The organism is Exobacillus caeni (assembly GCF_005747095.1).
GTDB lineage: Bacteria > Bacillota > Bacilli > Bacillales > Guptibacillaceae > Exobacillus > Exobacillus caeni.
On record NZ_SWLG01000002.1, the window covers coordinates 115,343 to 173,013 of the forward strand.

Sequence of the window (57,671 nt, forward strand, 5' to 3'; positions counted from 1 at the left end):
CAGTAAGTTAGAAGTTTAAACAATGTGGTGCCAGGCACCGCTCGTGGACAGTTGTCCATTTGCGGTGCCTGGCACCATTATTTTGAAGTCATATTTCTTTAATTATGGTAAGGAGAATAGGTACAATGAAGATAAATAAACAAAAAAGAGGTGTATAGTATGAAAAGTTTACAAAGCACCACGAGATTACATAATGGTGTTGAAATGCCATGGTTAGGACTTGGAGTTTTCAAAGTAGAAGAAGGCGAAGAAGTGATCAGCTCCGTGAAGGCAGCGATTGAAGCCGGTTACAAAAGCATCGACACTGCTGCAATTTATGGGAATGAAGAGGGCGTCGGGAAAGCGATCGCTGAATCGGGTGTGCCGCGTGAAGAGCTTTTCATCACTACGAAACTATGGAATTCTGAGCAGGGCTATGAATCTACGTTAGCTGCTTTTGAAGAAAGCTTAAAAAAACTACAACTGGACTATGTGGACCTTTATCTAATCCACTGGCCTGTGCCGAAAAAAGACAAATATAAAGAAACGTGGAAAGCGTTTGAAAAGCTTTATAAGGATGGAAAGGTTCGAGCGATCGGTGTCAGCAACTTTAAAGAGCACCATCTTGAAGACCTTATTGCAGACAGTGAAATCAAGCCGATGGTCAATCAGGTAGAGTACCATCCACGACTAAGCCAGGGCAGCCTGCATGACTATTGCAAAAAGCATGGCATTCAGCTTGAAGCGTGGTCTCCGTTAATGCAGGGCGGTTTGCTCGACGATCAGGTCCTAAAAGAAATCGCAGATAAGCATGGGAAATCTACCGCTCAAGTGATTTTGCGCTGGGACCTTCAAAATGAAGTTGTTACCATCCCGAAATCAACCAAGCCGCATCGTATTAAAGAAAATGCAGATGTGTTTGATTTTGAACTTTCCAGTGAAGAAATGGAGAAAATTAACGGCTTGAATCAGGACAAGCGCGTCGGTCCTGATCCGGATGATATGGATAGAGAATAAGTAGGTGTATCGAATCCTCTGTAGCAGCAGACAGGGCTATCGTTCTGTTTGCTCTTTCAGAGGATATGTTTTATAAATGTTCCTTTTGATTCAAAGCATAAGGGCGTATAACAAATGAAAAGAGGTGCCAGTTTGAAAAAGATAAGATTGGGCAAAAGTGACCTGAAGGTTGGCGAAATTTCCCTCGGGTGTATGCGGATGAGCGAACTTAGCAATAAAGATGCGGCAAATGTCATTCAAAATGCCATCGAAGCAGGGGTTGATTTATTTGACCATGCAGACATCTATGGCGGTGGAAAGTCAGAGGAAGTGTTTGCAGAAGCGATCGAAATGAATGATGACTTTCGTGAAAAAATCAAGCTGCAGACAAAATGCGGAATCCGAAAAGGCTTTTTTGATTTTTCAAAGGAACATATCTTAGAATCTGTAGATGGAAGTCTGCGACGCTTGAAAACAGACTATGTTGATAGCTTATTGCTTCACCGTCCGGATGCGCTTATGGAACCGGAAGAAGTGGCAGAAGCCTTTGCAACGTTAAAAGAAAGCGGCAAGGTACGTTACTTTGGTGTTAGCAATCAGAATCCGATGCAAATGGAGTTGTTGAAAAAGTACCTGGATGATGATTTGATCGTGAACCAGCTGCAGCTCAGCCTTGTACATACACCGATGATCGATGCTGGATTCAATGTAAATATGCAAAATGACCCTGCGGTCGTTCGGGACGGTAATGTGCTAGAGTACTGCCGGTTAAATGATATTTCTGTGCAGGCATGGTCTCCTTTCCAGCATGGCATGATCGAAGGGCCGTTTATCGGAAACGATGCTTTTCCTGAAGTAAATGCCAAACTGCAGGAACTAGCTGAGAAAAAAGGTGTGACCGATTCTGCTATTGCGACCGCGTGGATTTTGCGCCATCCTGCAAAAATCCAGCCGGTTGTCGGCACGATGAATCCTCAAAGATTGAACGATATCGCTAAAGCTTCTGATATCGAACTCACACGACAGGAATGGTACGAACTCTATCGCTCAGCGGGTAATGATTTGCCGTAAAGATGATGCTTGAAAAGGGTGCCAGGCACCGCAAATGGACAACTGTCCACGAGCGGTGCCTGGCACCTCGTTTTGGCACTTCATTTTAAGAACATCCCTCTTAATCAAACGTTTGATTAAGAGGGATGTTCTTTTTTTATTGACCTTTCTTCTTGTTTCTTTTTGGAAAATAATTGCAGTTTAGTGTGCTCTGTTAACGAAGGATGAACATTTCAGTATGCTCTGGATAACACTCTCTTAGCCATAGCTGAGTGCAGTAATGTAAAGCTATAGTCAGAGCGACAGTAAACCTGTCCCCCTGTCCCTCAAAAATGGTGCCAGGCACCGCAAATGGACAATTGTCCACGAGCGGTGCCTGGCACCTCATTTTTTGCACTTCATTTTAGGAGTTCTCTCTTAAAGTCTAGCAATATTTCATAGAAGTTTTCTCTTAGCCAATGGAATGTTCGAGTGTTTTCAAAGTGCTCGAGACAGAAAATAAAGTCTTTATTGGTTTCCGGTTCGATCGAAAGCTCTTCTTCCTGTATTTTATTTGGAATTTCATTTACGAACATAGAAAGGTTTTCTCTTTGTGTTGTTGTTAGAATCGTGCCTGTAGCTTCAATAGCAATTGTTAAAGCCTCTTTTAGATTTGCTGGATTAGAAACATAAATTTTCTTCATACAAATACCCCCTGTAATGTTTAACTATTATCTTTTTTTCTATTTTAAAACCTATAAGTCTATATTAAGCTATTATGCCCATGCATTTCCTTAATTTAGTTAAAAAACTTTTGTTAAAAATTTTTTTAGGATGCCTTTGTTACTACCGAATTTTAATATTATGGAAATCTATTAAGAACTTACTATTCAGTAATAATCCCGCTCCTTGTAATACCTGCCAGTAGCCTTTAGTATGTAGGCTAGATGAAAAGTGATACATAAAATGTAGGGGGCTTACTAAGTGATGGAAAAAATCAAAGTAATGACGATTTTTGGGACGAGACCGGAAGCGATTAAAATGGCGCCGCTGGTTTTAGAGCTCGAAAAACATGCTGAACAGATTGAATCGATTGTTACGGTTACCGCGCAGCACCGGGAAATGCTGGATCAGGTGTTGGAAGTGTTTGGCGTTACACCTGATTATGATCTAAACATTATGAAAAGCCGCCAGACGTTAAAAGATATAACTAATCGAGCGTTAGAAGGCCTGGACGAGATTATGAAAGAGGTCAAGCCGGATATTGTTCTTGTCCATGGAGATACGACAACGACATTTGTTGCCAGTCTTGCTGCCCTGTATAACCAGGTTGCAGTAGGTCATGTTGAAGCAGGGTTAAGAACGTGGAATAAACATTCTCCGTTTCCAGAAGAGATGAACCGCCAATTAACAGGCGTGATCGCTGATCTTCATTTTGCCCCTACCGTTAAGGCTGCTGCAAACTTGAAAGAGGAAAACAAAAAAGAAGATTCTATTTTTATTACGGGAAACACCGCGATCGATGCATTAAAAACAACAGTAAAAGAAACTTACTCTCATGAAGTGTTAAATAAAATCGGGGACGATCGATTAATGCTCCTAACAGCTCATCGAAGGGAAAATCTAGGAGATCCTATGCGGAATATGTTTAAGGCTGTCAAACGGTTAGTAGAAGAGGAAGATGATCTGCAGGTTGTATATCCGGTCCATTTAAACCCGGTAGTAAGGGAAATCGCTGACGAAGTACTGGGGAATGACGAAAGGGTACATCTTATCGAACCGCTGGGTGTGGTAGACTTCCATAACTTTGCTTCAAGAGCCCACATCATTCTGACCGATTCCGGCGGCGTGCAGGAGGAAGCACCTTCGCTTGGTGTTCCGGTGCTCGTATTACGGGATACGACCGAACGGCCAGAAGGGATCGAAGCAGGAACTCTGAAGTTAGTGGGTACGGAAGAAGATACCATTTTTAATACGGCTCATGAGCTGCTCACAAGCAATGAAGCATACGAAAAGATGGCAAAAGCATCCAATCCATACGGAGATGGACATGCTTCAAAACGCATCTCCGAATCCTTATTATACTGGTTTAACAAAAACGAACAGCGTCCTGAAGACTTTGTAGTATTAAATAAACAAGCTATTTTGTAATCGATCACCTCATGAATCTTGGAATTAATCACGTTTTGCTTATATTCGGTAAATAAACACTCTCTCTACCAAAAATCGTGTTGGATATCTACTTGAAAGAGTGTTTAGGCTCAGAAATAAAAGGAGTGAGCCGCTACAGTGGAAAAGAAAATATTGATCATCTCCCAGAACTTTTATCCGGAAATAGGCAGTGCGGCAAACAGGATTAAAAATATCTATCAGCTTTTACAGGAACATAATTATAATGTTACTGTCCTCACTACTCAGCCTTCTTATCCTAATAAAAAGATTTACTATGACGAAAAGTTTTGGAATGACAGTTCATTAAATCACGATAACGGAAAAATACACCGTGTGAGTATTACAAACAGAAAATATTCAAGAAGCCTATTTAACCGATTGATTTACTACCTGGAAATGATGGTTAAGATATTATGGTTTGTTCTCTGGGATAAAAGAAAATATGACTATGTCTTTGTTACAACTCCCCCAATTTTTATTGGGTTTGTGGGCTTGTTCGCAAAGCTGCGTTACAGAAGTAAGCTACTTTTAGATGTTCGCGATCTTTGGCCTGACTCTTTAAAAGGGGTGGGAGTATTTAACTACTCTATTGTTTTGAAGCTGTTCAGTTATTTAGAAAGATTGCTTTATGAAAAAGCTGACAAGATTATCGTCAATAGCCTGGGTTTTGTAAAGCATATCCAAACGAAAGCCGGAGTGAAAGAGAGCCAGATCAGTTTCGTCCCCAACGCTGCTAGATCTGAAGAGGTTTCCAGAGAAAAATTTGAGATCAACCAGCCTTTTAAAGTAATTTATGCAGGAAACCTGGGACTGGCACAGGATATCGAGATTTTAAAGAAATTAGCCCGGAGTTTGGATGAGCATAACATTGAATTGACAATTATAGGTTATGGCTTAAAAAGACCGGAGTTAGTAGAATTTATCAAAAATAATAGTCTGTCTAATGTTACCGTATTGTCGCCGCAAACGAGAAAAGAATGTCTGGCAATCATTGCCCGGCACCAGGTGGGAATTGTGACATTGAACAACAATGAAGTCTTTGAAACGGTCCTTCCCGGCAAAATCATTGATTATATGACTTGCGGAGTGCCGATCGTAGCGTCTGTTAAGGGATATTCGAAACAGGTGATCGAAAAGGAAAACACTGGTTTAATAGCATCGATGAACGATGCACAAGAAATGTTAGACCATATTTTCTACCTTCAAAACAATCCCGATTATCAAAAGATGTTGTCTGCTAATTGTATTCGGTTTATAAATGAGAAGTTTGTTTGGGAACGAAATATTGAAATAGTGACAGCATATTTAAACAAAAAGCATATTAACGTTTAGGTAGGATGAAAATGAATAAAGTCTGTATGTTTGTGTGGAATAGCTTTACGAATGATGCACGTGTTTTAAGAGAATGCACAGCACTCGGGAAGAAGGGGTATGAGGTCGATCTGATCTGTATTCATGACCCGGCGATCCCGGACCTTCCCCGTTATGAAGAACGGGATGAAAACTTTAAGATTTACCGGGTCAGAAGATATCCTGTTTTGCTGGAGATGGCCAAGAAAATGTACCGTTCTAAACGAATGCTGCTAATAATCGCCCTTCTGTTTCTTGCTTTTCTGTTTTACTTTCCAATTCCGGCCATTGTATTATCGCTCGTTGGCATAATCTTCTTAAAAACAAAGCTCAAAGGTTTTTGGATCAAAGGAAACGTTATTTTAAGAATGATACTAAGAGGCTTTCAAAGAAATTATCAAATCTATCATTCTAATGATTTAAATACACTTCCGCAGGGATATATTTGTGCAAAGCTGCGTTTTGGCAAAAAGAAACTGATCTATGATTCTCATGAGGTCCAAACCGATCGGACTGGGTATAACGGGTCGTTTTACGCGAAAATGGAGTCTTTTTTCGTAACTAAAATCGATGCGATGATCGTAGAAAATGATACAAGGGCCAAATACAATCAAGATTTATATGGCTTCTATCCGTATGTGGTCCATAACTACCCGTTTAAGAAAATCAGCCAGTCCGATGAAAAAGCCCCGATTCATCAAATGCTTGGCTTGCCAGAAGGGGAAAAAATATTACTCTATCAGGGGGGGATTCAATCCGGAAGAGGCCTAGATAAGTTGATACGGGCAGTGCCTTATATTAAAGAAGGCACATTAGTATTAGTCGGTGACGGGAAAATCAAGCCCGAACTAAAAAAGCTTGTAAGAGAATTAAACTTAGAGGAGCGGGTCAAGTTCATCCCAAAAGTTATGGTCGAGCAGTTACCGGCCTATACAAGAAACGGCTATATTGGATTTCAAGTGTTGAACAACGTATGTTTTAACCATTATTCTGCTTCATCCAATAAGTTATTTGAATATATCATGAGCGATGTTCCCGTTATCGCTTGCAGTTTCCCTGAAATCAAAAGAGTGGTGGAAGGGGAAGAAATAGGGCTTTGCATCGATTCCCATGATCACCAATCGATCGCAACGGGAGTTAACAGGCTGCTCGAAGACCAAACCCTATACAGCGAATGTAAAGTGAATTGTTTGGATGCTAAAGAGAAGTATAACTGGGAAAACGAGGCTGTTAACCTCCTGGAAGTTTATCGTGCAGTAACGATATAGAAATACAACAATCAAATAGAAACCGAATTATTTCATTTAATTTCATACAGTTTTTAAAAGTGATTTATAAAATAAAAACTATTGAAAGGACAACAATGAATGATTGAATAGATACTAACTTTAGAATGGAGAGATGGTAATAATGAAAATTTGCACAATCGGACTGGGGTATATCGGACTGCCGACTTCTGTCATGTTTGCCAAACACAACACGGATGTAGTAGGGATCGACATCAATCCTGAAGTCATCGAATCCTTAAACGAAGGAAAGATTCACATCGAAGAACCGGGATTGCAGGAAGCGCTGACCGATGTAGTAAGAAGAGGAACTTTCAAGGCATCACTTCAGACTGAAAAAGCAGATGCATTTATTATCGCTGTTCCAACTCCTAATTTGGATGACTTGCATAAGTCCTGTGATTTAACTTATGTACTTAGTGCTGTCAATGCCGCGATCCCTTACCTGAAAAAAGGCAATGTGTTAATCGTAGAATCAACCATTGCACCAAGAAGTATGGATGATTTTGTTAAGCCATTATTAGAAGAAGCGGGCTTTGTAGTAGGAGAAGACATCTTTCTTGTACACTGTCCTGAACGTGTTCTTCCCGGCCAGATCATGCACGAGTTAATATACAATAACCGTATCGTTGGCGGAATCACCGAGAACTGTACAGAAGCCGGAGCAAAGGTTTATGAAACATTCGTACAGGGAGAAATCATCAGAACAAATGCGAGGGCAGCCGAAATGTCCAAACTGATGGAAAATACGTTCCGCGATGTTAACATTGCGCTTGCCAATGAGTTAACCCAGGTCTGTAACGAGCTTGAAATCAACACCCATGATGTGATCGAAATGGCGAATAAGCATCCAAGAGTTAATCTTCATACCCCGGGACCTGGTGTAGGCGGCCACTGCCTTGCAGTTGATCCGTACTTTATTGTTTCTAAGGCGCCTGACACGGCTAACCTGATCAACCTTTCGAGGCAGATCAACACCTCTATGCCTTCCTATGTAGTGAACAACATCAACAAACTGATGGAAAATGTCGGTGGGAAGACGTTAACAGTGTTTGGTTTGACCTATAAAGGAAACGTCGATGACATTCGAGAAAGTCCGGCGATCGAGATCCTTGAAATGGTAAAAGCGCAGGGCAACTATGATGTTCGTGCGTTTGATCCGCATGTGAAAAGCGAATTAGTGGCAGATGATATGGAAGAAGCTGTATTGAATTCTGATTTAGTCGTTATTCTGACTGACCATAACGAATTTAAAGATTTAGAATGGGACAAGCTTCAAAGAATGACGAACAAAAGAATATTCGATACGAAAAACGTGGTGCACAGAAAACATGCAGAATTTGATTACATTAATTTCGGGAACTTACACTACTACCTTCAACAGGGTGCCATGACTGTATGAGGTATATGTTCCAGGTATTAAAGGAACAATTTACAAATCTCCATCTTATTTTTCGCCTGGCGTTATACGAGGTGAAAAGCCGCTACCAATTGCACTATCTGGGTGTCTTCTGGCAGTTTCTAAATCCTGCTATCCAGGTAGGGGTCTATTGGTTTGTCTTTGGCCTGGGGATAAGAGGCGGCGAACCGATTGGAGATGTTCCTTTTTTTGTTTGGTTAGTTGCGGGGCTGATACCATGGTTGTTTATCAGCCCTTCTATTATCCAGGGTTCCAATAGTGTTTATACAAAAGTAAATTTGGTATCAAAGATGAAGTTTCCAATAAGCGTGTTACCTACAATTACCATTGTGAGTAATGCGTTTAACTTTTTGATCATGCTGCTTGTCATCGGTCTTATTCTTTTTATTTATCATATAAATCCCGGCATGTATCTTTTGCAGCTGCCTTATTATTTACTGGGGTTGTTCGCATTTTTGTTCTCTTTTACATTACTTTGTTCCTCGATCTCTACCATTATTCGAGACTTTCAAATGGTGTTGCAATCAGTTATGAGAATGATGATGTATCTTACTCCAATTCTATGGAATATGGACAAACTCCCGGAGACACTTGTTACGGTTTTAAAATTAAATCCAGTTTTTTACTTAATCGTAGGGTTCAGGAGTACTTTCCTTGGTACAGCCTGGTTTTTTGAAAATATGGTCTATACGGGTTACTTCTGGAGCGCTACGCTTTTCATCCTTTTGATCGGATCAGTCATTCACTTGAAATTCCGTGATAAGTTTGTTGATTACTTGTAATCGGAGGCTTGATCGTTTATGAAGCCAAAAGTAAGGTTTGAAAATGTTTCAAAGAATTATAGCTTATATAGCAAGAGGTCAGACAAGTTAATGGAAATGTTTTTTAATAAAAAGAGAAACGACTCATTCTATGCTTTAACTGATCTGTCATTTGAGGTCTATGAAGGGGAAACGATTGGGATCGTCGGCATAAACGGTTCCGGGAAGTCAACGTTATCGAACTTGCTTGCTCAGGTTATACCGCCGACGAGCGGTACGATTGAAATGAACGGAGACCCTTCCTTGATCGCTATTTCCGCCGGACTGAACAACCATTTATCAGGCTTAGAAAACATTGAAATGAAGTGTTTGATGCATGGTTTAAGTAAGCGGGAAATTGAAGAGCTTACACCTGTGATTGAAGATTTTGCCGATATAGGCACTTTTATCAAACAGCCTGTTAAAAATTACTCCAGCGGCATGAAGGCAAGGCTCGGTTTTGCGATTTCAGTCCATACCAATCCCGATATCCTTGTGGTGGATGAAGCGTTATCTGTAGGGGATCAAACGTTTTATCAAAAGTGCATGGAGAAGATTAATGAGTTTAAGAAACAGGGAAAAACGATCTTCTTTATCAGCCACTCGTTGTCTCAAATGAAATCAATCTCCGACCGCATCATGTGGATTCACTTTGGTGAGATCAAAGATTTCGGCGAAGCAAACGAGATTATCGGAAAGTACAAGGGGTTCATCGATTGGTTTAACTCACTCAGCAAAGAAGAAAAGAACGCTTATAAGAAGGAAATGGTAAGGGGGCAATCCAGAGGTCCCAACCGGCACAGGACTCGATTAAATAAGAAAAAAAAGACCAAAATCTCTTTGTTTTTTCAAGTCTTTCTTTTAAGTATCCTGTTGATCGGCTTTGGATCGCTTTTGTTCCTGAATACCTACGGAACGAGTGCTGCTGAACTCTTGAATCGCTTTAAGGATGAGGTGGTTGCAACTGATGACAAGGATTTCGCTTCTCGATCGGAAACAGTCAATTCTTCTCAAAACGAAGCGGTGGTACCGGAATCGAAGGTGGAGCATGTTAATCAGCCAGGGTTTGTTCGTGAAAAAAACATCGAGGCCTTTCGAACAGAAGATATGGTAGAAGTAGTGGACACACTGAAATTTGCAGACCGGGTGTTTATAGAAGAAAGGATAAACGATACGTTCAAGGTGCGTCTTGATAACGATACTGTTTATGTGAAGGGCGGCAATGTGAAGGTGGGAGGAAATAATCCTTCAACAATGGCGAAAGCAGAGGATTTTATACCGGTCTATCCTAAATCTGTAGAAGCTGCCTATCAATATTATTTAACGTTTCTTAACGCAAAGGAAGAAAAAATAAAAGATTCCTTAAAGAATCTTACGAATGAGGCCGTTTTGAATAACGGAAAAAAAGACCTTGTTTATGGATATGACAATGTTGTCTATCATTTGAACACCGAGGGTACTTCTGAATCACTGACGGTTAAAAATTTAAAACCGGACGTAGAAAAGTACTCCTCAATAAAGCAACTTGCTACCGTTTCCTCAAAAGACCAACAGGTGTTTTATGTGGAAGGAGCAAGCTATGATTTCTTATTTGATCTCAACGAAAAGACAGTGAAAATAAAATCGAAGAAACAAAACACGAATCGAGTCGTTCAATAGTAAACAGAGTAAAGAAACTGCGGGAGGTTCAGCATGAAAAAACAAGTTTTTTCTCTTGCATACGGAGTTAGCTTGCTGTCCAGCTCAAAGACAGTTCAAAACAGGTTGTTTAACTTAGCACTGGCTGACAATTCAGAGTACCTCGAAAAGCCTTTGTTATTAAGCCTTGCCTGCAGATTGGGAAAGCAGCGGCAGTTTATCAATAATTGCAATTTCTCACCCCATCTTGGAGAACAGTATAAGCGTTACTTAAATGCAATGGCATATCGAAATTTAAGATTATATGAACGTGCCTGGAAAGAGTTAGAGGATTTGCCTTCTGAAAATTCCTTGATTGTCAAAGCCAAGTTCAAAACCCTTTATGACATGAGGGATATCCAGGGATTAATCGACTTAGGGCATCAGGTTTCCGTGGGTGGAAGCTTGATAGAAAAGCAGAAACAACATATTGTCGAGTATACATTTCGACGGATGGGGCCCGTGGCTGCAAAGAACCTTTGCGGGATTTTTGTAAATGAAGAGAAGGATGGCCACTTTGCAGCATTGCAGGAAAAGTATGAGCTTCTTGAAAGCGACAGCAGAACATGGGAGCAATTTCTATCGAAGTACAACAAATCTTATTCCCTTATGAAAAAGGAAGATGTGAGGGAGTGTATCGAATGGCTGCTTACCTTATCAGATCTGCAGACAGAGCTCGGATTCGTTCTGTTAGTAAATAATGCTTCCAAACACGCTATCCCGTTTAAAAATATTGCAGAATATATAGGTCCTCTCCTTGAAGAAGGTAGAATCGACCGGAAATATATTGGAATCGATCTCGAGTATCTCATCTTAGCTGAATATGCGGAAACAGAGAAAAAACCTAACAAAAAGCTTGGCTATTTAATCGAAGCCTTTCATGAGGGGGACAGATCGGACCTTTTATATAACAAATTGATAAAGGTACTTTCAAAAAGCAATTTGCGGAAACGGAACCTTACTGAACTATTACGTATGGTAGATGAAGGTTTTCTGGACCTGTCCGGCGAGGATGCAAAAAAACTCCTCATTGAAAATCCGGGGTTTCATCGTTTATATTCCGGCCTCCATTTTATAGGAAAAACAGATGCTTTATCGGAGATCCTTGAGATCGGAAAGAAACTACCAATCAAATATTATCGAGAGCTGGTAAAAGGGATAGCGGATTCACTGGTCGATTATAGAGGCCCTCTTCCTTTTAATGACCAAATCGTTTCAACTGTGTCAGAAATGTTAGAAGGGTATCATAAATGGAACTGCCTTAAGCTTAGATATTACATTGAAACAGATGACACGGGGACGGTTAAGAACTACCTTGCTTCTTTTGAACAGGATAAGCAGTTGAAGCTGCTTCTGTATGTGTCAAAATACTGTTATGAAGTGAAGCTGTTAACATATGCGCTTCATTTCTCAGAGATGGCATACGAAATAGACCCGGACAATACGATGGTGCTCCGAAGCTTAATCCGGACCAACCATCGCCTTGGAAATATCACCGATCGGTTAACATACCTTGAGAAGCTAAAGTCCAAAGCCGCAGGCAGGCTATTTGGGAATGAGTATGACATGGCCTTTGATGAACACCAGCTCCTGAAAGAACAATGGGAATGGTCTGGCAGTCCTGTTTCCCTGGAAAAAGAAGATGCTATTATTCATGTCTTGAATAAATCGCTGCCTCAGATTAACGGCTATACCATTCGGAGCTCCGAAATTGCAGAGCACCTGAAGGAGATGGGGATGAATCCGATGGTGGTAACAAAGCTCGGATGGTCTCCTGAGGATGGCCAGACGGAAGAGCTGGCCAAAGACGTGCAGAACGGGATCGAGCATTATCACATGATGGACCAAGAGCATCAAGCTGTGCTCAATAAGATTCCGATGAGCGAGTACTTTAATCATTATGCCGACCACTTTGCTCAACTGGTAAGAGACATTAAGCCCAAAATGATTCATGCCGCTTCCAATTTCCAGAATGCTCTTCCTGCATTAAAGGTTGCGGAAACGTACAGGATACCATCAATCTACGAAGTAAGGGGAATGTGGCATTATACCCAGAGTTCGAAAACGCCTGGATTCGAGAATTCGGAGCGTTATCTCCTCCATCAGGAATATGAACTGGCTTGCTGCAATATTGCGGATAAAATCGTATGCATCAGCGAAAGCCTTAAAGAACACCTGATCAACCTTGGTATTCCTGCTGAAAAAATCTCTTTTGTTCCAAATGGAGTCGATGTTGAAAAGTTTCAACCGATTGATCCGGCAGAAAAGATAAAGAAGGCTTATGATCTGGAAGGAAAGTTTGTGATAGGATTTATCGGTTCAGTAACACCATACGAAGGCCTGGATTATTTAATGAAAGCCCTGGCAAAACTGAAAGAAAAACGATCAGACCTGAGATTTTTGCTGGTTGGTGACGGAGTTGAGCTGCCAAATCTCAAAGAGCTGGCGAAGCGATTGGGGATAGAAGAGATCGTGAAGTTTGTTGGAAGGGTCCCGCATGACCAGGTTAAAGACTATTATTCTGTTGTAGACATCTTTCCGTTTCCGCGAACAAAAGCGAAAGTATGTGAGCTGGTCACACCGCTCAAACCTTACGAAGCGATGGCGATGGAGAAGCTTGTCGCTGTTTCTGATATACCAGCTTTACGGGAAATGGTGATCGATGGGGAAACAGGATTGGAATTTAAAGCAGAAGATTCGAGTTCTCTTGCTGATTGCCTGGAAAAAGCGGTTGAGAATATGCACCTGGCAGTCCAGGGGAGAGACTGGGTTAGAGAGAACAGAGCCTGGAACCTATTGGCACAAGAATACAGAGAAATATATCCCGATGTTCTAAAAGCAGATCAGAGAAAACAGACTGCTGTAAATTAAATGGCGACAGAAAAGAGGAATCGGCTGACTCATAAGGGGCTGATTCTCTCCGCTTAACAACGTATCTGCGGTAATAGCACCAGCATTCTCCCAGATATGGTGGAGAGGTATCTGAACCTTTGCTTTTGGGCTTCAGCTTCTATCTGTTGTTACGGGGGGACAAAGTTGAATAAAAAAATAACATACGACACTCGCCATTCCTACCAATATATTGATATTTATCATCCATTGAAAAAGCAAAGATTATATGAGGTCTGTAATGACTTACTGCAAAACAAGATTTATTTAACAGATAACTATCCTGTCATAGACGCAGGCGATTCCGATATGTGGCTCATCGATCCAGTCGATCGGAGTTGGAGGTTCTGGCTCCATTCCTTTCTTATCGTAGGTTATCTGGTAGATGGTTACACTCTTTTTGGAAATGAGGAGTATTTAAATAAAGCCATTACGATTGTTTTAGACTGGAAGAAAAAAAATGGGTCTTCGTCAGACTCGGAGATGGCCTGGCATGACCATTCAACAGCATTACGGTTAATGATGCTCTGTAAACTCTTCTATTATATAAAGAAAGCAGATTTGGGAGAGCGTGATGGACAGGAGCTCCGGAGCCTTGTGCAACAGCATGGCGATATGCTGGCGAATGAAGACTTTTATATAAAAAAGCATAACCATGGACTAGACCAAGATATCGCGCTCTATATCGCAGCTACCTTTTTTCCCGATTTGCCAGGATCAACGACATGGGCTGAACTTGCTTTACATCGCTTCTGGGAACAGATGGACCACTTGTTCGCAAAGGACGGCAGCTATCAGGAACATTCACCAGACTATGTCTATATCCTTATCGATCGCCTAATTTATTTCTATATGTTTTTAAAGAATCACGGAATAGAAGATAATCAAGAGCTGAAAGAAAGGATCGAGGGAATTCTTCATTTTTTTCAGTATGTTCTGCAGCCGGATGGCTCTATACCGCCGATTGGAGATAGTGAGGCTCGACAAGTAAATCTGCAGCATCATTATGATATCGGTTTGTATGGGTTAAAGGCTTTAGAGCAATTTCTTGAAAAACGGTTCCGTGAACGGTATAAAGTAACGCTCCCTCTCGAAAATGTATTTCCTGAAGGAGGATATGCAGTATTCAGAAATAAATGGCCATATGATGTGAACACTGTTCAGATGCTATTCAGCGCGAGCTTTCATTCGAGAGTTCATAAACACCATGATGACTTATCGTTCACGCTTTTTGGAAGCGGGCATCCGCTGTTAATCGATGCCGGAAAATACAACTATGATTACGAGAGCCCTGAGCGAAAGTTCGTCGTTTCAAATAAAGCCCATAATACAGTTACAGTGGATGAAGCCAATACGGACATCAGCCGTTTAAATATTGGGAAATCAGGATTATCAACATATGGGCTTCATAATGACGTTTCTTATGCTGCCGGCTTTCATTGCCTGTATCCAGGTGTTTCCCACAGAAGAATCTTCATTTATCTTAAACCATGGGACATTATCATTTTTGACGATGTCCGGGGATACAAAGATGATCATCTTTTTGACCAATATTTCCATCTGCATCCGGCACTAACGGGCAGTCTTACTGGTCCCCTGGTGAAAGCAAATAACTCCAATCATGTTCCGCTGTTGTCGATCCAGCAGCTTTATACGAACGATGACTATTCCTGTGAGATCGTGAAAGGCCATCAGGAACCGCTTGAGGGATGGGCATCAAGCCACTATAGTACACTGGAACCAATAAACTCCGTGCGCTACCGAGTGGAAGGAAAGGAAGCGAGATTCGCAACCCATCTAAATTTAAGTCCAGCCCGTCAAACAGATTATTCCGTGAGCTGGGAAGAGGATGAGATCCATTTCACTTTTGACAGGAGAAAGTTAACAGTTATCTTAGCAAAAGAAAAGGAATATTTCTTTTTAAACAACAAGCAGTTGCCAAACAACTCGATCGGAAATCCGAAATTAAAACAGGCGTTAAACGAAAAGAATGAATATGAATACAAGCAGAAGTACCGTTACGAAAGAAAGAGGAAGATGCGTTATCTGGAAGAGCTTGAACGCTATCATACGGACTAGTTACGGAGGTTTATTGTGGAGAAAACAATCGAAAATGTGAAAGATCGCCAGTATATCCGTGTTTTTAATATTTATGAACCGTTAAAGGACAAAGTGCTTCGGCCAGTATGCGATGACATTCTAGATGATATCTACTACAAGAACAAACGATATCCTGCAACAAAAGTAAACGAAGCAAACATGTGGACCGCAAACATCAACGATCGAAGCTGGAGATTCTGGCTACATACTCTGACGATGATCGAACAGTTGATGGATGGATACCGGGAGTACAATGAACCTGCTTATATGGAAAAAGCGATGGCATTGTTTTTCGACTGGAATGAGCATAACTACCCGGAAGCGGAATCGGAGATGGCCTGGCATGACCATTCTACTGCACTGCGGTTGATCATGATCTGCCGGTTGTTTGAAGAATGGAAACAGGATCACTGGGATACGGAAACCTTATCGACCTTTACAGAACTTGCAAGTGCCCATTGCGCGAAGTTAAGTGATCCAGATTTTTATATGGAAAAGCATAACCATGGGCTCGACCAGGATATTGCAATGTATATCGCTTCACGCGTGTTTAACTTTTTGCCAGAAGCAGAGGATTGGTACCAGCTTGCAACAAAACGTTTCTGGAAGCAAATCGAAGACCTGTTTGCACCGGATGGAAGCTATCTGGAACACTCTCCAGACTATATTTATGATCTTTCGGACAGGTTGTTTAAGTTTCTGGATTTTCTGAAGCGATACGAAATCAAGGAATATGAAAAGCTTGAGGCGGTCCTGGATAAGCTCGTTCGTTTCTTCGTATATACATTTCAGCCAACTGGCTTAATCCCTCCGGTGGGGGACAGTGCGAACCGGCCGATCAATGTAGCGAAATTCGATAACCCGCCAGCCCACTTGCTTAATCCGTTACTGTTTGTCACGACAGGAGGAGAAAAGGGAGAAATTGATTACAAGACAGATGCGGTCTTCCCTGATGGCGGGTATGCTATCTTCAGAAATCAATGGGGCCTGGACGCAAAGACGGTTCAGTTGTTCTTCCACAGCAGCTTCCATTCCAGAGTCCATAAGCATCATGATGATCTTTCCATCAACTTGTTCGGACATGGTCAACCGCTCCTTGTCGATGCCGGAAAATACAACTATGATTATAAAACGCCTGAGAGGCAATACGTGGTATCGAATAAAGCGCATAACACGGTTGTGGTGGATAACAAAAATACGGAAATCATTCGAATGAATATTGGAAAGTCAGGTTTGACCACCTATCATCTAAATGAAGCGTTCAACTATGTGTCAGGAATTCAATGCTTATATCCGGGTGTTATGCACCGAAGGATGATACTATACGTGAAGCCTGGCGACATCATTGTCCTTGATTACCTGTTGGGATATAAAGATGATCATACATTTGAACAGACCTTTAACTTTGATCCTTCTCTGGAATGCTCGGTGGAGGAAAACCGTATTCAAGCCGGCAACAACGGTACCCCTTACCTTTCGCTAATCCCGATGGTAAATGAAGATACCATAGAGACAAGCATAATCAAAGGGCAAGAGGACCCACTTGTGGGCTGGCATTCAACTGATTATGCGACTTTAAAGGAATCCTGTCACAGCTCTTTTTCGCAGACAGGAAAAGAAGCAAGATTTGCTACCCACATAAGCTTGAGCCCATCCAGTCCGGCAAGCATCCCGTTCAAATGGGAAAATGATGAAATAAATCTTTCCTGGCAGGACAAGAATCTAAAAATCATTCTTACTAAACAGTATGAACATTTAGTTTTAAACGGGGAGTATATAGCCTCCCAGAAAGTGGATCATCCTAAAATAACAGCGGCCATTAAGGACCAGGAGATTTATGAATACCGGGAGAAATATCGCTCCGAAAGACAAAGAAGGCTGAGGTACCAGGAGCAGTTGGAGAAGGCGAAGGAAAAGCTGAAAGCAAAACAATAAGAGGTTAACTGTAATTCCGGGGGGACGGCAACAAGTCCTTTCCGGGATTTTTTGCATTACAGTAAAAGACAAAAAATTCCCCGGGATGAAAAGTAGGTTGTCTAAAAGCCAGCTACTGTCATTACTTGCAGGTTACTTATCGGAGAGTTTTTCTAATTTCGGGATAACACTTATTAACAATCCAAAATATTTCCTATCGGTGGTTCGAAAGGCACGCTTTTTCCTGGTTAATTAGACTCTTTTATGTTAACAGTATTGCTTGTTACCATTTTAGTATAGTCCCAATCTGTAAAGGAGTTATTAAATGATAATAACAAATTTTAAGGATGGTAATATGCTTGGAGATCTGTCGTTTCGACCATTCGAGGAACATGGTATTGAAGAAGAAAGCAGGCTCGTCTTATATAACAATGTGGAAGGGGATTTCTCCCACTTATTGGAGATCGAGCCATTCGAAAAGGCAAAGATTGACCTTAATACCCTGGAAAGTCATTTTGATTATAAATTTAAGTATCAGCTTAAGAAAAATGGAAAATGGACAGACCATATCAAATATAAGTATTTAAAACCCGAACAAGAAACAGATAAAGGAATCAAGTATTTATTTTACCCTGATCCCACCAGCCAACATTTAATCATTGTTTTTCAGGCGATCAATAAAAATCCCGGATATAACTATATTCGGACATTAAAGGATATAAAGGCATCAAAGCTGTTTATAAAAGATGATTATGGCGAGGATGAATTAACAAGAAGCTCCTACTATCTTGGAAAGAACAGGACAAATAATATTGAAGAACCCGTGCATGAGCTTATCCTCAGGGCAAAGAGAACGTTGAATATAGACAGTAAGAACATCATATGTGCAGGATCCAGCAAGGGCGGATTTGCAGCACTCTTTTTTGGATATAAATATGGATTTGGAAACATTGTCGCTGGAGGACCACAGGTTCTACTTGGCAATTATCTGGGGAAAGGCAAACTGGAAGGGTCATCCTCCATTCTTCCTCCGATTCTAAAGTACCTGGCAGGCGAGGTTTCACAAGAAAGCATCGAATGGGCAAATGGTTTGATGGAAACAGCTGTAAGAAGCTTGCCTGACCATGATCCTAAAACCTATATTCATGTGGGACGCGGTGAACCTCATTATGAGGAACATGTGTTACCTTTTATTAAAATGGCGGAAGCAAAGAAAAACCTGGAAGTAGACCTCGGGGAATATAACACTCATTCAGAACTCAGTGTTCATTATCCTGAGTATTTAAAAAAGGCAGTCGGAAAACTAATAAAATAATTAAAAAAGGTGGGACAGTTCAGATTGGAACTGTTCCACCTTTTGTTTGTCATGCACTTACACTGTTGCCAAAAGCTGAGGGATTTGCTCTTGTTTTTCATCTGTGTATTCTGGAATCATGGCAATTTTAAAGCCGACCAGCTTAAAGTCGATGTTGCCTATTATTCTGCATGCGATCCGGCACTTCACAATGTGTTCATCGATGCTTAAATTGTTTGTTTCGTTCATTTGAAGTGAAATAACTTCCTCTTTCCCTTTTTCAGAATAGGTAATAACCATTGGAACAATTTTTCCTTCTCCGCTATGCGTAACGATCGGTACAATTTTATAATCCGTTTTTGCATGGATAGGAATGGCGCTCTTATCCGGGATTTTACTAAAACTATTATTATGTTCCTGGTAGGAAATATAAGTAGATTTATTGCTGTCGAGTTGAGAAGAAACAGCTAAATTTCCTTCTTGATTGTACATCCCTATTACTGAAGAATCAGGATTATACCAGCTGCGTGTATTCAAGTTTAAGAATGTTTCTTGTGACACATCCTTATTGTTTATTTCGTTTATTCCTATTTTTAATCCTTCGATACTTCCCTGTCCTTTGACTCTGACAACAAATTTTAAAGAATCGATTTCCTTTTCAAACTTCACTAATTTTGAGCTATTGTGATGGACTATTTTGGTTTCAGCCGGTTTTCCGCCAACAAACCCGAGGATCAGTAAGTCCAATTTCAGCTTATTCCGGTCCTCGTACTCGGTAAGAAAGCTAAATTCGTAAAAAGTTGATGGACTTATCTGAAACAAAGGCGGATTTACAGGTGGTTGTGAAAGACCTGTTTCATCTCCTAAGGAAATAAGAGCGTAATCATCCTGTTCGACGAACGCTTCAAGGCTGTTTTCGGTACGATTAAACGATTGCTTGAATTCTTCCGGCAGGTGGATTTCTTTTGGGATAAAAGAAAGCTTTATCTCACTTTCTTCAAATCTTTCATCCGGTGACTGCTCCAATAGACTGGAATAGGATTGTCCGAAGCCCTTTAGATGGAGGTTGCCAATTTTAACATGGTTTAGTGAAAAGGTTCCGTTGCCTTTTAGCCTGATCGCGGCTCTGAATCCATCAAACTGGCCATCTGGAAGGGATATTGTCTTTTTGCTATTCAAGGGTACTTTGTAGAAAGCTTCTTTCGTTTCATTTTTATATCCTATTATATAAAGGGTTGCCTGTATTTCTCCTGTAGAAGTGCCATCAAATTCACACGTTGATTCTCCGTTCTTAAGCTGCAATGGTTTTGCAGGCGGATTAGAAAAATTGATATCTTCTTCGTTGTAAGACAAATAAAAGTGCTTTGAGTCAGGGATGTCGAAGCGCAATTCTTTTCCATTATTCGTAATGTCGCTGTCATAGCTATTCACATACCACCAATTTGTATTGATCACATTTATTGTTTTTGTGTGGGCCTGTTTGAATTCAGCGATATCTTCTTTAACTCTTTCTTTTCGCTTTCTAATTACCCGCAGCTCTTCTTCTAACAATTGGATATCCAAATCTAATTCATCCCCTTTTTATTTCTTCATTTTCCAGTACTTTGTTGCAAGCCGGCCAAGTTTTGAGTTTCGCAATGCCTCATACTTTGCTTTTATTGATTCCTTTTCTTTGGTCTCTCGTAAAAGTTCCTTCGTAGCCCTTTCGTTATCTTCCAGTTGATTTAAAAGCTGTTGTTTCAGGTGTAGGATATCAGTCTTATAACGGTTTTCAAGTGATTGTATTTCCTGGCGAAGGCCATTATTTTCTTCTATGTAATTTTTAAGATCTTTCTCATTTTTTGATAGCGTATTTTCCAAGGTGAAATCCTCCTCTATAAGAGATTATTTTGAATCATCCTGCAAAAAAATCTTCTGGGCACCAAGTGTAACATATGTATTGCTTGAATTTTTGAATAAAACGAAAACTGAAGAAGTAAATAAGAAAGTAGTCAGGATGTAAAACCATTTAAGATTATTTAAAGAGTAAGAAAAAGGAAAGAGTCAGTAGTTTCAAGAGCATTGCATATTGCCCCATAAGTCCGCTTCAGTTCTCCGTTTTATCACCAGTAACGGGGACGGTAATTCTTATCAGCAGCAGTGTATGTGAGTTGAACCATTCTCTCTTTATAGGTTTCGTTGTAAATAAGACTGGTGCGTCTCAAAAAATAGGTGCCAGGCACCGCAAATGGACAACTGTCCACGAGCGGTGCCTGGCACCATTCTATGGCACCATTCTATTAACATAAAAATACTAAATAGTGTTGCAATTCAAAAAACTTTGTCCTATACTAAATGTAATCGATTACATAAACTAACTAACAATAAGAATCGCATCAAATTAGGGAGATAAAAATATGGTTAAGATGAGTGACGTGGCAAAACTAGCTAACGTATCGACTGCGACAGTTTCAAGAGTGCTAAGGAGCCCTGAAACAGTAAAGGAAAATACAAGGCAGAAAGTACTTAGCGTGATTGAAGAATTAAATTACCAACCAAACATACTGGCTCGTCATTTTCGTAGAAGTGAGACGAATACCATTCTAGTTATAGTTCCGAACATAATGAATACAGTTTTTGCAGAGATAGTTGGAGGGATTGAACAAGCGGCAGCAGCAAATGGATATAAGGTTTTACTCAGAAATACCAATCTTGATGTACGAAATGAGTATGAAGCGATTGATCACCTCAAGCAAAGACAGGTCGATGGAATGATCTTGCTTTCAGAAAGGCTTGAAAAGAAAACCTTATTAGAGATCAGTAAACAATATCCGGTTGTATTAGCTTCAGCTTATATAGAAGGCTTAAAAGTACCCACTGTTTCAATTGATAATATTAGCAGCAGCAGGGAAGCGACAGAACATTTGATCAGACTGGGGCATAAACGGATCGCCAATATTTGTGGACCGTTATTCTCGTCGATATCACGTGATAGATTAAAAGGGTTTAAACAGGCAGTCTACCAAAATGATCTGGAAGTAGATAGTGTACTGATACAGGAAGGGGAATTTACATTTGATTCAGGATATAATCAAATGTTGAAGTTCCTGGCATTAGAAGTACCACCAACCGCTGTGTTTGCGGCGAATGATGAAATGGCGATGGGAGCGATTAAAGCGGCCAAGGAAAACGGGTTAAAGGTTCCGGAAGATATGGCAGTTGTAGGATTTGATAACATTAAATTTTCCTCTATGTTTGAACCTGCTTTAACTACGATCGCACAGCCAAAATATGAAATGGGAAAAAAAGCAATGGAGTTATTGTTAGAGCAAATGCAGGGGGTTGTCCATACTAAGATCCAGCATGTGTTAGACACTAACCTCGTAATTCGAGATTCATGTGGGGCAAAAAAGGCTGAATTGGTTTAGCCTTTACTTTAATCGAATAAATGTAATCGATTACATTTTTAAGGAGGTGATTCCCTGTCAATTTGGTAAAACTACTTGCAGTTTTGTAACCGATTACATCCGGGTTGCGAATAAAAAATAAAAAAGGAGAACAGAAAATGGGACAAATACCAGTTGGTCTTCAAATGTATACGTTACGAAAGGAAAGCGAACAAGACTTTGTTGGAACGTTAGAAAAAGTTGCGTCTCTTGGTTATCAAGGTGTTGAATTTGCAGGTTATTATGGGTTGTCTGCTGATGAATTGAAGGATGTCTTACATAAGCTTGGGCTTCAGGCTGCTTCAAGTCATGTGCCGCTGACAGTATTAGAGAAAGAGTTAGACCAGACCATCGACTATCAAAAAAAAATCGGCAGTAATCATATTGTCTGTCCTTTTCTTCCTCCAGAAAGACGAAGTAAAGAAGATTATTATAACTTGATTAACATTCTCAATAAAGCAGGACAAAAATGTGCTGAAGAAGGCATCACATTTTCTTACCATAACCATGATTTTGAACTCCATCCCTTTGATGATGGCCAAAAGCCGCTGGAATTGTTACTTAAAGAAACAAATCCTGATTGGGTCAAAGCAGAACTGGATGTATATTGGCTTACAAAAGCCGGTGAAGACCCGGTCGAGTGGATGAAGCGCTACCAAAACCGAACACCTTTAGTTCATTTGAAAGACATGACGACTGATGATGAAAAATTCTTTGCTGAACTTGGAACCGGGGGAGTTAATCTTGATGGAGTCATAGCTCAGGGAGATGATTCTAATGTTGAATGGTGGATTGTTGAACAAGACCAATCAAGGCGCACACCGCTTGAAAGTATCGAGACTAGCATTAATTACTTAAAAAACAAACTGGTATCTGCAAGGTAATTCAACCAAAACATTTTATTAAGGGGGAAAAAGAATGAAGAAAGTTGTCTCTATCCTGTCACTGTGTTTCCTTTAGTTTGGCACCTTCAGTTAGTTACGACAAAACAAGTCAAAAAATGCGGTGGCAAACGACTAACTTTTCATTTTTGTTTCCGTATAATTAAAATATCGCTCAGAATTGAGTGAAAATTGGAAATACATAGGAGGAAAAGTATGAAAAAGACGGCGATTGTTTTAAGTACGACCTTAGGGTTAGCTCTTGCAACTTCATCTGTTGTATCTGCTAATCCCACCACTACTCCGAACGGACCCTGGGTACAGGATGAGCAGAATTTGTCTTTTTCCAGCTTTATGACGAATGAGGAATTGTACTCTACGTTGCAAAAACTAGAGAAAGCTTCTCATGGAAAGATGGTATTGGACAAGGCAGGCGAATCAAACGATGGCAACGCTATGTATGTTGCTAAATATGGAGATAATAGTCCCGATAAAAAGAAATTATTGGTCTATACGCAAATTCATGGGAATGAAGTACTTGGAACAGAGGCAGCAATGGAGATCATGCAGAAGTTAAACTCTGGCGGTAAGGAAATTAATGATATTTTAGATGAAGTTTCCATCTGGATCATGCCACGTATTAATCCTGATGGCACCATGAATCAGTATGAGGGAGAGCAGTACCCTGCTCGTTATAATCATCAAACCTGGGATCCAGAAGCACTGGGATTGCCATCTGACACTGCTGCACCATGGTACTATAACGCAGATGGATCTGAAAGAGGACAGAATAATAATGAAAGAATAGTTTATGGAATCCCTGGTTATGATTTGAATCGCGATTTCAGTCCTAACTATGACTTTGATCTGGAAGAATTTGCGGCGGAGAATCCTGAGGAGCTTGCTAGTATCTTAAATAATCCTAAAACTAACAACCCGAGTAGCACTGGTTTTGAAGTTTCGCCTGAAGCAGAAGCGCTAACAGGAGTTGTAGCTGACTTTGATCCGGATGTAATAATAGACGTGCACCATCGCGGGTTTAACAGGTTGTCAGAAGATGACAATCGCTCCGTTTCGATAGAAGTGTTAGGTCAATTTACAACGAAGCCTTTTACAGATCCGTTTACTGGTCAGAATTATAGTATTGATGATGATGTGTTAACATTGAGCAAACAGGTTACCGTTGCTGCATATGATGCACTTCAGATCGGCAAATCGTCCTTCGGTGCGATCCAGCAGTATCCTCAGGTTAACTATCCTGGTTCCGGACTTGGTGCATTCCAGCTGAACGGCGCTGCCACAATGTTGATAGAAGTAAAAGGCCAAACGCAAACCCTTGGCCAAAAACAAAACGGAATGCTAAAACAAACAGTAAAAGCACCTATCTATGATATTTTAGCGAAATTAGCTGACGGTTCTATTCATGATGTCGATGCAAGCCGGTATGAGGATATTCCTCCTTACTATGGGGGAATAGATCCTAGTGATCCAAAAGGTACTGGATTTTAAAGATGTCTTTTTGGGGTGCCTGGCACCCCAAAAAGACATCTCCGTGGAAAAGTCTTCCTGAAATGGACATCACAAAATGCTTTTTAATGAAAAAGGGAACACCTCTATCAATCAAACATTTGATTGATAGAGGTGTTCTTGTTTTGTTAAGGTGCCAGGCACCACGCGTGGACAGTTGTCCATTTGTGGTGCCTGGCACCGTTAATGAGGCACCGTTAAATGGCACCGTTAATGACTACTCCAAAACTAGTTCCGCTACACACTCCACATGAACTGTGTGCGGGAATAAGTCAACGGGCTGAACCTGTTTCAGGGTATATCCAAATGGCTCAAGTTCCTTAATATCTGATGCAAATGTCTCAGGATTACAAGAAACGTAAACAATTCGTTCCGGCTTGGCGCGTCCGATTCTTCTCATCACTTTGCCGCCTGCACCTGAGCGAGGTGGATCAAGCAACAATAATTCGGGATGTCCAAAGCTCTCTAACATCTGGTCGATTCCTTTTCTCGCATCTTTAGCCAGGAAGGTTGTGTTCGAGATTCCGTTGTCTTTCGCGTTCCGTTTTGCTGATTCGATCGAACTTTCAACAAGTTCGATACCTGCAAGCTTTCCTACCCGGTTAGCGAATGGAAGTGAGAAGGTACCTACTCCACAGAAAAGGTCGAACATTTTCTCTGTTTTCTTCGGCTGTCCCATTTCAATCGCCAGGTCTACCAGCTTTTGAGCCTGAGTCGGATTCGTCTGGAAGAAGGTATCGAACCAGAGACGGAAGCGGTAGCCATTCATTTCATCGTAAATGAAGTCTCTTCCTGCTAAGACATGCGTTTTTTCAGACTGCGTACGGTCCGCCCAGTCTGTGTTTTCAAGCCAGAGCAAACTTTTTACTTTTGGTAACTTGTTCTCTACCCGAGCTATTAAATCTTCAACGGCATCTTTAAGATCACCCTCTGGTGCTTCTGTAGCGAATAGCCCAAGCATGATCTCACCTGTAGCAAAAGATTGCCTAACCATTAAGTGGCGAAGAAGCCCTTCATGAAGGTCTTTGTTATAGCCACTCAGTTGATGGTCTTTCACCCAGTTTGAAACTTCCATCGCTGCTTCTACCATTTCCTCACTAGCGATCAAGCATGTTTCAAGTGGAATGATCTTGCGGAAATTCCCCTGTTCATGCAATCCGAGTTCGCCTTTAGATGAAAACGTGAATTCCATTTTATTACGATATTGCCATGGCTCGTCCATGCCGATTGTATCCAGCACTAGACTCGGATCATATCCTTGAGATTCGATCGCTTTTTTAACATATTCCGTTTTATGCTGTAACTGCCCCTGATAATCCCAGTGCTGCCATACACAGCCGCCACATCTTTCAAAGTGAGGGCATGGAGGTGTCACTCTGTCCGGATGGGTCTCCAATATTTCATCGGGCAATGCTCTCCATCTTCTCTTTTCAGGCTTTTCCACTGTCACAGATACTTTTTCTCCGGGAAGTGTCTGTGGGATTGTTAGCTTTAGCTTTTTAGGGTTACCGAGTTCGTTTTCCCGCCATACGGCAGCCTGTCCCGAACCCTTTTTATCTAATTGACGTACTTCAGCAACGAACGTTTCACCTTTAGTCGTAGTCAACGTAAGTTCCTCCTTTATAGATTTCATTTTTATTATATAGAAACAATCGAATTGTTTGGTTTTTAATGTGGTATAAGCAGCTGTTTATTAGTCTGCATACTTATCTAGTATAAAGGAGGACTACCTATTATGGAAATATTTCTTTGCTAGTAGAAATTTACAGGCGGAATGAATTAAATGTAACAAGAAATCCCCCTTAAACAAACGTTTGATTAAGGACACTTTTATTTGAATTTCAAAGGTCTTAACCCATTTTTCTTAAATGCCCATGTTACTTTTTGAAAAAACATTTCAATAAATAAATAAAAGTATTGATATTTAATTTCGATACCTCTACAATGTTAGGTGAGGATGTAATATTCGAAAGGTTGTGAAAATTTGGAGCTGCCTAAAATGAAAGTGGCGGGTGTGATGTCCGGGACCTCTCTGGATGGTATGGACATTGCAATAGTAGACTTCCAAAAGGTGAATGGCAAAATTGACTTTGAACTCTGTTATTTTACAACTGTTCCATATGAAAAAGAATTGAAGGCCCGCCTGGAAGAAGTTGTTGTTCCTAATACACCATCACCAGAAATTTCTTCCATGAACATGTTACTTGGGGAGGTCTTCGCAGATGGTGTCCTGCTTGCTGTCAAAGAAGCTGGATTGCAGACTGCTGATATTGACTTAATTAGCACTCACGGGCAGACCGTTTTCCATGATCCGGTCTTTAAAAAAGACGATCCTTATTACCGGCCAAATACTCTTCAAATAGGAGATATTGGAGTTATCGCTGAAAAAACTGGAATACCTGTGATTGGTGATTTCAGGACGCGTGATGTTGCAGTGGGAGGCCAGGGTGCTCCATTAGTGCCTTTTCTGGATTACACTCTGTTTAAGTCAGAGCAGCTTGGAAGGGTTCTCGTTAATATCGGAGGAATATCGAATGTCACTGTTCTTCCTAAAAGCGCTTCTGCCGAAAATATCATAGCCTATGACACCGGTCCGGGAAACATGATCATTGACGCCTTTGTTACCTGGCATACGAATGGTGAACAGTGCTATGACAAAGACGGTCAACTGGCAGCTAAAGGAAATATTAATCAAGAATGGTTAAAGGAATTGCTGGCACATACATATTACGGGGAATCTCCGCCAAAGAGTACCGGTAGAGAACAATTCGGCACAGAGTATGCAAGAGATCTATGGAATCAGGCAGAGAAAAGAAACATCTCTAAGATTGATAGGATCGCAACCGTAACGGCCCTAACCTGGTATTCACTCGGGAAAGCCTTAAAGAAGCACATAGAGGAAGATAACGTAGAAGAAATATACATTAGTGGCGGCGGCTTGCACAATGCGAGCATGATGAAAGGCTTAAAAGATTATTTGCCAGAGAATGTTAGTGTAGAATCTTCGAAAGAGCTCGGCATAGACAGTGATGCAAAAGAAGCGATAGCCTTTGCTCTATTCGGATACCTTGGTTTTCATAAGCAGCCCAATAATTTGCCGGCAGCTACCGGGGCATCAAAAGAAGTGATCATGGGCAAGATTGCCTGGTAGAATCAGAGATCTTATCAATAGAAATAGGAAGGTAATGTAATGGATAATCTCTCAAAGTTAACAACAGAAAAGTATAATCCGGAATCGGTCATGCTGGACCAAATGTCTACCCGTGAAATAGTAGACTTGATGAATGAAGAAGATTTCACGGTCCCAAAAGCGATCCAGCAAGTTCTCCCGGCCATTGAACAAACAGTAGAAGCTGTCTATGAATCCTTTAAAAAAGGTGGAAGGCTGTTTTATATTGGAGCTGGGACGAGTGGACGGATCGGTTTGCTAGACGCTGTTGAATGCCCGCCTACTTTTAGCACGGACCCGGAAATGGTTCAGGGGATTTTAGCCGGCGGTAACAATGCGCTTATGGTGGCCGTCGAAGGCGCTGAGGATGATGAGAAACTGGGACAAGAGAATCTGAAGGAACGGGGCCTAAACCCAAATGATGTTGTAATAGGAATTGCGGCAAGCGGCCGTACCCCTTATGTAAAAGGTGCCCTTCAGTATGCAAGATCTATCGGAGCTACTGCAGTCAGCTTGACAAGCAACAGGATGGCAGAGATCAGTGAACAAGCCGATATTGCGATTGAAGTCGAGACAGGACCCGAAGTATTAACAGGTTCCACCCGATTGAAAGCGGCGACCGCCCATAAAATGATACTGAATATGATCAGTACAGCAGCGATGGTGAAAATGGGCAAAGCTTATCAGAATTTAATGGTTGATGTAAACGCTTCCAACCATAAGCTGCGAGAACGAGCGAAAAAAATCGTTTGTGAGGCAACAGGAGTGGATTACAACGCTGCAGCAGAAGTGCTTGAGAAAACAAACTATGCTGTGAAACCTGCGATGGTGATGCTCCTTTCGGGAGTAATGTTTGATGAAGCTTTGCAATTACTCGATAAAGCGAACGGGTTTGTCAGGGATGCTGTTAAGCAGGTAAAGAGTGTCCAGCATTTCAAATAATGTTGAAGAGGTTACGTGTATGAGTTCCCTTGAAACTAAAATTTACAATATTTTCAAAAAGTACATAGACAACAGCTATATGGCTGGCGGAGTCTGTTCCATTAAACAAAACGATCAGCAGATCTTGCTAGAGGCTTATGGAAAACGGAATATGGTTACCTGTGAAGACGTCCGGACAGACACAATTTTTGACCTAGCAAGCGTAACAAAAACTATCACGTCCACGTTAATTTTAAAATTGATCACGAAAAACAGGTTAGCTTTAGATGCGAAGTTAGGAGATTGTCTTCTGGCAGCAGCCAGAAACGGAGTCCTGGCCCCTATAACCATACAACAATTACTAACACATACCTCAGGATTGGTGGCCTGGTTTCCGTTTTATACAGAGCTGCCGACAAGTGATCTCTACGAAATACTAAGTTCCATCGAACTGAATCATCAGGAAGAAAAAGAAGTTGTATATAGCGATCTAAACTACATTCTGTTAGGTGAGATTCTAAAACACAAGCATCAAGCGAGTTTACAAAAGATCATTGAAAAAGAACTGGTTCAGCCACTGCAATTACCTTATTTAACATATGGCCCACTTTTCGATGAAAATATTGCTGCTACGGAATTTGGAAACCAGATCGAAATGGAGATGTGCCGAAGCAGGAATAAGACATTTTCAAGCTGGCGGGATACGAGTAAACCGATTATAGGTGAAGTGAATGATGGAAACGCGCACTATTTCTTTCAAGGGCAATCCGGACACGCAGGCCTATTTGGAACAGCGGCTGACCTGAGTAAAATAGCTGAACTGTATTTGAAGGGGGGAATTGTTGGGGGGACTGAATTCCTTGATCCCAAACTGGTCAAACAATCGTTGCAAACTATTGCAGAGGATAGAGGTTTAGGCTGGCACAGCTCTAATCCCTTCCCGGTCGGGTTTGGCCATACTGGATTCACCGGAACAGCTTTATGGGTCGTCCCGGAAAAAAACTTGCAGGTTGTGCTACTTACGAACCGTTTACATGTTGAGGAACCAGTGAACATTAATCCATTCAGACAAGAGCTTTATGAGGAAATACTAAATAAACTTTCATAATAAAAAAAGGGGGAAAAGTAAGTGATTAAAAAAGGCTTTAAATTGACGTTTATCTTTGCTCTTCTTGCATCTGTTCTAATAGCTTGTTCAGGAAACAAAGAAACTTCTGGAGATGGAAAAGACACAGGCGGAGATAACAAACAGGTAGAGCAGGTATTGAAGATTGCTAATGACCAGGAGCCTGCAGGACTTGATCCACATAAAACACCGGCGCATTCTTCTGTAAGAATTTATTCACAAGTATACAGCGGGTTAGTTAGATTTGATGAAAAGATGGAGGTTGTGGGTGATCTTGCTACGGATTGGGAGCAGCCGGATGACAAGACATATATTTTCAATCTTCGTGAAGGGGTTAAATTTCACAACGGCCGAGAGATGACTGCAGAAGATGTGAAATATAGCTTTGAACGTATTAAAGCGGAAGAAACTGCTTCCCATATCGCTTCTTACTTTGCAAATGTAGAAAGTATCGAAGTTCTTGGAGACTATCAAGTTAAATTTAACCTTGGAACTCCAGATGCAACCTTCTTGACCAACTTAACGAACTCCAGTGCAGCAGTGGTTGCAAAAGAAGTTGTAGAGGAAAATGGTGACCTTCAGCAGGTTGCAGTGGGTACTGGACCGTTCAAGTTTAAAGAGTGGGTACCGGATAACAAAGTAGTTTTAGAGAAAAACGAAGACTATTATGAAGAAGGACTTCCAAAGCTTGATGAAGTTGTCTATTATACGATGAAAGATGAAGCAGCGAGAATGTCTGCGATTCGTACCGGAGAAGTTGATCTAACGACAGTAAACCCAAAATCTGCATCTTTATTGAAGAAAGAAAAGAATATCGATGTGAAAGACTATCAATCTCTCGAATACAGCTATGTAGGATTTAATGTGGAAAAGGAACCTTTGAACAATCAGAAGGTACGCCAGGCTTTAAGTCTAGCAACGAACCGTAAAGCAATCGCGGATGTTGTTTGGAACGGTGACGCAGTGGTTTCAGGACCGGTGGCTCCTTCCATGGGAGATTGGGCAATCGATGTTACGAAGCATGAACTTTATTCAAACGACATTGAAAAAGCGAAGAAACTTTTAGATGAAGCTGGTTATCCGGACGGATTTGACATTACGATCACTACGGCATCGACTTACCCTGATATGGTAGACACCGCTCAAATCCTCCAGCAGCAGTGGAAAGAAATTGGCGTTAACGCAGAAATCAAGCAAATCGAGTGGGGCGAGTATATCGATACATGGTTATATACATCAGCTGATGTGCTGGTAGGCCGTAACGGCTCAGGTACTGACCCGGATCGTGCATTGCAATATTTCTTCCATTCAAAAGGATCTGCTAACGTATGGGGCTTCTCCGACGCAGAGTATGACAAATTGGTTGAATCTGGTGAAACAATGCTTGATAAAGGAAAACGGAAAGAGATCTATAATGAAGCACAAGAAAAACTAATCGACCAATCTCCAAATCTATTCTTAGTTTCACCAATGAAATATGTTGCGGTAAGGGACTCCGTACAAGGGTTTACTCCTTATCCGCATAACGGTGAATATATTCTAGAGGTTTCAAAAAAATAACAAAGTAGAGGCTGCTCCGGCAGCCTCCTGCTTATTGAGGGTGAACACGGATGTATGCATATATTCTGAGAAGATTATTAATGTTGATTCCTGTGCTGTTCGGAGTATCTGTCGTTATCTTTTTTACATTGAGAATTATACCCGGCGATGTAGCTGCTACTATTCTGGGAACGGATGCTACTCCTGAAGCACTTGCTCAACTACGAAAGGACTTCGGACTGGACTTACCCATTTACGAACAATATCTTCAGTGGATGGGCGGAGTAATGACGGGAGACTTTGGCGAGTCTATGCGTACAGGAAAAGAAATACTTCCCGACATTTCCAGCCGTTTTGCGATTACGTTCGAGTTAACGATGTTATCGGCATTTATCTCCTGGATCATAGCTATTCCTCTGGGTATCATCGCGGGAATTAAAAGGAACTCAAAGACGGATTTTGGCGTTAGGGTTGTTTCTTTGCTGGGTGTATCCATTCCTAATTTTGCGTTAGCAACGGTTCTAATTCTTGTATTAGCACTATTCTTTTCTTATAGCCCGCCGGTCGGGTATGTTGGCTTTTTCGAGGATCCGATTACTAATCTGCAAATCTTATTTTTACCTGCGCTTGTCCTGGGAACTTCCATGGCTGGAGCTGTAACGAGAATGACAAGATCCTCCATACTTGAAATCTTAAGGCTCGATTTTATCCGTACCATTCGTGCAAAGGGCGCAAAAGAGCGCGTTGTCATTTTCCAACATGCTTTAAGAAATGCGATGATCCCTATTTTAACGATTATTGGGATGCAGATCGGCGTTTTATTAGGTGGGACGGTTATTATTGAACAAATCTTTTCGTTGCCGGGTTTAGGACAGCTTGTGCTGACAGGGATAAATCAACGTGACTTCACTGTAGTACAGGGCTCTGTTTTATTCATTGCTTTTGTTTTTGTAATGATTAATTTAATTGTAGATATTTTATATTCTTACCTCGATCCAAGAATCACGTATAAATAATCTACGGAATAAGGAAGTGTGATCTTCATGAAAGAGTTTTTCCAGCGGTTAGTTAGTGACAAAGTAGGTTTAATAGGTTTTATTGGGATTTTGCTAGTCATTATCGTTGCTGTATTAGCGCCTGTAATCGCCCCTTACAGTCCGGATAGAATGTTTACCGAACACACACTGGAAGGCCCGAGCAGTCAATTTTTATTTGGCACAGATGAACTTGGAAGAGACATTTTTTCGAGAACGGTCTATGGTGCACAAGTGTCCTTGCAGGTAGGCCTTATTGCTGTCGGGATAGGCGCTACTGCCGGCCTGATATTCGGCTTGATCAGCGGTTACTTCCAGGGAAAAGTAGATCAAGTGATCATGCGTGTGATGGACGTGTTTTTTGCCTTTCCTGATATTTTGCTGGCATTAACGATCGTCGCTGTTCTAGGTCCGAGCTTAACAAACACGATGATTGCAATCGGTATCGTATTCACGCCGGTTTTTACAAGACTCGTAAGATCCGCAGTTATGTCTGTAAAAGAAAACGAATACTTAACGAGTGCTGTAGCGATTGGGGTACAGCCTGTGAAAATTATAACCAGACATATTACTCCAAACATCATGGCACCTTTTATTGTTCAAATTACATTAGCGTTATCGGGAGCGATTTTAACTGAAGCGGCATTAAGCTTTCTTGGCCTTGGCGTTCAGCCGCCTGACCCATCCTGGGGTGTTATGCTGAATGCAAGCAGAACTTATATGGAGTTTGCCCCGTGGACGATCCTGTTTCCGGTAAGTGCGATTGTTCTTACAATCCTATGCTTTAATTTATTAGGTGACAGCCTCAGGGATCTTTTAGATCCAAAGCTGAAGCAATAGGGCGGTTAATGTGGCTAAAAACCTGACTGCTATTCTTAAGGGGAGAGGTACTTTGAATACTGTATTAGATATTAAGAATCTATCGATAGAGGTCAATACAAAAAAGTCGAAATATAACGTAGTCGAAGGTGTTAACCTATCAATCGGGAAAAAAATGAAATATGGAATTGTTGGAGAATCGGGGAGTGGAAAGAGCCTGACATCGCTGGCGATCATGAATTTACTTCCAGATGTCCTTAAGGTGTCAAAAGGCAGCATTACTTTAAATACGGAAAAATCAAAAGAACTTACAAAGCTTTCAAAGAGGGAAATGCAGAAGATCAGGGGAAACGAGATTTCGATGATTTTCCAGGAACCGATGACTGCACTGGATCCCTTGTACACGATCGAGCACCAGCTCTTAGAAGTGCTGAAATTCCACACGAATTACAGCAAAAAAGAGATGCGGGAATTAGGGTTAGACATGCTCAACAAAGTAGGCATTTCACGGGGCAAAGAAATCTTTAAAAGCTATCCACATCAGCTTTCAGGTGGAATGAGGCAGCGTGTTATAATCGCAATGGCCTTGATTTGCCAGCCTAAATTATTGATTGCGGATGAACCGACAACAGCTTTAGATGTAACGATCCAGGCACAGATACTGGACTTAATGAATGATTTGTCTGAAACACATGATACTTCCATCCTGATGATCACGCATGACCTTGGTGTCATTCTGGAAACGTGTGAGAGAGTTGCGGTATTATATGCCGGCCAGGTGATGGAAGAAACGACGGTGGAACAATTGTTTACAAACCCTTCTCATCCGTATACACAGGGACTTTTAAAGTCGATTCGCTCTTTAGGGGACCATAAGAATACGTTATATTCAATCCCTGGAAATGTGCCTACACCGGCTCAATATGAAAATATGGGCTGCAGGTTCTCAAGCCGTTGTCCCCATGCAATGGAAATCTGCAAGTCAAAAGAGCCTTCTATGTATACCGTGGAAAAAGACCATACAAGTAAATGCTGGCTGCACGAAGAGGAGGGCGTAGCATATGGCTGATACCGCTTACGCTATAGAAGTTAAAAACTTAAAAAAATATTTTCCTATAAAAGGCGGAGTTTTGAAGAAAACCATTGGCAATGTAAAAGCTGTCGATGATATTACCTTTAATGTGAAGAGAAACGAGACCCTTTCATTGGTCGGCGAAAGCGGATGCGGAAAATCGACTACCGGAAGAACCATCTTAAAGCTATATGAACCTACTTCAGGAGAAATCTTTCTTAACGGGCAAAAAATCTCCGACATTCCCAGAGGCAAGTTTCGCAGGATGAGAAAAGATATACAGATGATCTTTCAGGATCCTTTCAGTTCTTTAAATCCAAGGATGACTGTTAGATCGTTATTGTTAGAACCGCTGTTAACCCATAAATTAGCATCACGAAAAGAAGCGAATGAATTGGTCGGTGAGATGATCGAAAAAGTAGGTTTATCAAAGGAACAGCTTGATAGGTATCCGCATGAGTTCAGTGGAGGACAAAGGCAAAGGATCAGTATCGCCAGAGCGTTAATCGTAAAGCCGAAAGTAGTTATCCTTGATGAAGCCGTTTCCGCGTTAGATGTTTCGATCCAATCTCAAATACTAAATCTGTTAATAAAGCTTCAGGAGGAATTTGAACTAACTTATGTTTTTATCTCTCATGATCTCAATGTTGTCCAGCATCTCAGTGATCGAGTAGGGGTAATGTATTTAGGCCAGATGATGGAATTGGGGGAAACGAAGGATATCTACAACAATCCGCTTCATCCATACACCAGAGCTCTATTATCGGCTATTCCATCTCTTGATCCATATGAGAAAAAGGAAAGAATTATATTACATGGGGATGTACCGGACCCGTCCAATCCGCCATCTGGATGTCCATTCCGGTTAAGGTGTCCAAAGGCACACGACCGCTGCGCTGAAGAGAAGCCGAGATTTCTGGAAAAAGAAAAAAACCATTGGGTAGCATGTCATCTTTTTGACGAATAAATGCTGAAATAAAAAATGAAAGTTGGTTCCAACATGTCGAGGACAAATGCAGGCATTTTTATGTTGAAGGAAATGAAGGATAAGCTTCCCCCGTCCGAACGTAAAATTGCAGAATTTATCTTAAAGCAGCCACAGGATGCGATCAGCATGACTGCCGCAGGCCTTGGCAAAGCGACGAAAACAAGCAGTGCAGCAGTGATCCGAATGTGCAAGTCATTGAATATCAGCGGAATACAGGAGCTGAAGATCCGGATTGCTGGTGACCTCCAACGAAATATAAAAGTGGATTTAAGGGATATAGAGCCGAATGAACCATGTACTTCTACAATTGAAAAAATGACATCCCATAGCCTCCAAACGATTCGGGAAACGGCAGACCTGTTGCATAGCGACGAACTAGAAAAAGCGGTGGAAGCCCTATTAATGGCTAAAGGAATACATTTCTTTGGAGTCGGTGCTTCGAGCATAGCTGCGATGGATGCGCAACAAAAGTTTTTAAGAATTAACAGGCCGGCAAGGGCATTCGGGGATTTGCATATGTGTGCCACAGTTGTAGCAAATGCAAATGAAAGCGATGTTGTCGTAGGGATCTCTTTTTCAGGGGAAACATATGAAGTTGCAAAGGTTTTACAGCTGGCTAAGGAAAAGGGAGCGACCACGATAAGTTTAACTAAGTATGGAAGCTCCCTTGTTTCGAACCATGCTGATATTTGTTTGTATACCTCTAATTCAAAGGAAGCGACATTCAGAAGTGGAGCAACCTCATCGCGCCTTGCACAACTTCACGCGATCGACATCCTATTTATGTGTGTTGCTTCCCGAACCTACGATGAAACCGTCACATACCTAGACACAACAAGAGAAGCCATCGGATCACTTTTTGATGAATCATTAAAAAGAGGGAAGAAAGTGAAAGTTTAAATTTAAACATTTCTCTTACAAGTAATCGCCTTGTTTGGGAAATGTTTTTTGATTTCCATTCTTAATAGATTGTTAATACTAAAGAAGAAATTTTCACTATTCAAAAGGCAAAATGAGCTGCCTAATAGTTAGAGCATTTTTGGCGCTTAGAATATCTGGATATATCAATAAGTTCAAATCAAAATGAAAAACATCTATAATTAGGCTATAATAAGCAGATGAGTAGTAGTTTTATCCCAGATATTTTACCAGAAAAGGTGAGAAGAGTGGAAATAACGTTAGGAGTAATTGGTCCAGAGGATTCTGTTAATCATATATTGAATTCTTCTGAGGCATTTTCAGACTTAAAATTAATTCCGTTTTACTATAAAAATGTAGAGCAGATAGAAGAAATAATAAAACATAATAAATCCCGGATCGATCAATGGTTTTTCTCGGGACAAGTCCCTTATACTTACGCCATTTCAAAAGGATTGGTGATGGAGACAGAGAGCTTTTATCCACCATTATATGGAGCAAGTTTATTAGGGAAAGTGGTTGAGTCTTATTTAGACATGGGTAAAGTCTTAAAAAGGATTAGCCTGGATACAATTCAAGAATCTGAACTTGAAACAACAAAGCGATATTTCTCATTGCAAAAATTGGAAATATATTCGTATTCATATCCGGATTTTCGTCCTGTAGAAGAGGTTGTGGAATACCATCGTAAGCTATATGAGGAAGGTAAGACAGAGGTTGCTTTTACCTGTCTTAGAGGAGTATTTGAAGCATTGAGAGGGTTAAATATTCCTTGCTACCGTATCTTCCCTTCCCATTTATCGATCTATTTTGCACTTAGAGTATTGAAGGAAAGGGGAGAATCTTCCTGGTATCAGAGATCTCAGTTAGCGCTTCTGGGTGTTGAAGTTATACAGCCTGCTAACGAAGATGAATTCTTTTATTCTTATGAACAAAAACATAAGGAATTAAATTTAAAAAGATTACTAATTGAGATAGCAGAAAGAATAAACGGATCTTTTGTTCAAATTGGCGATGGGTTATATTTCATCTACACGACACGGGGCGAAATCGAAATCAAGCTTGATAAAAAGGATTTGCATCATTTGATTGATACTGTTAACTCACAGACTGGATTTCAGCTTCGTATTGGTTTGGGCTACGGCATAACTGCTTTACAAGCTGAAGAGAATGTGCGGACTGCATTTCGAAGTGCCCGGAAACATACGACTCCTAAAATTGTTTTAGTGGATGAAGACCAGGAAGTGACAGAATTTACTTCTGGCGGTGATTCAATAACCTATTATCTTAAAGATTGGATCAGTGGGGAGTGGGCTGATAAATTAAAAAGAGTGAATATATCCCCATCTTCCCTATCAAAAATCCAGGCATTATCAACTTTTTATAAGAAAGAAGAAGTTAATTCGCAGGAAGTTGCAGGATGGCTTGAAAGTTCAGAGCGAAATGCACGGCGAGTATTAGCGGAGCTGGAAGCATTAGGATTGGCATCAAGTAAATCCGTGCAAGTGAATGGTTCTAAAGGGAGACCGAGAAAAGTTTATAAATTGTTGTTTAACGGTTCGAAAAAAGCTAGCAGAGAATAGTCTGCTAGCTTCTTTGTTATAATTTTGGTAACAAATGAGATAACAAAGCTGAGCGTTTTGAGAGCTCGTCTACTATGATATGCTCATATTCCGCATGCGGACCTTCACCAGGACAGCCCAGTCCATCAAGAGTAGGTACGCCGATAAAGGCGGTGAAATTACCGTCACTTCCTCCCCCAACATGGGCTTCGTCCAGTTCGAAACCAACTTCGTAAGCCGCTTCCTGGGCTTTAAAAAACAATCCTTCAATTTCTTCTGTTCGTTCCATAGGAGGACGGTTAAGTTCACCTTCAACTTCGATATCGATTCCTTTATATGTAGGTGTAAGATTGTCCAATATGTCGACCATCCGCTCAGCTTCGGATTTAGTCTTCACTCTAAAATCAATTAATGCTTCTGCTTCTTCTGGCACAACATTTCTTCTTGTTCCGCCATTAACCACGCCGACATTGACAGTCGTGCCTTTCTGATAATCAGTCAAGTTTTCCAATTTCACAATTTGTTGAGCAAGCTCTTTTACTGCGCTTACGCCGTCTTGATGATGGTTACCTGCATGTGAGCTTGTTCCCTGTATTTTTAAGTTATAGATGCCGACGCCTTTTCTTGCTGTTTTCAACGCGCCTGTTTTAGCAACAGGAGGTTCTGTAATCAAAACGACATCGCTTTTTTGAGCTTCTTCTTCAATCAAGGGCCTGGATGTTTGGCTTCCGACTTCTTCATCGGAGGTACAAAGAAAGACAATTTCTTTATCCAGTGTAATACCTGTTTCTAGCAAAACCTTTACTGCCCAAATCGATTGAATGATTCCGCTTTTCATATCAAGCACTCCGGGACCGAAGAATTTTCCATCCTCGACGACAATAGGAAGCCTTCCTTTATCCCATACCGTATCGAAATGTCCCGCTATAAGAATCCTTTTCTCTCCCTTTCCAACAGTGAATTTTAAATGGTCACCCCGTTCTGCTTGTGGATATCGGACAGGTTTAACCCCGAGTCTCTCTAAAAATATTTCTTCTAGAACTTTTCCACATTGGTCTACTAATTCTTTTTCATCTGACGGGGATTCCGCCCTTACAAACTTCATTAGATCCTGCAGAATATCTTTCTCATGCTCCTGTAAATAACTTAGTTGGCTTGCTATTTGTGGCATTTTTCTCCTCCTTTTTCATTTACGGAAATGTTTTGGCAAATAACTAAAAATAGACTTGTTACAGTTATAACTGAAAAAAAAAAATTTTTCAACAATTTAAAAATATTAAATAAATTACAATTGACAAAAAATTTAAAATAATCTATAGTCGTTTATAAGAATTTAGGATTATTTTTGGCATTTTGCCGAAAAGGAGGGATAAGAAGTTGAAAGATGTTTATGAATACATAGATAAACATCAAGATCAATACATTGAGTGGCTTCAGGAGCTTTGCAGAATACCTAGCGTTGCAGCACAGAATCGAGGCATGCAAGAGGCCGCTGATAAAGTCGCTGAGTATTTGAAGGAAAAAGTAAATGGGAAAGCGGAACTCGTATCAACCGCAGGGTTCCCGGTAGTTTACGGAAAGTTAGCAGGAAAAAAAGAAAAAACCCTTTCTTTTTATAATCATTACGATGTACAACCTGAAGATCCTTTAGAGTTGTGGAACTATCCGCCATTTGAAGCTGATATTGAAAACGGAAAGATGTATGCAAGAGGAGTTGCTGACAACAAAGGTAATCTCGTTGCTAGAATTGCTGCAGTTCATGCATATCAGCAAGTAAGAGGCGAACTTCCGCTAAACATAAAGTTTATCGTGGAAGGCGAAGAAGAGATAGGCAGTGTTAATCTTGAAGGATTCGGTGAAGAAAATGAAGATCTGATAAAGGCGGATGGCTGTATCTGGGAGTTCGGTTATAGGAATGCTGATGGGCGGCAGCAGGTAAGTCTTGGAGTTAAGGGAATGGCCTATGTGGAATTAGTCTGCAGGGGAGCAAACACAGATATGCATTCAGCTAACGCGGCTGTTATAGAGAATCCTGCATGGCGGTTAATCTGGGCATTGAGTACATTGAAGGATAAAAATGAGCATGTACAGATAGAAGGATTTTACGATAAAGTTCTTTCTTTAACTAAAGAAGAAGAAGAGGCTATAAACCAACTCATCTACAGTGAAGAAGAGATGCTTGAACAACTCGAACTTCAGTCTTTCTTATTAAACCTGAACGGAGACGAATTGAAAGAAAAGTTGATCTTTCAACCGACATGCAATATTTGCGGTATTGAATCTGGTTACACTGGAGAAGGTTCGAAGACAGTCTTACCATCGGAAGCAAGGGCTAAACTTGATTTCCGGCTCGTACCTGATCAAGATCCACATGAAATTGTTTCTTTGCTTCGCAATCATCTGGACAAGCATGGATTTGAAGATATTGAAATAATCAAAATGGGAATGGAAAAACCGGCCAAGACACCATTCGATGATCCTTTAGCAGAAAGTGTTATTTCTTCAACGAAGCAAGTTTCTAACTTAGAGCCTACGGTTATGCCGATGTCACCGGGCACTGGTCCAATGTACGAACTTTGCCAGAAGTTCGGTATCCCATCTGTATCGGTCGGAGTGGGAAACTTTGAATCCAATAATCATGCTCCGAACGAAAACATCAACATTGAGGACTATGTGGATGGAATTAAACTAATCGCAACCGTCCTTGAAGACTACGCCAAACGTTAAGGAGTTTAAAATGCTAGAACAAAAGACTAGTTCAACACTTATAGAAAGAGCAAAAGCAATTCAGGATGATCTAACAAGATGGAGAAGGGATTTTCACCAGCATCCTGAACCTGGTTTCGAAGAAAAGAGAACATCAGCAATCGTAGCTGACCATCTGGAATCACTCGGGCTAGAGGTTAAGAAAAATGTTGCCGGTACCGGTGTAATAGCTTTGTTAAAAGGTTCTGAACCTGGGCCCACATTTGCATTAAGAGCAGACATGGACGCTCTTCCAATCCAGGATGAAAAAGACGCCGATTACTGTTCGCAGAATAATGGGTTTAGCCACGCATGCGGGCACGATGCCCATACAGCGATGCTCATGGGAGCTGCAAAGCTTCTCAGTGAAAGAGGACTCGAAAAGGGAAACATTAAGTTTGTTTTTCAGCCTGCAGAAGAGGGGCAGGGGGGAGCAAAAGCAATGATTGATAATGGAGTGCTCGAAAACCCAGAGGTCGATGCAATTGCAGGTCTTCACGTCAATACCGGTATTGATACCGGATCAATCACATTATCCAGTGAAAGAGTAGGATGTGGAGCTGCCGATTTCTTTTCTTTAAAAGTGATAGGAAAAGGCGGGCACGCCGCACATCCTCACCAGACTGTCGACTCTGTGGCCGTAACAGCTCAGGTTGTTTCTGCCCTTCAACAAATTTCAAGCAGACAGGTTGATCCGACTGATCCGATCGTCGTCACAATCGGTTCTATACACGGCGGTAAAGCAAGTAATGTTATCGCACCTGCTGTAGAAATGACTGGAACAGTCCGAACGTTAAACCCTTCTCTTCGACAAAAGATACCAGAGATGATGGAAAAAGTGATAAAAGGGGTTACCGACGGATTTGGTGCCAGTTATGATTTCGATTTTCAATTCAAATTTCCGTCAATTTTAAATGACGATTCCTTAACTGACCTTGCTGCCCAAACAGCAGATGAGGTTCTTGGCGAGGGGCAGTATAAAAAGGTTAAACCTGGTATGGGCGGGGAGGACTTCGCATTTTATACCGAAAAGGTTCCAGCTGTCTTTTTCAGGCTTGGTGTAGGTAACGATGAGATGGAGCGCTTTCCGGGTCATCATCCGAAATTTGATATTGATGAAAAGGCTTTGCCATATGGATCTGCAATGCTTTCACAGATTGCACTTAACTATTTGAAGAACCACTAAAAATAGTGAAAATAAAAAAGGGGGAAATGAAGATTGAAGAAATTATTGACATTTGGTTTGTTGTTTGTCCTGGTGTTTAGTCTCGTTGCCTGCAGTTCTAATTCTTCTACATCAGGGGATGAGGGTAGTGTAGAGAAAAAGACCGAAGATGATAAAGAATTGGTTATTGCAACTGGAGCAGATATGGTTACGTTTGATATCCACGATCATAATACAACCTCTACAGAAGCTATTCATGTAAATATGTTTAATTATCTTGTGAAAAGAGGAGAAGATGGTTTCGACCCTGACCTGGCTGAAAGTTGGGAAAACGTAGATGATAACACCTGGAAATTTAAGCTGCGCGAGGGAGTAAAGTTTCATAACGGTGAAGAATTAACTGCCGATGATGTAAAGTTTACGCTTGAAAGGGTAGCGAACGATAACAAACTTTTAGAACATGGAAACTACAGTCAGATTAAAGAAGTAAAAGTGATCAATGATCTTGAGTTTGAAATTATTACACATCAGCCAGAACCGGCATTGTTGAATCGTTTGTCCCGTCTGGGATCTGGAATCTTGCCTTCCAAGTACATTGAAGAGGAAGGCTGGGATAAGTTCCTTGAAAATCCCGTTGGAACTGGTCCATATAAATTTGTGGAATGGAAAAAAGATGATCGAGTTGTAATAGAAGCTAATTCTGATTATTTTGGTGAAGCGCCAAAATGGAACAAAGTTACGTTCCGAGCTATACCAGAAGATTCTACACGTGTATCTGAATTGCTAACAGGAGGGGTCGACATTGCGACGAACCTGCCACCTAGTGATTGGGAACGAGTAAAAGATAACGAAGCTACCGAAGTAGCACAGGGTCCGACACAGCGTGTCATGATGTTAGTACTTCGCCAAACAGAAGGGCATGCAACTTCAGATCCGAAAGTCAGAGAAGCGATTGACCTGGCGATTGACAAACAGGCCATTCTTGACAGTTTGATGGAAGGTTCTGGAACGGTTACGCGAACTCGTGTTACTCCAGGAAACACAGGAGCTAATGAAGATCTGTATGGTAAGACATTATATGATCCTGAAAAGGCAAAGCAATTATTAAAAGAAGCAGGGTACGGCGATGGACTTGAACTGAAGTTAAGTGCACCAAACGGTCGTTACCTTAAAGACAAGGAATCTGCGGAACTTATCCAGGCGATGCTTGGAGAAGTTGGAATTGATTTAAAATTGGAATTTCTGGAGTGGAGTTCTTTTGCAGATAAGTATGCGAGTAAGTCATTCGACGATATGTTCCTGATCGGATATGGCAACTCGATGTTTGATGCAGCACTGGCATTAGATAGACTTTCAAGTAAACAAGCAGAAGGAGAAACCGATTATAACAATCCAGAGGTTGATAAACTGCTGGAAGAAGCAATGAGCAATATGAATGCTGAAGAGAGAGCCAAACAGTACCAGAAGGCTCAAGAAATTATAGCGGAAGAACGCCCGCAAATTTATCTCTACCAGCTGGATGCTGTTTATGGTGTTAATAAAGGATTGAACTTCGAGCCCCGACTTGATGAAATGCTATACGTAGATGATATCACAGTGAAATAATTGAGGTTGGCAGAAAGGATCTCTTTAAGGGGTCCTTTCTGAATATGAAGGAGGGGGACCAATGAAATTTTTAATCAAGAATATCCTTAGGATCATTCCTGTTCTATTCATCATCTCGCTAATTGTGTTCCTGCTAGTAAGAGTGACCGGGGACCCGGTATCTTTGATGTTACCGGAAACAGCAACAGATGCGGAAAGGGCTCAACTGCGTGAATCTTTAGGATTGAATGATCCATTATACATTCAATATTTTACTTACTTAGGAGACCTAATCACAGGTGACTTCGGTGAGTCGTTCCGTTATAACCAGCCTGCGTTAGGCTTAGTGTTAGAAAGGTTACCTGCCAGTTTTGGGCTTGCTTTTGCCTCAATGCTAGTAGCAACTCTTATATCGATTCCGCTTGGCATATTGTCAGCGATTAAACGAAATTCTTTTATCGATCTATTTATAACAGGCGGAGCAGTGTTAGGGAAAGCGATGCCAAACTTTTGGTTGGGTATTATGCTGATTTTACTCTTCTCTGTACAGCTTAATATCTTTCCGGTATCAGGTACCGGCTCACTCATGCACTTCGTATTGCCCGCCATCACCCTCGGAACAGCCATCGCAGCTGAGATGACGAGGCTAATACGCTCGAGCATGTTAGAAATTCTTGGTCAAGAGTACATTCGAACAGCGCGTAGTAAGGGACTTCTTGAAGCGGTAGTTGTTAACAAACACGGTTTTCGAAATGCGTTAATTCCTGTTGTGACGATAATGGCACTTCAAACGGCTACGTTGATCGGGGGAACCTTGATTACTGAAACAGTTTTTTCATGGCCCGGCATGGGGCAGCTTTTGATTCAGGCTGTCAACCTGCGTGATATGGCAGTAGTGCAGGCGGCTACATTCATCATTGCCCTTCTCGTTATTATTAGTAATTTATTAGCAGATCTTGCTTATCGATACCTTGATCCAAGAATCAAATACGATTAAAGGGGGGATCAATGCGTATGTTTTCAAGGATAGAAGTGAAAAAAGAGTTAACTTTAGAAGAAACGAAAACGGATAAAAAAGCTTATTCCTTAAAATGGTTGAAGGTATTATTAAATAGTAAAACAGGTACGCTTGGATTGATTATTGTGGTCTTCATGGTACTGATGGCAATTTTAGCTAATGTGATTGCACCGCATGATCCGGCACAGACCGATGTTGTTAACAGGCTGGTCCCACCGGTATGGGCTGAAGGTGGAAATCCTGATTATATTTTAGGAACAGATAATCTGGGGCGTGACATATTGAGCCGGATTATCGTAGGTTCACGTGTTTCCTTGCTGGTAGGGATCAGTGCAGTTTTCTTAGCGGGTGCAATCGGCCTGGTTTTAGGGCTTATATCTGGGTATTACGGGGGATTTTTCGACCGGGTGATCATGAGGACAGTCGACGCTTTTCTTGCGATCCCTAATATTCTGTTTATGCTCATTGTGCTTGCAGTTATCGGTCCAAGTCTAATGACACTCATTTTTGTTTTGGGAGCGACCACATGGGTGATGTATGCGCGGATGGTACGAGGAGAAACGCTCAGTATAAAGGAGCGGGATTATGTTCGATCAGCAAGAGCGGTTGGAGCAAAAGACATCAGGATTATTTCAAGATACATTTTGCCCAATATCATTTCATCATTCATCGTTATTGCGACCTTAAATGTAGCGACCACCATAATTCTTGAATCTTCACTCAGCTTCCTTGGATTAGGTATACAGCCACCTGATGTATCCTGGGGGTTAATGCTGAGTGATGGAAGAGAATACCTTGCAACAAGTTGGTGGGTCGCAACCTTCCCGGGAGTAGCAATCACGATTACGGTTCTGGGTATCATCTTCCTCGGAGATTGGCTGAGAGATGTACTGGATCCAAAAACAAAAACAAATTAGGTGCCTTTATGGAAGTGAGGGATTAACATGTCGACTTCATTGTTGCAGATAGATGATTTGAAAGTTCAGTTTAAAACAGGAGAGGGCGTTGTCCCTTCTGTAAACGGAGTGACATTTTCGGTAAATGAAGGTGAAACGGTAGCTGTAGTAGGTGAATCCGGATGCGGAAAGAGTATTACATCTCTTTCTATACTTGGGCTAGTTCCTTCTCCTGGAGAGATATCGGGCGGCACAATCAAGTTTGGCGGGAAAGATCTTTTGAAAATTAAAAAAAGGGAACTGAGGAAGCTGAGAGGCAATGACATCTCGATGATATTCCAGGAACCGATGACTTCTTTGAACCCTGTTTTTAGCATAGGAAATCAAATCGGAGAAGTGTTGAGGCTGCATCAAAAGCTCGATAAAAAACAAGCATTAAACAAGGCAGTGGAAATGCTTGATCTTGTTGGAATTCCGGATGCCGAAAAAGTCGTTAGCCGCTTCCCGCATCAGTTATCAGGTGGCATGAGGCAAAGGGTAATGATAGCGATGGCACTAGCATGTAATCCGAAATTGCTAATCGCAGATGAGCCAACTACTGCTCTTGATGTTACTATTCAAGCACAGATCCTCGAACTTATAAAAAAGCTAAAAACAGATTTCAACACTGGTGTCATCATGATTACTCACGACCTTGGAGTTGTTGCGGAGGTCGCTGACAGAGTTGTTGTCATGTATGCAGGGGAAGTTGTTGAAGAAGCTCCGGTTAATGAATTGTTTGCTAACCCGAAGCATCCATATACGAAAGGTTTGCTTAGTTCTATTCCTAACGTGGACCAGGTTGTAGAAGAACTTGGAACCATTGAAGGATCAGTACCGAATCCGTTAAACCTGCCTAAAGGCTGTAAGTTTAACCCCAGGTGTCCCCTGGCGACTGAAAGATGCCGGAAAGAAAGTCCTGTACTTGAAGAAGTTGGACCAGCGCACCAAAAACGCTGCTTTAACGTATAGAAGGGAGGAGCATTTATGACTCAAGTGAAAGAGAAGAAGAAAACGCTGTTAAAAGTAACGGGATTGAAGAAGCATTTTCCTGTTACAAAAGGTTTTATTAAAAAGGAAACGATTCCTTTAAAAGCAGTCGATGGAATTGACCTTGAAATATTTGAAGGTGAAACATTGGGAATTGTGGGAGAATCCGGTTGCGGGAAGTCAACAACCGGACAGATGATGCTAGGGCTTCTCCCGCCGACAGAAGGAACAGTAACATTTGAGGGTAAAGATTTAACATCACTGTCAAAAGAAGAACTTCGAAGATTAAGAAAAGACCTTCAAGTGATTTTTCAGGACCCTTTCTCCTCTCTTAATCCAAGGATGACGATTGAGCAATTAATCGGGGAACCGTTAAAGATCCATGGCGTGATGCAGGGGAAGCAACTGCGCAATGAAGTTATTCGCTTGTTAAAGACTGTCGGCCTTGGCGAACACCATCTTAAACGGCATCCTCACGAATTTAGCGGTGGCCAGCGCCAGCGAATCGGAATTGCCAGAGCACTTGCTCTAAAGCCAAAAATCATAATCTGTGATGAGCCAGTATCTGCACTTGATGTTTCGATTCAGGCCCAAATTCTTAATCTGTTAAGAAAACTGCAAAAGGAATTTAAACTGACCTATGTCTTTATTGCACACGGCCTTCCAGCTGTCCGCCATATTAGTGATCGGGTAGCCGTTATGTATCTTGGAAAAGTAGTGGAAGTAGCTGATCGAGATTCCCTTTTTGAAAAGCCAATTCATCCGTATACAGAAGCACTTTTATCAGCTATCCCTATTCCTGATCCGACGAAAAGGAAAGAACATAAATTATTAGAGGGGGACTTGCCGAATCCATCTAACCCACCTTCCGGATGCCGCTTTCATACCCGGTGTCCATATGCACAGGAAGTTTGTAAAATGAAGGACCCTGAGTTGACGGAATACCATGAAGGACACAAAGCTGCCTGCCATTTCCCGTTGCAGCAATAATAGGGCTTAATCATTCAGCGCTTGTCATTTTAGACTGGCGCTTATTTTCTGGTGTTGAAATTTTCCTGTATTTGAATTTTCGAATAATTAGTGTATAATTTAATTAAGGAAAGTAAATGGCAATTTTCCGAAAAATGGTATGCATAGAGCTGGTTGTTTTTACTTCCTTCACAATTAGCCAGCCTATCCATAGAGGAAAATTGGAATTAAAGACAATGATAGCGTTATCTAAGGTTAATAACTAGCTTTAATCCAGCCAGCAATTCAATTTTAAAACAAAATGAGGAGAGGCTTTGAATGACCAGTAATTTTGTCAAAGAACTAACTCCCCAATTGATCGAATGGAGACGTACTTTACACGCCCTTCCTGAATTGGGATTTATGGAATATATAACGACATACAGAATCGGAAAAGAACTGGAAGAGATGGGATTCACTATTCATGTCGGAAAAGATGCACTAGAGAAAAACTCTCGCCTGGGCCTACCGAATGAAGCAGCTATAACAGCACATGAGGAAAAGGCTGCCGAATGGGGAGTGGAAGAACCATGGCTTGAAAAGATGAGAGGCGGGAATACCGGTCTCGTTGCAACATGGGATACTGCCAAACAGGGAGATCATGTTGGATTTCGCTTCGATATAGATGCGTTGCCGATAAATGAAGCAACTGAAGAAACGCATTTACCTTCAAAGAATGGATTTGTTTCAGGCGAAGCGAACGTGATGCATGCATGTGCTCATGATGGACATGCTACAATCGGGCTTGGTGTAGCTAAGTTTATATCATCTAACAGTGACAATCTTAAAGGTCGATTTACGCTTCTGTTCCAGCCGGCTGAAGAAGGAGGTCGTGGTGCGAGAGCAATGACTGATAAAGGTTGGCTGGATGATGTGGATTATTTTTATTCAGGTCATATCGGCATCCACTCTATGCCGGTTGGTACGATAGCAGCAACAACAAAAGGATTTTTAGCCTCGATCAAATTCGATGTAACGTTTAAAGGCGTTTCCTCACATGCTGGAATGCATCCGGAACTTGGGAAGAATGCATTGTTGGCAGCAACAACAGCCGCAAACAATTTGTATGGAATTCCGCGTCATTATGATGGGGTAACACGAGTGAACGTCGGAAGGCTTACTGCCGGAAGCGGGAGAAATATTATTCCGGAAGACAGCTATATGGAGATTGAAGTTCGGGGAGAGACACAGGATATCGGTGATTATATGGCTGAGAAAGCCAAAAGGATTATCAAAGCGGCAGCAGACATGCATGATGTTTCCTGCACGATTGAGCCAGTAGGTGTTACCGAGGTGCTTGTCTGTGATGAGGAACTGATTCCTAAGATTCAAGAATGGTGTGAATCAAGTGAGTTTGTAAAAGAAGTACTTCCTTCAGTACCTGTTTCCGGATCAGAAGATGCAAGCTTAATGATGAATCGGGTTCAGGAGCATGGCGGCAAAGCAACTTATATGTTGTTTGGTACAAAACTTGATTACCCTCACCATCATCCACAGTTCGATTATGAGGAAGACGTGTTATCAGTTGCAGTCGATACGTTTGTAAGTATTATAAAAGGCGGGTCTTCTGATGTCTGATATCAAACCCTGGCTGGAAAAGAGTTTACTAGCTCTAAATACTACCAATACAATGGATGTAGCTGAGGGATTTACAAGATTGAGTTTTTCTCCAGAAGAAAAGGCGTCGCATGCCCAGTTTCTTGAAATTTCTCGGGACCTGGGACTTCAAACACATCAAGATAAAGCGGGCAACCAGTGGGCCATCTGGGAGGTCGATCAAGCAGTTCCAACAGTTGCGGTCGGCTCCCATCTTGATACTGTAACTAGCGGTGGGGGTTATGATGGAGTAGCCGGACTGCTGAGTGGTTTGGCAGCGGTCAAGGAATTGAAGGACAAGCAATTCCTCCCGAAAAAGAATATCGCTATCATTTGTTTCGTTTCCGAAGAATCAGCACGATTTGGTGTTTCGACGATCGGCAGTAAAGCGCTGGCAGGAATACTAGACAAAGAGGAAACAGGCTTAGTCGCTGACAAGGATGGTATTACAATCAAAAAAGCGGTTGAGGAATTTGGTGTAGAATGGGAGGGCATAGATGAGGCTGAGCTACCAGCTGAATCATTGGATTGCTTTCTTGAACTGCATATTGAACAGGGTACTCAGATTGAAGAAAATAAGGCAGATATCGGCATTGTAAAAGGAATTGCTTGCCCTGTAAGACTTAAGGTCACTGTAAAAGGAATGGCTAACCATACAGGAACAACACCGATGCATAACCGTAAAGATAGTTTTGTAGCGATTGCTCCTCTCGTTAACTTTGTTAGTGACAGAGCAAAGCAAATTAGTGAAGTAAATAAGGATCCTCTTGTTGCAACTGTTAGTACGTTTGAGCTAAAGCCAAATGTTATGAATGTCATCCCGGGTGAAGTCGAACTGGGGATTGATATACGAAGCGTTGATGATTCTAGTAAACGCCAATTCGCAGTTGAAATAAAGGAGTATTGCCGAAGAGTTGTGAAAGAACAGAAGGTTGAAATCATTGTTTCCACCCTGGTTGATAATGATTCGATTTTACTTGATACCGGTATGCAGAAAAAACTTGCTGACGTTTGTGATGACCTTGGTTTGAAGAAACATTTTATGAACAGCGGGGCTGGTCATGACGTCATGAATATATCAGCTAAATGGCCATCTGGATTAATTTTTATCCCTTGTAGAGCAGGAATATCCCATCATCCGGATGAATTTGCTTCGATTGAAGATATGGCAAAAGGCGTACAGGTGATCAGTGGTTTTTTACAAAGAGAGACAGCAAATTAGTATAACCTTTGGAATCGTAGTGATTTCCTGCCTTAATAGGTGAATTTTTATATAGAATTATTTAAATATTTTGAATTAGGAGGGATTTTATGGCAGTCAACTTTGTAAAAGAGTACCTGGAAGATAGCAAAAAAGCTTTTGAGAAAATTAGCGAATATATTTACAGTCATCCAGAAACTAGATTTGAGGAATATTCCTCCGCTGAATTTTTAGTTGCAGAGTGTGAAAAAGCAGGGTTTGAGGTTCAACGAAACGCAGGAAATATCGAAACGGCCTTTGTTGCGACATATGGAAGTGGATCCCCTGTAATCGGCTTCCTTGGAGAATTCGATGCACTGTCCGGTTTAGGGCAAGAGCCAAATCAAACATCGTACATACCGACAGATAAAAACGTAGGCCACGGATGCGGGCATAACCTGTTGGGAACAGGAGCTTTTGCTGCTGCATGCGCCACCAAAAAGTTTTTAGAAGAAAACGATTTGCCGGGTACTGTAAAGTTCTTTGGCTGTCCAGGTGAAGAAGGCGGATCTGGAAAAACTTTCATGGTTAGAGAGGGTGTTTTTGATGGGGTAGACGTTGCACTAACCTGGCATCCATCCCCTGGAAACAGCATCATGAGTCTCTCAAGTCTAGCAAACTATCAGGTGTATTTTAGGTTTAAAGGATTGTCATCTCATGCCGCGAATTCTCCGCACCTTGGGAGGAGTGCACTTGATGCGGTTGAGCTGATGAATGTAGGGGTCAACTACCTTCGTGAGCACGTTATTCCAGAAGCTAGAATGCATTATGCGATCACGAACACAGGCGGGATTTCTCCCAACGTCGTTCAATCAGATGCCGAGGTACTTTATTTAATCCGATCACCGAAAGTAAAGCAGGTTGATGAAATTTATAAACGGGTTTGTAAAATAGCTGAAGGTGCAGCATTGATGACGGAAACAGAACTCACAATTGAATTCGACAAAGCATGTTCTAATTATATTCCTAACCGCAGTTTAGAAAAGTTACTACAAGAGAGTCTGGTGGACGCCGGGGTAAAAAAACCGACTGAAAATGAAATCGCTTTCGCAGAAAAACTCTGGTCAACGTTATCAGAAGGAGAAAAAGAAAGTTATCTTGATATTTTAAAAGGGTTTGGCTACAGAGGGCATGGAAGCGAGTTTGAAGGAAAATACCTTGCTGAATCCATCTCGCCGTATGAACCAACCGAGGAAGTTCTTTCGGGATCTACTGATGTAGCGGATGTAAGCTGGGTAGTGCCAACAGCACAATTAACAACATCAACTTCAGCACTTGGAACACCACTTCATACCTGGCAAATGACGACCCAGGGTATTAGCAGTTATGCACATAAAGGGATGTTGCGAGCGGCTGAAGCAATGGCGCTTACTGCTGTTAGAATGGTGACTAACAAGGAGGACCTGGAATCAGTTAAGCAGGAATTCAATGAATTTAAAAAAGAAAATCCTTATGCATGCCCAATTCCTGAAAATGTTAAGCCGTCAAAACTATAGAAACAACTATTTCTAAAAACAAAACATAAGGGGGATACCATGGAAAATTCGAAGAAAAATAAGGGGATTGCGCAAAAATTTCTAAACGGGATAGAAATCGCCGGTAACAAGCTTCCAGATCCGTTTATATTATTTGCCTCTCTGGCTGTACTGGTTATCATTGTCTCGGCTATCTTCAATGCCTTCGGTGCTTCAGTAATACACCCTGGTACAGGGGAAGAACTTCAAGTTAAGAGTCTTGCATCCGGAGAGGGACTACAGTATATCTTAACGTCTATGCTCGATAACTTTACAGGGTTCGCACCACTTGGTCTGGTACTGGCAATGATGCTTGGTATCGGGCTTGCGGAGAAAGTAGGACTTCTCGATTATGCAATTAAGAAAACGATACTAAAATCGCCGCCAGCGTTAATTACTTACACTGTCGTTTTTGTTGGTATTATGGGTAACATTGCATCCGATGCAGCGATGGTTCTTGTACCGCCGCTCGCAGCAATGGTGTTTTACAAAGTTGGGCGAAACCCGATCGCTGGCTTAGCGGCAGGGTATGCTGCAGCCGGTGCTGGATTTACCGCAAACCTTTTGATCGCTGGAACCGATGCCTTGCTTGCGGGAATTTCAACGGAAGCAGCCCAGATCATCGATGAGAACTTTGTTGTTACGCCAGTAGATAACTGGTATTTCAATATCGTTTCTGTATTTATACTAACAATCGTCGGTGGCCTTGTGACCAACAAATTTATAGAACCTCGTCTTGGAAAGTATAAAGGAGAAGAGATAGAGGAAGCTGTAACGGAAGACCCCCCTAACGCAGGGAAGGGCTTGCGAAATTCGGTTATCGCAGGTCTCGTATACTGGGCGATTATTATAGTTGTAATCTTTTTACCGGATAGCCCTTTGCGTAATGAACAGGGAGGCATCGTACCTTCTCCGTTCCTGTCCGGTATTGTACCGATCATTCTCTTCTTCTTTATCATCATCGGTGTTGCTTACGGTATGACAGTTGGAAACATCAAGTCTAGTAGAGATGTAGCCAAATATATGGCTGATGCGATGAAAGATATGGCAAGTTATATTGTTCTAATCTTTGCAATCGCGCAGTTTATCGCATATTTCAGCTGGTCTAATATTGCGACATGGATTGCGGTGAATGGAGCAGAGTTCCTAAAAGACATCGAATTTACAGGCATAGGATTAATCATTGGTTACATTATTTTTACTGCATTAATGAACTTCCTGATTACTTCGGGTTCAGCAAAATGGGCGCTCGAAGCTCCAGTTTTCGTACCAATGTTCATGCAGCTTGGCTATCACCCTGCCTTTACGCAGGTAGCATACCGGGTTGCCGATTCGTCTACCAATATTGTCACACCATTGATGCCGTATATGGTTATCGCTCTGTCATTCATGCAAAAGTATGATAAGAAGGCAGGCATTGGGACATTCATCTCTCTAATGCTCCCTTACTCAGTATGTTTCCTACTAACCTGGATTGTATTGATTTTAATCTTCTTCTTCTTTGGACTTCCGTTTGGACCGGGAATCACTCCATATTTATAATTTTAAAGTGAGGAGGAATAGATATTGAATAAATTAGAAGAAAAGTTAATTAAATGGAGGCGTGATTTTCACCGTTATCCTGAAACGGGCTTTCTAGAAATGCGTACAGCTTCTATTGTCGCGTCCATTCTCGAAGATCTTGGATTTCAGCTGCAAGTGGGAAAGCAGGTTATGGACCCGGATTATTGTATGGGAAAGCCGGGTGAGGAGGAGACCGAAGCACATTATAAATGGGCACTTGAACATGGAGCGAATAAGGATTATATTGAACATTTTTCAGAAGGCTATACAGGAATTGTAGCAACTATGGATTCCGGAAAAGAAGGTCCGACGATTGCCTTCCGAGTTGATATGGATGCATTGGATATCCATGAATCAGAAGCAGATAACCATGTTCCAAAAAAAGAAGGGTTCAGGTCAACGCTTCCAAACAAGATGCATGCCTGCGCTCACGATGGACATACAACAATCGGCCTTGGACTAGCGACGTTGATTTCCGAAAAAAAGAATAGCCTGAAGGGGAAAGTTAAGTTGATATTCCAACCGGCAGAGGAAGGGACTCGTGGTGCACGGTCAATGGCGGAAGCAAAAGTTGTCGATGATGTTGATTACTTTATTGCGACGCATCTGGGTACGGGTGTTCCTGATAGACACTTTGTGGCATCGAATAATGGCTTCCTGGCAACTACAAAGCTGGATGTTACATTTAAAGGGGAAGCCTCCCATGCGGGTGGAAAACCTGAAGAAGGGAGAAATGCTCTTCTCGCGGCGGCATCTGCAGCCTTGAACATCTATGCAGTGCCACGTCATTCAGAAGGTTCAACCCGAATAAATGTGGGCGAATTGCATGCAGGATCTGGACGAAATATTATTGCTGACCGAGCTTCTCTAAAGGTGGAGACACGAGGAGAGAACAGTGAGATCAATGAATACGTTAAGTCTCAGGTTGAAGCAGTTATTGCCGGATCTGCTCAAATGTACAAAGTAGACTACGAGATTAAGACTGTAGGGGAAGGTGTGAGCTCCCGGGGTTCAAAAGAATTGGCAGAAATTTTGCGGGCATGTGCAGAAGAATCTTCTTATATTGAAAAAAGTATACTTGAAGATAACTCGCCAGCCGGCTCTGAAGATGCCACCTTTTTCATGGAACACGTCAAACAAAACGGCGGACAAGCAACCTACTGTATCTTTGGAACAGAACTTGCAGCCGGACACCACAATGAGAAGTTTGATATTAATGAAGAAACATTGCAGACAGCAGTCAACGTGCTGTTTAATTCAATCGGAAAGTTAAAGGAATAAGATTGGTTATATTGGTGCCAGGCACCGCAAATGGACAAATGTCCACGAGCGGTGCCTGGCACCATTTTATATTTTTGAATAAAAATTAAATGAAACCTATCATTTTGCCATCCGTAAAATAATAGAGATTGGTTTATCGGAGGTGAAATTTGCATGATAGAATCCTTTTTAGATGTTTCGTTAATTTCTCCACAATACTTTTTGATTTTATCAGTCCTTTTAGGTGCTGCATTTTTTTTAACATGGAGTTACATACATTGTAATAAAAATATAGAAGTTCTATTTCTGAAGGAACGTGCAAATACCTCTCTGGCAAACTGCATTGTGATAGCTATCTTGCACTTAGCATTTAATAACATCCAACAATGGATAACCGTTTTAATAAAGAGAAAAGAAAGTCCAGCCAGTGATCCGGACGATGATCATAATCTCCTCCTTCTATTAAATAAAGAGAGAATTTTTAAGGAGGAGAATAATGAAAAGATTTTTAATATCTATTTTATTAATAACAACGGTGATATTGCTCAGTGGCTGCAGTACGAATGAAGAAGTACTACATGTTGCATTTGTAGATCCATTTACTAATCTAATTGATTGGCTTGCCGTTAAGCTTTCAGGAAGCTTTGGGCTCGCAATTGTAGCGATAACTGTTATAATTCGCCTTATCCTGTTGCCTTTAATGGTGAAGCAGCAAAAAGAACAGAGAAAACTGCAGGAAAAGATGAAAGTTTTAAAGCCAGAGCTTGAAAAGATCCAAAAGGAAATGAAGACGGAAAAAGATAAAGGGAGACAGCAAGCCTTGCAAAAAGACATGATGTCTTTGTATCAGAAACATGGAGTGAATCCTCTTGGTGTGGGATGCCTGCCGCTTATCATCCAAACACCGATTTTAATGGGCTTTTATTTTGCGATTAAGAACTCAGAGAAGATTGCATCGCACAGCTTTCTCTGGTTTAATCTTGGTTCACCGGATATACTTTTGGCTGTATTAGCTGGAGCTGTTTATTTTTTTCAGTTTAAAATTCAGCAGTCATTGTCACCTGTTAATCAGCAAAAGGCAAATAAATCAATGCAGCTAGTTGGCTATCTATCCCCCTTGATGATTCTTACTTTTTCGCTTAGCGCCCCTTCTGCATTACCGGTTTATTGGTCGGTGAGTGGACTGTTTCTCATATTGCAAACTATAATTGTAAAAAAGATATAATAATGAAAGGTCCAACTGAAATGATAAGTTGGACCTTTTTGCACATGAGTTTCAAAAAGTAGAAGGGTTTAAACTAGTAAGACTTGAAATTATTTCCTATATGAAATGGATGGAAAAAATAACAGTTGAAAACTAACACTTGGCAAATCATTAAACCGCGGTTATGAAAGATGTTTTCCAAAACAATGAAGGTAAGGGAAGTTTTTTTATGAACTTATATTTTATTCGTAAGTTATTAGCTATTTTACTAGTGATTCTATTTTTTAATATATATTTTAATGTTTTTACTGATATACGGTTTACTAATATAGGAGAATTAGTAGAACCAGCATTTCTTATCGTTGTAGTGGTTTACGGAATATCGCTTTCAATTATCGCTGACACGGTACCAAAGAATCCAAAAGCAAGGGGTGTTAATTCCTTTTTTATTCATTTTCTTGGTGCCCTTCCCTGGGTTATCATTGGATTTTATGGATTTATTGGCCTGTATGCATTTCCAATTGTCCTGGTGTTTTTCATTGCAGATGAACTTAGTTTACTTTTTATTAAAATTTTATCGAGGGTATTAAATTAAAGGTAATCAAGGAAGGTGCAAGCCTTGTTCCTGTTTATTCAATTGAGAGGCTTAGATCAGAGCTAGCGCCTCCTTACATCTTGTATATAATCAAACGTTTGATTAAGCACCATGTTCTGGGAGTGATCCCTAAGGCAACAATTGGTGTTCCAGGGCTCGGTTTTAATCGGGTTTTAAATCGCGCCTTTTTATTCATACTAAACTAGTCGAGAAAAGGGAAGCTTAAATAACAATTACCTTAATGCCCTTACACCTTCTTTCTGAAAATCGATTACATCCAATATTCTTTGTTTTTGTGATTCAGCCATTGGTAACTCAGTTGCTTTCTCGAGCTTTATCCATTTGTACGCTGTTGATTCATCGTCAATCCTGGGATTGCCGCTTTTGATCGTGCCTTTATAAAGAATTGCAAATTCTTGACGCACTTCACCATCAGAATAGGCAATGATATGCTCGGGGTTTGTATAAGTTCCGATAAAGTCTGTTACTTCTACGGTGTATCCGAGTTCTTCCTGTACTTCTCTTATAGCGCAGGTTTTTAAGTCTTCTCCAATCTCTAACGTTCCTCCGGGCATTGTCCATTTTCCGCTATCCCGTCGTTCTAAAAGTAAAATCTCTTCATTCTCATTTACTATTCCCACTGCTGCGGCAGGTCTGATTGAATTTACAGCTGGTGCATCATTTTTATTAGTAAAATCCAGGCGTGTTGTTTTAATTTTAGTATTCAACCAGTCGTTAACAATTTTTGAGACTTCGATCTCCTGTTTATCATTTCCTGAAGGTGATTTAACAAATAAGATTGTGGTACCTGGCTTAGACTTTTGCGCATAATGAAAGCCGGGAGGTATTTTATAAAAATCTCCTTTTTTAAATCGATATTCTGTGCCTGTTTCTACTTCCAGGTATTCTGTCATGCCACTGATCACATATATATACTCATTGGCTTGTGTGTGATAATGAGGAGCTTCATGGGTGAAATCATTATAAGAAGAAATACCAATTTCTAAGTTGCTACCTTCAATATGTTTTAGTTTCTGGGGTCTATCTAATTGGCCAACTAAGTACTGCCTGTTAGTACTAGCTAAAGCTGATTCTATTTCCTTATTTCCTATCATAGTGATTTTAGGTTGCATCATTTCCCTCCATGTAAAAAAAGTAGTGGCTTCCATAAGGAGTTCTTGCTGGCTGTTATTCCTAGTATTATCCATATAAAAAGCAAGTAGCCACTTAATCAAACGTTTGATTAAGTGGTGATTTGTTATTGCATCTAAACAAGGAACTCGACATATTCAACAAAAAGAAGGATCCCGGTTAAATGGATTTTATTTGTATGTATCATGAATTAAGTCATCAAGCTTGTGAAAGAT

At 41.1% G+C, this 57,671-nt stretch carries 48 protein-coding genes (2 of these 48 running past the window's edge); 41 read left to right on the forward strand and 7 right to left on the reverse strand.

Annotated elements, in window-relative coordinates; genetic code table 11:
• The 3 genes from FCL54_RS03995 to FCL54_RS04005 all read left to right on the forward strand — a co-directional run.
• Positions 1–19 carry the end of a GbsR/MarR family transcriptional regulator gene (locus FCL54_RS03995; protein WP_138123461.1) on the forward strand. 524 nt of this gene lie to the left of the window's left edge, so 19 of the gene's 543 nt are visible here — the last part of the coding sequence; its start codon lies off the left edge, out of view; the stop codon is at positions 17–19.
• Positions 20–159: 140 nt separating this feature from the next.
• Positions 160–996 carry an aldo/keto reductase gene (locus FCL54_RS04000; RefSeq protein ID WP_138123463.1) on the forward strand — a complete coding sequence of 279 codons (837 nt, stop codon included), beginning with the start codon at positions 160–162 and terminating at the stop codon, positions 994–996.
• Between the two features lie 132 nt (positions 997–1,128).
• Positions 1,129–2,046 carry an aldo/keto reductase gene (locus tag FCL54_RS04005; protein ID WP_138123465.1) on the forward strand — a complete coding sequence of 306 codons (918 nt, stop codon included), beginning with the start codon at positions 1,129–1,131 and terminating at the stop codon, positions 2,044–2,046.
• A gap of 377 nt (positions 2,047–2,423) precedes the next feature.
• Here the strand turns inward: FCL54_RS04005 and FCL54_RS04010 are convergent, their stop codons facing one another.
• Entirely contained in the window at positions 2,424–2,708 is a 285-nt protein-coding gene (locus tag FCL54_RS04010; RefSeq protein WP_138123467.1) for a hypothetical protein, read from the reverse strand.
• Between the two features lie 280 nt (positions 2,709–2,988).
• Between FCL54_RS04010 and wecB the strand changes: the two genes are divergently transcribed.
• The 10 genes from wecB (at position 2,989) to FCL54_RS04060 (ending at position 18,927) form a co-directional block, all read left to right on the forward strand.
• The gene (gene wecB / locus FCL54_RS04015) at positions 2,989–4,155 is read left to right on the forward strand and encodes a non-hydrolyzing UDP-N-acetylglucosamine 2-epimerase (RefSeq protein ID WP_138123469.1); all 1,167 of its coding nucleotides are present in this window, start codon (positions 2,989–2,991) and stop codon (positions 4,153–4,155) included.
• A 138-nt stretch (positions 4,156–4,293) separates the two neighbouring features.
• On the forward strand, positions 4,294–5,508 hold the full coding sequence (locus tag FCL54_RS04020; RefSeq protein WP_138123471.1) for a glycosyltransferase family 4 protein: 1,215 nt from the start codon (positions 4,294–4,296) through the stop codon (positions 5,506–5,508).
• Positions 5,509–5,513: 5 nt separating this feature from the next.
• Positions 5,514–6,794: a glycosyltransferase gene (locus tag FCL54_RS04025; protein WP_138123473.1), complete on the forward strand. Its 1,281-nt coding sequence runs from the start codon at positions 5,514–5,516 to the stop codon at positions 6,792–6,794.
• A gap of 142 nt (positions 6,795–6,936) precedes the next feature.
• Positions 6,937–8,214, forward strand: a complete 1,278-nt coding sequence (locus tag FCL54_RS04030; RefSeq protein ID WP_138123475.1) for a nucleotide sugar dehydrogenase — start codon at positions 6,937–6,939, stop codon at positions 8,212–8,214.
• Entirely contained in the window at positions 8,211–9,014 is an 804-nt protein-coding gene (locus tag FCL54_RS04035) for an ABC transporter permease (RefSeq protein WP_138123477.1), read from the forward strand. Before FCL54_RS04030 ends, FCL54_RS04035 begins: the two co-directional genes overlap by 4 nt.
• Before the next feature lie 18 nt (positions 9,015–9,032).
• Positions 9,033–10,691 carry a teichoic acids export ABC transporter ATP-binding subunit TagH gene (tagH, locus tag FCL54_RS04040; RefSeq protein WP_138123479.1) on the forward strand — a complete coding sequence of 553 codons (1,659 nt, stop codon included), beginning with the start codon at positions 9,033–9,035 and terminating at the stop codon, positions 10,689–10,691.
• Positions 10,692–10,724: 33 nt separating this feature from the next.
• Positions 10,725–13,580, forward strand: a complete 2,856-nt coding sequence (locus FCL54_RS04045) for a glycosyltransferase family 4 protein (RefSeq protein ID WP_138123481.1) — start codon at positions 10,725–10,727, stop codon at positions 13,578–13,580.
• Positions 13,581–13,745: 165 nt separating this feature from the next.
• Complete coding sequence (locus FCL54_RS04050) at positions 13,746–15,677, forward strand: alginate lyase family protein (RefSeq protein WP_171016674.1); 1,932 nt, start codon at positions 13,746–13,748, stop codon at positions 15,675–15,677.
• A gap of 15 nt (positions 15,678–15,692) precedes the next feature.
• Positions 15,693–17,633: a heparinase II/III family protein gene (locus FCL54_RS04055; RefSeq protein WP_138123485.1), complete on the forward strand. Its 1,941-nt coding sequence runs from the start codon at positions 15,693–15,695 to the stop codon at positions 17,631–17,633.
• Positions 17,634–17,937: 304 nt separating this feature from the next.
• Positions 17,938–18,927, forward strand: a complete 990-nt coding sequence (locus FCL54_RS04060) for a hypothetical protein (RefSeq protein ID WP_138123487.1) — start codon at positions 17,938–17,940, stop codon at positions 18,925–18,927.
• 57 nt (positions 18,928–18,984) lie between these two features.
• Here the strand turns inward: FCL54_RS04060 and FCL54_RS04065 are convergent, their stop codons facing one another.
• Together FCL54_RS04065 and FCL54_RS04070 are read right to left on the reverse strand one after the other, a co-directional pair.
• Positions 18,985–20,469, reverse strand: a complete 1,485-nt coding sequence (locus tag FCL54_RS04065) for a hypothetical protein (RefSeq protein WP_138123489.1) — start codon at positions 20,467–20,469, stop codon at positions 18,985–18,987.
• An 18-nt stretch (positions 20,470–20,487) separates the two neighbouring features.
• A complete protein-coding gene (locus FCL54_RS04070; RefSeq protein WP_138123491.1) occupies positions 20,488–20,766 on the reverse strand; it encodes a hypothetical protein in 279 nt (92 codons plus the stop codon).
• Between the two features lie 536 nt (positions 20,767–21,302).
• Here FCL54_RS04070 and FCL54_RS04075 point away from each other — a divergent pair.
• The 3 genes from FCL54_RS04075 (at position 21,303) to FCL54_RS04085 (ending at position 24,721) form a co-directional block, all read left to right on the forward strand.
• Positions 21,303–22,313 carry a LacI family DNA-binding transcriptional regulator gene (locus tag FCL54_RS04075; protein WP_138123493.1) on the forward strand — a complete coding sequence of 337 codons (1,011 nt, stop codon included), beginning with the start codon at positions 21,303–21,305 and terminating at the stop codon, positions 22,311–22,313.
• Positions 22,314–22,450: 137 nt separating this feature from the next.
• Positions 22,451–23,215 (forward strand): sugar phosphate isomerase/epimerase family protein, encoded by a 765-nt coding sequence (locus FCL54_RS04080; RefSeq protein WP_138123495.1) that lies wholly within the window; start codon positions 22,451–22,453, stop codon positions 23,213–23,215.
• 213 nt (positions 23,216–23,428) lie between these two features.
• Entirely contained in the window at positions 23,429–24,721 is a 1,293-nt protein-coding gene (locus FCL54_RS04085) for a M14 family zinc carboxypeptidase (RefSeq protein WP_138123497.1), read from the forward strand.
• 235 nt (positions 24,722–24,956) lie between these two features.
• Here the strand turns inward: FCL54_RS04085 and rlmD are convergent, their stop codons facing one another.
• Entirely contained in the window at positions 24,957–26,345 is a 1,389-nt protein-coding gene (rlmD, locus tag FCL54_RS04090) for a 23S rRNA (uracil(1939)-C(5))-methyltransferase RlmD (protein ID WP_138123499.1), read from the reverse strand.
• Positions 26,346–26,738: 393 nt separating this feature from the next.
• Between rlmD and FCL54_RS04095 the strand changes: the two genes are divergently transcribed.
• The 10 genes from FCL54_RS04095 to FCL54_RS04140 all read left to right on the forward strand — a co-directional run bounded on the left by FCL54_RS04095 (position 26,739) and on the right by FCL54_RS04140 (position 37,908).
• Complete coding sequence (locus FCL54_RS04095; protein WP_138123501.1) at positions 26,739–27,890, forward strand: anhydro-N-acetylmuramic acid kinase; 1,152 nt, start codon at positions 26,739–26,741, stop codon at positions 27,888–27,890.
• 39 nt (positions 27,891–27,929) lie between these two features.
• Positions 27,930–28,850 (forward strand): N-acetylmuramic acid 6-phosphate etherase, encoded by a 921-nt coding sequence (gene murQ, locus FCL54_RS04100; RefSeq protein WP_138123503.1) that lies wholly within the window; start codon positions 27,930–27,932, stop codon positions 28,848–28,850.
• Between the two features lie 19 nt (positions 28,851–28,869).
• Positions 28,870–29,937, forward strand: a complete 1,068-nt coding sequence (locus FCL54_RS04105) for a serine hydrolase domain-containing protein (RefSeq protein ID WP_138123505.1) — start codon at positions 28,870–28,872, stop codon at positions 29,935–29,937.
• A 21-nt stretch (positions 29,938–29,958) separates the two neighbouring features.
• Positions 29,959–31,515, forward strand: a complete 1,557-nt coding sequence (locus FCL54_RS04110; protein WP_246055128.1) for an ABC transporter substrate-binding protein — start codon at positions 29,959–29,961, stop codon at positions 31,513–31,515.
• A gap of 50 nt (positions 31,516–31,565) precedes the next feature.
• Positions 31,566–32,510: an ABC transporter permease gene (locus FCL54_RS04115; RefSeq protein ID WP_138123507.1), complete on the forward strand. Its 945-nt coding sequence runs from the start codon at positions 31,566–31,568 to the stop codon at positions 32,508–32,510.
• Positions 32,511–32,537: 27 nt separating this feature from the next.
• The gene (locus FCL54_RS04120; RefSeq protein ID WP_138123509.1) at positions 32,538–33,368 is read left to right on the forward strand and encodes an ABC transporter permease; all 831 of its coding nucleotides are present in this window, start codon (positions 32,538–32,540) and stop codon (positions 33,366–33,368) included.
• A 52-nt stretch (positions 33,369–33,420) separates the two neighbouring features.
• A complete protein-coding gene (locus FCL54_RS04125) occupies positions 33,421–34,416 on the forward strand; it encodes an ABC transporter ATP-binding protein (protein ID WP_138123511.1) in 996 nt (331 codons plus the stop codon).
• Positions 34,409–35,386 (forward strand): ABC transporter ATP-binding protein, encoded by a 978-nt coding sequence (locus FCL54_RS04130; RefSeq protein ID WP_138123513.1) that lies wholly within the window; start codon positions 34,409–34,411, stop codon positions 35,384–35,386. Before FCL54_RS04125 ends, FCL54_RS04130 begins: the two co-directional genes overlap by 8 nt.
• A gap of 33 nt (positions 35,387–35,419) precedes the next feature.
• Positions 35,420–36,307, forward strand: coding sequence for a MurR/RpiR family transcriptional regulator (locus FCL54_RS04135; protein ID WP_138123515.1), 888 nt, complete (start codon positions 35,420–35,422; stop codon positions 36,305–36,307).
• Between the two features lie 266 nt (positions 36,308–36,573).
• On the forward strand, positions 36,574–37,908 hold the full coding sequence (locus tag FCL54_RS04140; RefSeq protein WP_138123517.1) for a hypothetical protein: 1,335 nt from the start codon (positions 36,574–36,576) through the stop codon (positions 37,906–37,908).
• A gap of 16 nt (positions 37,909–37,924) precedes the next feature.
• Here FCL54_RS04140 and FCL54_RS04145 read toward each other — a convergent pair whose 3' ends face one another.
• Complete coding sequence (locus FCL54_RS04145; protein WP_138123519.1) at positions 37,925–39,058, reverse strand: M20 family metallopeptidase; 1,134 nt, start codon at positions 39,056–39,058, stop codon at positions 37,925–37,927.
• Between the two features lie 206 nt (positions 39,059–39,264).
• On the opposite strand from FCL54_RS04145, the gene FCL54_RS04150 reads away from it, so the two are divergent.
• From FCL54_RS04150 to FCL54_RS04220, 15 genes are all read left to right on the forward strand, one after another.
• The gene (locus FCL54_RS04150; protein WP_138123521.1) at positions 39,265–40,614 is read left to right on the forward strand and encodes a M20/M25/M40 family metallo-hydrolase; all 1,350 of its coding nucleotides are present in this window, start codon (positions 39,265–39,267) and stop codon (positions 40,612–40,614) included.
• 10 nt (positions 40,615–40,624) lie between these two features.
• Positions 40,625–41,818 (forward strand): M20 metallopeptidase family protein, encoded by a 1,194-nt coding sequence (locus FCL54_RS04155; protein WP_138123523.1) that lies wholly within the window; start codon positions 40,625–40,627, stop codon positions 41,816–41,818.
• Between the two features lie 33 nt (positions 41,819–41,851).
• Positions 41,852–43,402, forward strand: a complete 1,551-nt coding sequence (locus FCL54_RS04160) for an ABC transporter substrate-binding protein (RefSeq protein WP_246055129.1) — start codon at positions 41,852–41,854, stop codon at positions 43,400–43,402.
• A gap of 61 nt (positions 43,403–43,463) precedes the next feature.
• Positions 43,464–44,378: an ABC transporter permease gene (locus FCL54_RS04165; protein ID WP_138123525.1), complete on the forward strand. Its 915-nt coding sequence runs from the start codon at positions 43,464–43,466 to the stop codon at positions 44,376–44,378.
• A 17-nt stretch (positions 44,379–44,395) separates the two neighbouring features.
• Positions 44,396–45,316: an ABC transporter permease gene (locus tag FCL54_RS04170; RefSeq protein WP_138123582.1), complete on the forward strand. Its 921-nt coding sequence runs from the start codon at positions 44,396–44,398 to the stop codon at positions 45,314–45,316.
• 27 nt (positions 45,317–45,343) lie between these two features.
• The gene (locus FCL54_RS04175) at positions 45,344–46,306 is read left to right on the forward strand and encodes an ABC transporter ATP-binding protein (RefSeq protein WP_138123527.1); all 963 of its coding nucleotides are present in this window, start codon (positions 45,344–45,346) and stop codon (positions 46,304–46,306) included.
• 15 nt (positions 46,307–46,321) lie between these two features.
• Positions 46,322–47,314: an ABC transporter ATP-binding protein gene (locus tag FCL54_RS04180; RefSeq protein WP_138123529.1), complete on the forward strand. Its 993-nt coding sequence runs from the start codon at positions 46,322–46,324 to the stop codon at positions 47,312–47,314.
• 297 nt (positions 47,315–47,611) lie between these two features.
• Positions 47,612–48,910 carry an amidohydrolase gene (locus FCL54_RS04185; protein ID WP_138123531.1) on the forward strand — a complete coding sequence of 433 codons (1,299 nt, stop codon included), beginning with the start codon at positions 47,612–47,614 and terminating at the stop codon, positions 48,908–48,910.
• Positions 48,903–50,150: a M20 family metallo-hydrolase gene (locus FCL54_RS04190; protein ID WP_138123533.1), complete on the forward strand. Its 1,248-nt coding sequence runs from the start codon at positions 48,903–48,905 to the stop codon at positions 50,148–50,150. Before FCL54_RS04185 ends, FCL54_RS04190 begins: the two co-directional genes overlap by 8 nt.
• A gap of 89 nt (positions 50,151–50,239) precedes the next feature.
• The gene (locus FCL54_RS04195) at positions 50,240–51,664 is read left to right on the forward strand and encodes a M20 family metallopeptidase (RefSeq protein WP_138123535.1); all 1,425 of its coding nucleotides are present in this window, start codon (positions 50,240–50,242) and stop codon (positions 51,662–51,664) included.
• Positions 51,665–51,703: 39 nt separating this feature from the next.
• Positions 51,704–53,224 carry an AbgT family transporter gene (locus tag FCL54_RS04200; RefSeq protein ID WP_138123538.1) on the forward strand — a complete coding sequence of 507 codons (1,521 nt, stop codon included), beginning with the start codon at positions 51,704–51,706 and terminating at the stop codon, positions 53,222–53,224.
• A 24-nt stretch (positions 53,225–53,248) separates the two neighbouring features.
• Positions 53,249–54,526, forward strand: coding sequence for a M20 family metallo-hydrolase (locus FCL54_RS04205; protein WP_138123540.1), 1,278 nt, complete (start codon positions 53,249–53,251; stop codon positions 54,524–54,526).
• 153 nt (positions 54,527–54,679) lie between these two features.
• Positions 54,680–55,072: a hypothetical protein gene (locus FCL54_RS04210; protein ID WP_138123542.1), complete on the forward strand. Its 393-nt coding sequence runs from the start codon at positions 54,680–54,682 to the stop codon at positions 55,070–55,072.
• The gene (gene yidC, locus FCL54_RS04215; protein WP_138123544.1) at positions 55,002–55,730 is read left to right on the forward strand and encodes a membrane protein insertase YidC; all 729 of its coding nucleotides are present in this window, start codon (positions 55,002–55,004) and stop codon (positions 55,728–55,730) included. The genes FCL54_RS04210 and yidC overlap by 71 nt, the downstream gene beginning before the upstream one ends.
• A gap of 208 nt (positions 55,731–55,938) precedes the next feature.
• Positions 55,939–56,304, forward strand: a complete 366-nt coding sequence (locus tag FCL54_RS04220; RefSeq protein ID WP_171016675.1) for a hypothetical protein — start codon at positions 55,939–55,941, stop codon at positions 56,302–56,304.
• A gap of 233 nt (positions 56,305–56,537) precedes the next feature.
• On the opposite strand, the gene FCL54_RS04225 is transcribed toward FCL54_RS04220, so the two are convergent.
• Both FCL54_RS04225 and FCL54_RS04230 read right to left on the reverse strand, forming a co-directional pair.
• Positions 56,538–57,437 (reverse strand): NUDIX domain-containing protein, encoded by a 900-nt coding sequence (locus FCL54_RS04225; protein ID WP_210238517.1) that lies wholly within the window; start codon positions 57,435–57,437, stop codon positions 56,538–56,540.
• A 189-nt stretch (positions 57,438–57,626) separates the two neighbouring features.
• Positions 57,627–57,671, reverse strand: the 3' portion of a protein-coding gene (locus tag FCL54_RS04230; RefSeq protein ID WP_138123548.1) for an inositol monophosphatase family protein. 738 nt of this gene lie beyond the right edge of the window; only the last 45 of its 783 coding nucleotides appear in the window; the start codon falls outside the window, past its right edge; its stop codon occupies positions 57,627–57,629.

Coding starts and splice junctions, on each gene's coding strand:
- murQ (WP_138123503.1), top strand. CDS start 27,930: ATGGATAATCTCTCAAAGTTAACAACAGAAAAGTATAATCCGGAATCG.
- FCL54_RS04045 (WP_138123481.1), top strand. CDS start 10,725: ATGAAAAAACAAGTTTTTTCTCTTGCATACGGAGTTAGCTTGCTGTCC.
- FCL54_RS04010 (WP_138123467.1), bottom strand. CDS start 2,708: ATGAAGAAAATTTATGTTTCTAATCCAGCAAATCTAAAAGAGGCTTTA.
- FCL54_RS04060 (WP_138123487.1), top strand. CDS start 17,938: ATGATAATAACAAATTTTAAGGATGGTAATATGCTTGGAGATCTGTCG.
- FCL54_RS04220 (WP_171016675.1), top strand. CDS start 55,939: ATGAACTTATATTTTATTCGTAAGTTATTAGCTATTTTACTAGTGATT.
- FCL54_RS04085 (WP_138123497.1), top strand. CDS start 23,429: ATGAAAAAGACGGCGATTGTTTTAAGTACGACCTTAGGGTTAGCTCTT.
- FCL54_RS04190 (WP_138123533.1), top strand. CDS start 48,903: ATGTCTGATATCAAACCCTGGCTGGAAAAGAGTTTACTAGCTCTAAAT.
- FCL54_RS04080 (WP_138123495.1), top strand. CDS start 22,451: ATGGGACAAATACCAGTTGGTCTTCAAATGTATACGTTACGAAAGGAA.
- FCL54_RS04180 (WP_138123529.1), top strand. CDS start 46,322: ATGACTCAAGTGAAAGAGAAGAAGAAAACGCTGTTAAAAGTAACGGGA.
- FCL54_RS04130 (WP_138123513.1), top strand. CDS start 34,409: ATGGCTGATACCGCTTACGCTATAGAAGTTAAAAACTTAAAAAAATAT.
- FCL54_RS04200 (WP_138123538.1), top strand. CDS start 51,704: ATGGAAAATTCGAAGAAAAATAAGGGGATTGCGCAAAAATTTCTAAAC.
- FCL54_RS04185 (WP_138123531.1), top strand. CDS start 47,612: ATGACCAGTAATTTTGTCAAAGAACTAACTCCCCAATTGATCGAATGG.
- FCL54_RS04025 (WP_138123473.1), top strand. CDS start 5,514: ATGAAAATGAATAAAGTCTGTATGTTTGTGTGGAATAGCTTTACGAAT.
- FCL54_RS04120 (WP_138123509.1), top strand. CDS start 32,538: ATGAAAGAGTTTTTCCAGCGGTTAGTTAGTGACAAAGTAGGTTTAATA.
- FCL54_RS04145 (WP_138123519.1), bottom strand. CDS start 39,058: ATGCCACAAATAGCAAGCCAACTAAGTTATTTACAGGAGCATGAGAAA.
- FCL54_RS04175 (WP_138123527.1), top strand. CDS start 45,344: ATGTCGACTTCATTGTTGCAGATAGATGATTTGAAAGTTCAGTTTAAA.
- FCL54_RS04030 (WP_138123475.1), top strand. CDS start 6,937: ATGAAAATTTGCACAATCGGACTGGGGTATATCGGACTGCCGACTTCT.
- FCL54_RS04105 (WP_138123505.1), top strand. CDS start 28,870: ATGAGTTCCCTTGAAACTAAAATTTACAATATTTTCAAAAAGTACATA.
- FCL54_RS04115 (WP_138123507.1), top strand. CDS start 31,566: ATGTATGCATATATTCTGAGAAGATTATTAATGTTGATTCCTGTGCTG.
- FCL54_RS04165 (WP_138123525.1), top strand. CDS start 43,464: ATGAAATTTTTAATCAAGAATATCCTTAGGATCATTCCTGTTCTATTC.
- FCL54_RS04195 (WP_138123535.1), top strand. CDS start 50,240: ATGGCAGTCAACTTTGTAAAAGAGTACCTGGAAGATAGCAAAAAAGCT.
- FCL54_RS04210 (WP_138123542.1), top strand. CDS start 54,680: ATGATAGAATCCTTTTTAGATGTTTCGTTAATTTCTCCACAATACTTT.
- FCL54_RS04075 (WP_138123493.1), top strand. CDS start 21,303: ATGGTTAAGATGAGTGACGTGGCAAAACTAGCTAACGTATCGACTGCG.
- tagH (WP_138123479.1), top strand. CDS start 9,033: ATGAAGCCAAAAGTAAGGTTTGAAAATGTTTCAAAGAATTATAGCTTA.
- FCL54_RS04000 (WP_138123463.1), top strand. CDS start 160: ATGAAAAGTTTACAAAGCACCACGAGATTACATAATGGTGTTGAAATG.
- FCL54_RS04155 (WP_138123523.1), top strand. CDS start 40,625: ATGCTAGAACAAAAGACTAGTTCAACACTTATAGAAAGAGCAAAAGCA.
- FCL54_RS04135 (WP_138123515.1), top strand. CDS start 35,420: ATGTCGAGGACAAATGCAGGCATTTTTATGTTGAAGGAAATGAAGGAT.
- FCL54_RS04095 (WP_138123501.1), top strand. CDS start 26,739: ATGAAAGTGGCGGGTGTGATGTCCGGGACCTCTCTGGATGGTATGGAC.
- FCL54_RS04035 (WP_138123477.1), top strand. CDS start 8,211: ATGAGGTATATGTTCCAGGTATTAAAGGAACAATTTACAAATCTCCAT.
- FCL54_RS04225 (WP_210238517.1), bottom strand. CDS start 57,437: ATGCAACCTAAAATCACTATGATAGGAAATAAGGAAATAGAATCAGCT.
- yidC (WP_138123544.1), top strand. CDS start 55,002: ATGAAAAGATTTTTAATATCTATTTTATTAATAACAACGGTGATATTG.
- FCL54_RS04170 (WP_138123582.1), top strand. CDS start 44,396: ATGTTTTCAAGGATAGAAGTGAAAAAAGAGTTAACTTTAGAAGAAACG.